Origin of the sequence: Aliiglaciecola sp. 3_MG-2023 (assembly GCF_030548205.1) — a bacterium.
GTDB lineage: Bacteria > Pseudomonadota > Gammaproteobacteria > Enterobacterales > Alteromonadaceae > Aliiglaciecola.
In genome coordinates this window covers 1-56,424 of record NZ_JAUORV010000022.1, presented here as the reverse complement: position 1 = coordinate 56,424, position 56,424 = coordinate 1, and the positions used below count along the sequence as shown (strand labels likewise).

Annotated in this window: 51 protein-coding genes, 1 tRNA gene and 1 pseudogene; 31 read left to right on the top strand and 22 right to left on the bottom strand. The window is 40.0% G+C overall.

Translation table 11 applies throughout. The features are described 5' to 3' along the window. Positions 1-77, bottom strand: a tRNA-Asn gene (locus tag Q4574_RS19975). A 1,101-nt stretch (positions 78-1,178) separates the two neighbouring features. Between Q4574_RS19975 and Q4574_RS19970 the strand changes: the two genes are divergently transcribed. From Q4574_RS19970 to Q4574_RS19960, 3 genes are all read left to right on the top strand, one after another. Further along, positions 1,179-2,558, top strand: a complete 1,380-nt coding sequence (locus tag Q4574_RS19970; RefSeq protein ID WP_303477062.1) for an MATE family efflux transporter — start codon at positions 1,179-1,181, stop codon at positions 2,556-2,558. A 57-nt stretch (positions 2,559-2,615) separates the two neighbouring features. After that, the gene (gene uvrB, locus Q4574_RS19965) at positions 2,616-4,634 is read left to right on the top strand and encodes an excinuclease ABC subunit UvrB (RefSeq protein WP_303477061.1); all 2,019 of its coding nucleotides are present in this window, start codon (positions 2,616-2,618) and stop codon (positions 4,632-4,634) included. 227 nt (positions 4,635-4,861) lie between these two features. Continuing rightward, positions 4,862-5,785 carry a LysR family transcriptional regulator gene (locus tag Q4574_RS19960; RefSeq protein ID WP_303477059.1) on the top strand — a complete coding sequence of 308 codons (924 nt, stop codon included), beginning with the start codon at positions 4,862-4,864 and terminating at the stop codon, positions 5,783-5,785. A 67-nt stretch (positions 5,786-5,852) separates the two neighbouring features. On the opposite strand, the gene Q4574_RS19955 is transcribed toward Q4574_RS19960, so the two are convergent. Beyond that, positions 5,853-7,487, bottom strand: a complete 1,635-nt coding sequence (locus tag Q4574_RS19955) for a M28 family metallopeptidase (RefSeq protein WP_303477056.1) — start codon at positions 7,485-7,487, stop codon at positions 5,853-5,855. 120 nt (positions 7,488-7,607) lie between these two features. On the opposite strand from Q4574_RS19955, the gene Q4574_RS19950 reads away from it, so the two are divergent. Continuing rightward, positions 7,608-8,519 (top strand): DUF3025 domain-containing protein, encoded by a 912-nt coding sequence (locus tag Q4574_RS19950; RefSeq protein WP_303477054.1) that lies wholly within the window; start codon positions 7,608-7,610, stop codon positions 8,517-8,519. 13 nt (positions 8,520-8,532) lie between these two features. Here the strand turns inward: Q4574_RS19950 and Q4574_RS19945 are convergent, their stop codons facing one another. Beyond that, positions 8,533-9,237: a YIP1 family protein gene (locus Q4574_RS19945; RefSeq protein ID WP_303477051.1), complete on the bottom strand. Its 705-nt coding sequence runs from the start codon at positions 9,235-9,237 to the stop codon at positions 8,533-8,535. A 212-nt stretch (positions 9,238-9,449) separates the two neighbouring features. Here Q4574_RS19945 and Q4574_RS19940 point away from each other — a divergent pair, with 212 nt between their 5' ends. Next, a complete protein-coding gene (locus Q4574_RS19940; RefSeq protein ID WP_303477048.1) occupies positions 9,450-10,235 on the top strand; it encodes an ATP-binding cassette domain-containing protein in 786 nt (261 codons plus the stop codon). After that, a complete protein-coding gene (locus Q4574_RS19935) occupies positions 10,235-11,428 on the top strand; it encodes an ABC transporter permease (protein ID WP_303477045.1) in 1,194 nt (397 codons plus the stop codon). The genes Q4574_RS19940 and Q4574_RS19935 overlap by 1 nt, the downstream gene beginning before the upstream one ends. Positions 11,429-11,491: 63 nt before the next feature. Here the strand turns inward: Q4574_RS19935 and Q4574_RS19930 are convergent, their stop codons facing one another. From Q4574_RS19930 to putP, 7 genes are all read right to left on the bottom strand, one after another. Continuing rightward, positions 11,492-12,454 (bottom strand): transposase, encoded by a 963-nt coding sequence (locus Q4574_RS19930; protein ID WP_303477042.1) that lies wholly within the window; start codon positions 12,452-12,454, stop codon positions 11,492-11,494. Between the two features lie 286 nt (positions 12,455-12,740). Then, on the bottom strand, positions 12,741-14,468 hold the full coding sequence (locus tag Q4574_RS19925) for an SLC13 family permease (RefSeq protein ID WP_303477039.1): 1,728 nt from the start codon (positions 14,466-14,468) through the stop codon (positions 12,741-12,743). 18 nt (positions 14,469-14,486) lie between these two features. Continuing rightward, entirely contained in the window at positions 14,487-15,896 is a 1,410-nt protein-coding gene (cysN, locus tag Q4574_RS19920) for a sulfate adenylyltransferase subunit CysN (protein ID WP_303477037.1), read from the bottom strand. A gap of 3 nt (positions 15,897-15,899) precedes the next feature. Beyond that, entirely contained in the window at positions 15,900-16,685 is a 786-nt protein-coding gene (gene cysQ, locus Q4574_RS19915; RefSeq protein ID WP_303477035.1) for a 3'(2'),5'-bisphosphate nucleotidase CysQ, read from the bottom strand. Further along, positions 16,685-17,281: an adenylyl-sulfate kinase gene (gene cysC, locus Q4574_RS19910; RefSeq protein WP_303477033.1), complete on the bottom strand. Its 597-nt coding sequence runs from the start codon at positions 17,279-17,281 to the stop codon at positions 16,685-16,687. Before cysC ends, cysQ begins: the two co-directional genes overlap by 1 nt. Beyond that, positions 17,281-18,195, bottom strand: a complete 915-nt coding sequence (cysD, locus tag Q4574_RS19905) for a sulfate adenylyltransferase subunit CysD (protein ID WP_303477031.1) — start codon at positions 18,193-18,195, stop codon at positions 17,281-17,283. Before cysD ends, cysC begins: the two co-directional genes overlap by 1 nt. 184 nt (positions 18,196-18,379) lie before the next feature. Next, positions 18,380-19,891 (bottom strand): sodium/proline symporter PutP, encoded by a 1,512-nt coding sequence (putP, locus tag Q4574_RS19900; RefSeq protein ID WP_303477029.1) that lies wholly within the window; start codon positions 19,889-19,891, stop codon positions 18,380-18,382. A 160-nt stretch (positions 19,892-20,051) separates the two neighbouring features. On the opposite strand from putP, the gene Q4574_RS19895 reads away from it, so the two are divergent. Further along, the gene (locus tag Q4574_RS19895) at positions 20,052-20,501 is read left to right on the top strand and encodes a GNAT family N-acetyltransferase (RefSeq protein WP_303477027.1); all 450 of its coding nucleotides are present in this window, start codon (positions 20,052-20,054) and stop codon (positions 20,499-20,501) included. Between the two features lie 80 nt (positions 20,502-20,581). On the opposite strand, the gene ychF is transcribed toward Q4574_RS19895, so the two are convergent. From ychF to Q4574_RS19880, 3 genes are read right to left on the bottom strand one after another with little or no spacing between them, the layout of a single operon-like run. Next, complete coding sequence (gene ychF, locus Q4574_RS19890; RefSeq protein WP_303477025.1) at positions 20,582-21,673, bottom strand: redox-regulated ATPase YchF; 1,092 nt, start codon at positions 21,671-21,673, stop codon at positions 20,582-20,584. Positions 21,674-21,721: 48 nt separating this feature from the next. Beyond that, entirely contained in the window at positions 21,722-22,306 is a 585-nt protein-coding gene (gene pth, locus Q4574_RS19885) for an aminoacyl-tRNA hydrolase (RefSeq protein ID WP_303477023.1), read from the bottom strand. Positions 22,307-22,311: 5 nt separating this feature from the next. Next, positions 22,312-22,953, bottom strand: coding sequence for a 50S ribosomal protein L25/general stress protein Ctc (locus Q4574_RS19880; RefSeq protein WP_303477020.1), 642 nt, complete (start codon positions 22,951-22,953; stop codon positions 22,312-22,314). 285 nt (positions 22,954-23,238) lie between these two features. Between Q4574_RS19880 and Q4574_RS19875 the strand changes: the two genes are divergently transcribed. Continuing rightward, positions 23,239-24,561, top strand: coding sequence for an amidohydrolase family protein (locus Q4574_RS19875; protein ID WP_303477017.1), 1,323 nt, complete (start codon positions 23,239-23,241; stop codon positions 24,559-24,561). Between the two features lie 79 nt (positions 24,562-24,640). On the opposite strand, the gene Q4574_RS19870 is transcribed toward Q4574_RS19875, so the two are convergent. The 4 genes from Q4574_RS19870 to lolB all read right to left on the bottom strand — a co-directional run bounded on the left by Q4574_RS19870 (position 24,641) and on the right by lolB (position 27,723). After that, positions 24,641-25,048: a hypothetical protein gene (locus Q4574_RS19870; RefSeq protein ID WP_303477014.1), complete on the bottom strand. Its 408-nt coding sequence runs from the start codon at positions 25,046-25,048 to the stop codon at positions 24,641-24,643. Between the two features lie 144 nt (positions 25,049-25,192). After that, positions 25,193-26,140 (bottom strand): ribose-phosphate pyrophosphokinase, encoded by a 948-nt coding sequence (locus Q4574_RS19865; protein WP_303477011.1) that lies wholly within the window; start codon positions 26,138-26,140, stop codon positions 25,193-25,195. Positions 26,141-26,245: 105 nt separating this feature from the next. After that, entirely contained in the window at positions 26,246-27,118 is an 873-nt protein-coding gene (ispE, locus tag Q4574_RS19860; RefSeq protein ID WP_303477008.1) for a 4-(cytidine 5'-diphospho)-2-C-methyl-D-erythritol kinase, read from the bottom strand. After that, entirely contained in the window at positions 27,115-27,723 is a 609-nt protein-coding gene (gene lolB / locus Q4574_RS19855; protein WP_303477006.1) for a lipoprotein insertase outer membrane protein LolB, read from the bottom strand. Before lolB ends, ispE begins: the two co-directional genes overlap by 4 nt. Positions 27,724-27,912: 189 nt before the next feature. On the opposite strand from lolB, the gene hemA reads away from it, so the two are divergent. From hemA to kdsA, 7 genes are all read left to right on the top strand, one after another. Further along, on the top strand, positions 27,913-29,175 hold the full coding sequence (gene hemA, locus Q4574_RS19850; protein ID WP_303477004.1) for a glutamyl-tRNA reductase: 1,263 nt from the start codon (positions 27,913-27,915) through the stop codon (positions 29,173-29,175). Between the two features lie 11 nt (positions 29,176-29,186). After that, complete coding sequence (gene prfA, locus Q4574_RS19845) at positions 29,187-30,275, top strand: peptide chain release factor 1 (protein WP_303477002.1); 1,089 nt, start codon at positions 29,187-29,189, stop codon at positions 30,273-30,275. Then, positions 30,265-31,125, top strand: a complete 861-nt coding sequence (gene prmC, locus Q4574_RS19840) for a peptide chain release factor N(5)-glutamine methyltransferase (protein ID WP_303477000.1) — start codon at positions 30,265-30,267, stop codon at positions 31,123-31,125. Before prfA ends, prmC begins: the two co-directional genes overlap by 11 nt. 605 nt (positions 31,126-31,730) lie before the next feature. Next, positions 31,731-33,281 (top strand): DUF3369 domain-containing protein, encoded by a 1,551-nt coding sequence (locus Q4574_RS19835; RefSeq protein WP_303476997.1) that lies wholly within the window; start codon positions 31,731-31,733, stop codon positions 33,279-33,281. Positions 33,282-33,486: 205 nt separating this feature from the next. Next, complete coding sequence (locus Q4574_RS19830) at positions 33,487-33,858, top strand: SirB2 family protein (protein WP_303476995.1); 372 nt, start codon at positions 33,487-33,489, stop codon at positions 33,856-33,858. Between the two features lie 80 nt (positions 33,859-33,938). Continuing rightward, complete coding sequence (locus Q4574_RS19825) at positions 33,939-34,754, top strand: SirB1 family protein (RefSeq protein ID WP_303476991.1); 816 nt, start codon at positions 33,939-33,941, stop codon at positions 34,752-34,754. A gap of 78 nt (positions 34,755-34,832) precedes the next feature. Beyond that, positions 34,833-35,684, top strand: a complete 852-nt coding sequence (gene kdsA / locus Q4574_RS19820; RefSeq protein ID WP_303476987.1) for a 3-deoxy-8-phosphooctulonate synthase — start codon at positions 34,833-34,835, stop codon at positions 35,682-35,684. 16 nt (positions 35,685-35,700) lie between these two features. Here the strand turns inward: kdsA and Q4574_RS19815 are convergent, their stop codons facing one another. Continuing rightward, a complete protein-coding gene (locus Q4574_RS19815; protein ID WP_303476984.1) occupies positions 35,701-35,979 on the bottom strand; it encodes a hypothetical protein in 279 nt (92 codons plus the stop codon). Between the two features lie 233 nt (positions 35,980-36,212). Between Q4574_RS19815 and Q4574_RS19810 the strand changes: the two genes are divergently transcribed. From Q4574_RS19810 to rlmM, 4 genes are read left to right on the top strand one after another with little or no spacing between them, the layout of a single operon-like run. After that, the gene (locus tag Q4574_RS19810) at positions 36,213-37,118 is read left to right on the top strand and encodes a transcriptional regulator GcvA (RefSeq protein ID WP_303476981.1); all 906 of its coding nucleotides are present in this window, start codon (positions 36,213-36,215) and stop codon (positions 37,116-37,118) included. After that, entirely contained in the window at positions 37,102-37,737 is a 636-nt protein-coding gene (locus Q4574_RS19805; RefSeq protein ID WP_303476979.1) for an alpha/beta family hydrolase, read from the top strand. The genes Q4574_RS19810 and Q4574_RS19805 overlap by 17 nt, the downstream gene beginning before the upstream one ends. Next, positions 37,734-38,105, top strand: coding sequence for a DUF423 domain-containing protein (locus Q4574_RS19800; protein ID WP_303476977.1), 372 nt, complete (start codon positions 37,734-37,736; stop codon positions 38,103-38,105). The genes Q4574_RS19805 and Q4574_RS19800 overlap by 4 nt, the downstream gene beginning before the upstream one ends. Then, a complete protein-coding gene (gene rlmM, locus Q4574_RS19795) occupies positions 38,095-39,168 on the top strand; it encodes a 23S rRNA (cytidine(2498)-2'-O)-methyltransferase RlmM (RefSeq protein ID WP_303476975.1) in 1,074 nt (357 codons plus the stop codon). The genes Q4574_RS19800 and rlmM overlap by 11 nt, the downstream gene beginning before the upstream one ends. Before the next feature lie 61 nt (positions 39,169-39,229). Here rlmM and Q4574_RS19790 read toward each other — a convergent pair whose 3' ends face one another. Genes Q4574_RS19790 through Q4574_RS19780 form a run of 3 tightly spaced genes read right to left on the bottom strand, consistent with a single transcriptional unit; the run spans position 39,230 to position 43,141 of the window. Then, positions 39,230-41,254 (bottom strand): DUF3488 and transglutaminase-like domain-containing protein, encoded by a 2,025-nt coding sequence (locus Q4574_RS19790; protein ID WP_303476973.1) that lies wholly within the window; start codon positions 41,252-41,254, stop codon positions 39,230-39,232. Then, positions 41,251-42,222 carry a DUF58 domain-containing protein gene (locus tag Q4574_RS19785; protein WP_303476970.1) on the bottom strand — a complete coding sequence of 324 codons (972 nt, stop codon included), beginning with the start codon at positions 42,220-42,222 and terminating at the stop codon, positions 41,251-41,253. The genes Q4574_RS19790 and Q4574_RS19785 overlap by 4 nt, the downstream gene beginning before the upstream one ends. A 1-nt stretch (position 42,223) precedes the next feature. Beyond that, positions 42,224-43,141, bottom strand: a complete 918-nt coding sequence (locus Q4574_RS19780) for a MoxR family ATPase (RefSeq protein ID WP_303476968.1) — start codon at positions 43,139-43,141, stop codon at positions 42,224-42,226. A 273-nt stretch (positions 43,142-43,414) separates the two neighbouring features. On the opposite strand from Q4574_RS19780, the gene seqA reads away from it, so the two are divergent. From seqA to Q4574_RS19745, 7 genes are all read left to right on the top strand, one after another. After that, complete coding sequence (seqA, locus tag Q4574_RS19775) at positions 43,415-44,011, top strand: replication initiation negative regulator SeqA (protein WP_303476966.1); 597 nt, start codon at positions 43,415-43,417, stop codon at positions 44,009-44,011. Positions 44,012-44,039: 28 nt separating this feature from the next. Then, positions 44,040-45,692, top strand: a complete 1,653-nt coding sequence (pgm, locus tag Q4574_RS19770) for a phosphoglucomutase (alpha-D-glucose-1,6-bisphosphate-dependent) (RefSeq protein ID WP_303476963.1) — start codon at positions 44,040-44,042, stop codon at positions 45,690-45,692. Positions 45,693-45,888: 196 nt separating this feature from the next. Further along, positions 45,889-48,381 (top strand): glycogen/starch/alpha-glucan phosphorylase, encoded by a 2,493-nt coding sequence (locus tag Q4574_RS19765; protein ID WP_303476962.1) that lies wholly within the window; start codon positions 45,889-45,891, stop codon positions 48,379-48,381. A 175-nt stretch (positions 48,382-48,556) separates the two neighbouring features. After that, on the top strand, positions 48,557-49,870 hold the full coding sequence (locus tag Q4574_RS19760; RefSeq protein ID WP_303476961.1) for a bifunctional diguanylate cyclase/phosphodiesterase: 1,314 nt from the start codon (positions 48,557-48,559) through the stop codon (positions 49,868-49,870). 68 nt (positions 49,871-49,938) lie between these two features. Beyond that, a complete protein-coding gene (gene astE, locus Q4574_RS19755; RefSeq protein WP_303476960.1) occupies positions 49,939-50,964 on the top strand; it encodes a succinylglutamate desuccinylase in 1,026 nt (341 codons plus the stop codon). 9 nt (positions 50,965-50,973) lie between these two features. Beyond that, entirely contained in the window at positions 50,974-51,399 is a 426-nt protein-coding gene (locus Q4574_RS19750) for an HIT domain-containing protein (protein WP_303476958.1), read from the top strand. Next, the gene (locus Q4574_RS19745; RefSeq protein WP_216050300.1) at positions 51,393-51,716 is read left to right on the top strand and encodes a heavy metal-binding domain-containing protein; all 324 of its coding nucleotides are present in this window, start codon (positions 51,393-51,395) and stop codon (positions 51,714-51,716) included. The genes Q4574_RS19750 and Q4574_RS19745 overlap by 7 nt, the downstream gene beginning before the upstream one ends. An 11-nt stretch (positions 51,717-51,727) precedes the next feature. On the opposite strand, the gene Q4574_RS19740 is transcribed toward Q4574_RS19745, so the two are convergent. Next, complete coding sequence (locus Q4574_RS19740) at positions 51,728-52,228, bottom strand: DUF2244 domain-containing protein (RefSeq protein WP_303476955.1); 501 nt, start codon at positions 52,226-52,228, stop codon at positions 51,728-51,730. A gap of 435 nt (positions 52,229-52,663) precedes the next feature. Between Q4574_RS19740 and fdhD the strand changes: the two genes are divergently transcribed. From fdhD to Q4574_RS19715, 5 genes and pseudogenes are all read left to right on the top strand, one after another. Next, positions 52,664-53,491 carry a formate dehydrogenase accessory sulfurtransferase FdhD gene (fdhD, locus tag Q4574_RS19735; RefSeq protein ID WP_303476953.1) on the top strand — a complete coding sequence of 276 codons (828 nt, stop codon included), beginning with the start codon at positions 52,664-52,666 and terminating at the stop codon, positions 53,489-53,491. A gap of 32 nt (positions 53,492-53,523) precedes the next feature. Further along, positions 53,524-54,822, top strand: a complete 1,299-nt coding sequence (locus Q4574_RS19730; protein ID WP_303476951.1) for an alpha-amylase family glycosyl hydrolase — start codon at positions 53,524-53,526, stop codon at positions 54,820-54,822. Then, a complete protein-coding gene (locus Q4574_RS19725) occupies positions 54,812-55,375 on the top strand; it encodes an isochorismatase family protein (protein ID WP_303476949.1) in 564 nt (187 codons plus the stop codon). Before Q4574_RS19730 ends, Q4574_RS19725 begins: the two co-directional genes overlap by 11 nt. Before the next feature lie 42 nt (positions 55,376-55,417). After that, positions 55,418-55,849, top strand: a complete 432-nt coding sequence (locus Q4574_RS19720) for a DUF3859 domain-containing protein (protein ID WP_303476946.1) — start codon at positions 55,418-55,420, stop codon at positions 55,847-55,849. A gap of 233 nt (positions 55,850-56,082) precedes the next feature. Next, a pseudogene (locus Q4574_RS19715) lies at positions 56,083-56,424 on the top strand (hypothetical protein); the annotation flags it as partial.

Here is a 56,424-nt window from a genome sequence, read left to right as displayed (position 1 = left end):
TGGCTCCCCCTCCCCGACTCGAACGGGGGACCTGCGGATTAACAGTCCGTCGCTCTAACCAACTGAGCTAAGGGGGACCTGATTTCAACGGAGGCGAATATTAATGAGCATCAACCGTTCTGTCAACACAATATCTTAGTTTTTTGGGCTTTAATTCAAATTGATTGAATAAGCAGCTATTTTTGATGTAAAAACGTCTAATAATCGAATAATTGACCTGGTTTATCTTTTTCAAATTTAAATGCAGTAGAACGAATACGCTCAACAGATATATTTACGTTGCTAAACACTGTTCATAATTTAGTCAGAACCCATGTTAAAGCAACTCATTTTTTCTGCTTTAAATAAGATCGGACTAATCTAAAACATGACGTTTTTGAAGGCACTAAAAAAGGTGTAACAAAATCGCAACCAGTGTGTATGTTATTTGAACAGTTTAGGCGGGCTTAATGATCAAGTAACGATCCATAAAGCGGCAATTAAAGTGCTAATAGCGTTTTTTTTATTAGAGGCTATAAATACGATCTGTTATTCCTTTTTGTTATAAATATTTGATTGATCACTGTGTTTTATAACAGTGTTTCATAATTCTGAAACATAAAATTAAAGCCCCTCAGGTTAGTGTTGACTTACCTAATTTTTAGTCACATTACTGTAACATAGCGGCTTTATTGGCGTGAGTACAGTTATCCACTAATCCTGTGGATAAGTTTGTGTATAACGATCTGAGATAGCTATTTCTAATTTGTTTAAAGAAGTCAATATAGCATTTGATATTTTTTCCAAAAAAATATTTAATCAGTATAATCAATAGTTTATCTGTTTTTAGTGAAAAGTTGCACCAAGCTGGAGCATAAACTTACCTTAAGCCTATTGTCCTGTGTGTATTTTTGTGAAATAGCTTTAAACTGTTTAGTAAGATGTTGAAAAATTGACATTTTATTAACATCTTTGATGTGTTTATAAGGGGGCGATAATTTTTGATTTGGCAAAGGGTTATTAGTAGAAAAACGCGCTAAAGCCTTAAAATAATTCAAATAGTCATATATTCGATGATCTGTCTGTCATATAATTGATCGGCTGTTTTCGCAGCATAAATACATTCCAAACTAAGTAAAAAATAGCGTTGGCATAGTGAGAATTATTGCTATGTCTATAAATATTGCCAATTAGCCTTAATGAGTACAACTAAAGTGAAAGAGCCCAAAGCAACAAGCCGTAATAATGATATGCTCAATGGCCCTATTTTCGAAACTCTGCAAAAAATGACCTTGCCGATGGTTTTGGCAATGATAATGTTAATGACGTTTGGTTTAGCTGATACATTTTTTGTGAGCATGCTCGGCACTGAAGAACTGGCGGCCATTAGTTTCACATTTCCGGTGACCTTTACCATTATTAGTCTAAATATTGGTTTGGGCATTGGTACTTCTGCCATTATTGGGCGCTCGTTGGGTTCCGGTGAAACTCATTTAGCTAAAGAGTTTGCTACTGGCGCACTTATGCTTTCTCTCATTTTGGTGGGGCTTTTAGCCTTTGTTGGATATTTAACAATTGATCCGATATTTCGTTCAATGGGGGCGACCGACGAACTGCTTCCTTTCATTTATGATTACATGGAGTTGTGGTACGCAGCGGCTATATTTTTAGCGGTTCCTATGGTTGGAAATAGCGTTTTAAGAGCCGCTGGTGATACGAAAACTCCCAGTATAGTTATGACTGTTGGCGGGGTAATTAACGTTATCTTAGATCCGATTCTAATTTTTGGTTGGGGACCCGTCCCTGCGTTAGGCATTCAAGGAGCAGCTTTAGCTACGGCTATTTCTTGGGGAGTCGGATTACTCTATATATTGTATTTGCTTGCCTTAAAGCGAAAATTAATGCTTCCACGATTGTTAACTTTTAACGAGCTTAGGCTGACCAGCGGGGGGATTTTACGAATTGGCTTACCTGCTGCTGGGGCCAATATGTTAACGCCGATTGCCGGTGGTGTTATCACTAAAATCATAGCAGCTTACGGACCTGGGGCTGTTGCTGCATGGGGAGTAGGGAGTCGTTTGGAGTCTATTGCGAGTATTTTAGTTTTAGCGTTATCGATGTCTTTACCACCGTTTATTAGTCAAAATTTTGGAGCCAATAAACTCTCACGGGTTGCGAGTAGTTATTCGCTTTCTCTGAAATCGGTGCTGGTTATCCAGTTTATTGTTTACCTCATATTATGTGGTGTTGCACCTTATATTGCGTCTTTGTTCGCAGAAGAACAACAAGTTGCAGATCTGATCGTATTATTCTTGTATATCGTACCCTTAGGTTATGGGTTACAAGGTGTTGTCATACTTACCAATTCTTCTTTCAATGCGATGCATCAGCCGATCTCGGCATTAATTTTGAGTGTGGTTCGGTTATTTTTGTTTTTTGTACCTTTGGCTTATTTAGGCAGTAGGTTGCTGGATATCCATGGATTGTTTTTCGGCATCATAGTGGCAAACCTTTGTACCGCAATAGTGGCCTATGCTTGGTTTAAAAAAAGCACCAATATTCAAACACAGCCAGTTTAGGAATTTTATTCGCTTTGGTTAAGTGTACATTTACTTCATTTGAGTAAGGAAAAGAAATTGAGTCGTCCATTTGAATTATCCTCACATTATCAACCTGCTGGTGACCAGCCCCAAGCTATTGAAAAATTGGTGGATGGATTGGAAAGCGGATTAGCAAATCAAACATTGTTAGGAGTAACCGGCTCGGGTAAAACCTTCACAATGGCAAATATTGTTTCACACGTGCAAAGACCGACCTTGATTCTTGCTCATAATAAAACCCTTGCTGCACAATTATATGGAGAAATGAAAGAATTTTTTCCAAATAACGCAGTTGAATACTTTGTTTCTTATTATGACTACTATCAGCCCGAGGCTTATGTACCAAGCACTGACACTTTTATAGAAAAAGACTCTTCTATAAATGATCACATTGAACAAATGCGATTGTCTGCCACTAAATCTTTGATGGAACGCCGTGACGTTATCATCGTTTCTAGTGTTTCGGCTATTTATGGACTAGGTGATCCTGAGTCGTATATGAAAATGTTGCTGCATTTGCGTCAAGGCGATTTGATGGATCAAAGGGCGATTCTTCGCCGTTTAGCGGAGTTACAGTATAGTCGTAATGACGTCTCTTTCGAGCGCGGCACGTTTCGTGTGCGCGGTGATGTGATCGATATTTTTCCCGCGGACTCCGAGAAGCAGGGGATTAGAGTTGAATTATTTGACGAAGAAATTGATGCCATTAGGTTATTTGATCCCCTAACCGGGAGCGTGGAGCAGACAGTTACACGAGCTACGGTTTTTCCGAAAACACATTATGTGACGCCCAGAGAAAAGATTTTAGAAGCCATTGGTCATATCAAAGATGAGCTTAGAGAGCGCAGAGACCAACTCAAGTCTGTCCATAAGTTGGTGGAAGAACAGCGCATAGTTCAGCGTACTCAGTTTGATATGGAAATGATGCAAGAGTTAGGGTATTGCTCTGGAATTGAAAATTATTCTCGCTATTTATCAGGCAGAGCCCCCGGTGAGCCACCGCCGACATTATTAGACTACTTTCCTGCTGATGGATTGTTATTCGTGGATGAATCTCACGTAACAGTTTCACAAATAGGCGCAATGTATAAAGGCGATCGTTCGCGTAAAGAAACATTAGTTGAGTTTGGTTTTAGACTGCCGTCAGCATTGGATAATCGACCACTAAAATTTGATGAGTTTGAACAGATATCTCCGCAAACCATTTATGTGTCAGCCACACCTGGTAAATATGAAATAGAAAAGTCAGGTGAGGATATTGTTGAGCAAGTTGTTAGGCCAACAGGTTTATTAGATCCTGAAGTTGAAGTGAGACCGGTTGCCACCCAAGTAGACGATGTAATGTCAGAAATAAACTTGCGAGTGGCGAAGAACGAAAGAGTGTTAGTCACTACACTAACAAAACGGATGGCAGAGGATCTCACCGACTATTTAGATGAGCATGGTATTCGAGTGCGTTATCTGCATTCTGACATTGATACTGTTGAGCGTATTGAAATTATCCGCGATTTGCGATTAGGGAAGTTTGATGTTCTGGTAGGAATTAATCTCTTGCGCGAAGGCTTAGATATGCCAGAAGTCTCTTTAGTGGCGATTTTAGATGCAGATAAAGAAGGCTTTTTACGTTCTGATCGATCATTGATCCAGTCTATGGGACGGGCGGCTCGTAACGTGAATGGTAAAGCAATACTTTATGCAGATCGTATTACCGGCTCAATGGAAAGGGCGATGAAAGAAACCCAACGTCGTCGAGAAAAGCAACATCAACATAATTTAGATGAAGGTATTCAACCTACGCAATTAAACAAACCGATCACCGATATTATGGATATTGGTGAAGGGAATTCAGTTGATGTAGGTGGCAAGGTTAAGTTGCGGAAAATTGCTGAAGCCAATAAGACATACAAAGCAATGACGGCGACTGAGTTAATGGCCAAAATTGCTGAGTTAGAGAAGCAAATGTTCACTGCAGCGCGGGAGTTAGAGTTTGAGAAAGCAGCAAGTCTTAGGGATGAAGTAGAACAACTTAGGGAACAAAGCGTAAAATTATCCTAGCAATTAAATAAAAAATTTTAAGCGCTTGGATGAAACTGTGCAGGCCGAAATTCCGTGCATTAGTCTGTTTTAGGTATGAGTTTAGATAAGGTTTGATAGTTAAGTGAGGCACTCTAAATAACTAATACTGCAATAGAATAAACTGTAATTAATGATTGTAATACCTTAGCGGCTTGCCTAATATAGGAATTAGAGTATTTAATTACATACCTTACTTTGGTGTATTTATGTTAAACCGCTTACAAGAATCAGACATCAAACTGTTACGCGTATTTTATGCCGTAGCATCATGCAATGGGTTTACTGCTGCAGAACCCGTATTGAGAATGCAGCGTCCAAATATTAGCGCTGCAATTAAAAAACTTGAAGAAAGGTTGGATTTAGTTCTATGTCACCGCGGTCGTGGGGGGTTCCAGATGACCAAAGAAGGTGAAGTGGTCTTTCAGGAAACAAAACGAATTTTCAATGCCTTTGATAACTTTGTTTTTAATTTAAAAAGCCTACATGATGATTATTCTGGGCATATCACTTTAGTGTTAATGGCTGGATTACCCCTTTCAATGCATCTAGCAGTGAGTAAAGCGGTTAAGAGCACTATGAAGAAGTTTGATGATATTCATGTGAATATTCAAACTCGTCTATACAATGAAGTGGAGCATGTAGCTTTATCTGGTGAGTGTCACTTGGTTGTTTCAACCTATGATATGGTAAAACCAGAATCAGTGACTTTCCATCCAGTAGGTCACATATGCCATGGGCGATTGTACTGTGCACCTTCACACCCCTTAGCTAAATATAAAGAAGCTTTGCCTGATAATTTGAAAATTGAAGATTATCCTGCCATCGGGATTTCAGGACTATCTTCAGCTAACTATATTCAAGATGAGAGTCGCTTATTGATTCAAACTTTCTCGGATTCTTTCGATGGCTGTATGTCAGCCATTATGACGGGTGAATATGTTGGGCTACTGCCTGACTACATGACCAAAGAGCAGGGCGCTGGCTTAGGTTTGGTGCCTGTTGGTGGCGGTAAAATGTTTGAATTCGAACATGAACTTTTTGTTATGAATGGTAAAAATACTAGGTTAAATCCAGTGTTACGTCATTGCATTAAAGAGCTAAGTTATTTTATCAAAGAAAGTCAAAAATAAACTAGGTTTTAAGCTTTAAAAAAATGCCAGCAAAATTGCTGGCATTTTTTATTCAGTGGTGTAATTTTTAGCGCTGAAATTCGCTGGTTTTGCTCCATTGTGGCCAATCATTCGAATTGGCAATGCTATAGCCCACATCGAATAACATTTGAGTATCTTCTTGGATGCCACCAAAGTCCCAATTTTCTCTAAATTGATCACAAACCTGATGATAGCAACCTTTGACAACAACATTGGCACGCTTACGATACTTCGCTGTGGCTTCGTCTATGGGTTGGTTTCCGCCTTTCGCATACAGCGCTGGTACGCCTTGTTTGGCGAAGCTGAAGTGATCTGAACGGTAGTATGAGCCAGCCTCAGGTCTGTCTTCCTGAGTCAGGAAGCGCCCTTGTTTTGCCACGGCAGATGCTAGGTATTTCTCAAGTTCTGATTTGCCCATGCCCACAACTGACACATTTTTAGTTCTGCCCAAAACGTTTAACGCATCCATATTTAAATTGGCGACGGTTTTGTCTAGGGGAATGATAGGGTGCTCAGAATAATATTTAGAGCCTAGTAATCCTTGCTCTTCAGCGGTAACAATTAAGAACGTAATTGAACGGGCGGGGCGTATGGAAAGCTCTGAAAATGCTTTTGCCATAGTTAAGCTAGCTGCAACGCCTGTGGCGTTATCGTGTGCACCATTGTAAATTTGGTCACCTTTTAAACTGCTGTCTTTACCTAAATGGTCCCAGTGTGCGGTGTAAATAATGTGTTCATCTGCTGCTACACTGCCGCTTAATGTGGCGATCACGTTATTACTAACAGATTTTTTTAATTTACTGTTTACGGTGATAGAAGCCTTGGTACCTAAGGCTTTAGAATAGGGGCCTTGCATGGCTTTAGCTTTCTGTTGACTGAAATCGAGTCCAGCTTCAGCAAATACTTTGTTGGCGGCTTCAAGACTTATCCAACCTTCTACAGCAACACGGTCAGCATTACCATTTTTAGATACTAGACTGTATTGGGGACCACTCCAACTGTTTGATACAACAGACCAACCATAAGACGCAGGAGCTGTTTCATGAACAATAATAGCGGCTTCAGCGCCTTGACGGCTAGCTTCTTCATATTTATAAGTCCAGCGACCGTAGTAGGTCATGGTTTTACCTTGGAACTTACCACTCTCTGGATTCTCAAAACCTGGATCATTGACTAAGATAACCACGGTCTTACCTTTTACATCCAAGCCCTGGTAATCATTCCAATTGTATTCTGGTGCATTTACGCCATATCCAACGAACACAATCTCTGAGTCATTTAGGTTAACTTGGGGAGTTTCGCGTTTTGATGAGGCCACCATGTTTTTTTGATATTCGAAGGTATTTTTCCCCATATGTAACTGCATATTGGGATCGGCGGTGATTTCCATTAATTCAACAGCCTGAAGGTAACTATTGCCATTACCCGGCTCAAACCCTAAGGATTTAAAGTTGTCGACTAAGTATTCGAGGGTTTTGGTCTCACCATCGGTAGTCGGGCCTCTACCTTCAAACTCGTCTGAAGATATTGTTTTGACGTGCTGCTTTAACTCTTGTTCACTGATACTTTCATACACTTGCTGAAAGTTACTTTGTGGACTTTCACTATTTGGCAGTTGTTCACATCCAACGATTGCTAAAATAGAAAATACAACTGGAAAAATAAAACGCATTGATTGCATATTGTTACTCTTATTATTACATTTGCGTCCAGTATAAGAAATCCAGCAACAAGACTCTAGTAACCTATGACATCAGTTAAACAACCATCGCCCCGTGAGTGCCACGAATTGTGGACAGGCATGATAAAAAGGGCACCTTTTAGCGAACTTGAACAGCGCTACAGCCTAACTAAATTCGACAATTTATTGCACGCCAATACCCTCAATACCTTAAAAGATAAGTTGGTTACTACAGAGAATGGCATTCACCTTCTTCAACGTGGACAGGCATCGTCTGGCGTTTATCAACATCAACGTGGACAGGCATCAAGGAATGATTTTGGATTGTCGTTTAAGTGTCAGAATTCAATGTCTGAAACCGACGGCTATTACGAAACCATTATTTTTAAAAATAAAGTCATTCCTACGCGGCCAAACTCATGGCATGACTTATTTAATGGTCTGATTTGGCTCAGTTTTCCAAACACTAAAACACTTTTAAATCAATGGCATGTAGAAGATATTCAAGCTCATGGTTTGACTCCACGCACTCAGCGGCGGAATCAGATCACATTATTTGATGAGTGTGGGATTATTCTAGCCGTATCTGATTCACAGGTATGTGAATACCTCGCAAATCATCAATGGCAAAAAGTTTTTATCGAAGACAGGCATAAATGGGTAAATCATTGCTCAATGTTAGATCACGATGTAAAGGTAGCTTCTAACAAGGATGGCCAAATTGACAATCCGCAAATTAAAGCTTTTGTTTTTGGCCATGCAAATTATGAAATGCTTTTGAATCCGTTTATTGGATTAACTGGAAAATGGTTAGCGATAAGAGTAAATGACAGCTTTTTCTCTGAAAATTATGCCCAGCAACTAAGTATTTTAGATTTATCTCTCTATCATTATCTATTGAGTAAAAATTCACTTTCAAACACGGGAAAATTGCCACCAATCCCACTTTTGGGGATACCTAGTTGGTATCCTGCAAACCGATATAAAGAATTCTATTTGAACGAGGAATACTTTAGACCGGCGCGGAATTAAATTTTTGCGGCAATTATTTCATCATAATTAGTAAAAACCAAAGTAAGATAATTATTGCAAATGGTGCAATCGCCACTGTGTATATTTTAACTTTTTTGAATTTAGTCCAATGGCTTAAGCCTACTGCCATCAGGTAAACACTAAAGAATAATTCTGGCTTAATCAAATTAGCTAAACCAAACCATTTTGAATCCTCGCTCAAGCCTAACCAATATGATAGGGCTAAAGGGTGTAAGTCACTGATTGGCATTTGATTGCTTTCAGCTAATGCAAGCACAAGTATCGCAGCGATAAATCCAATGACTGCGGGGAGCGAAATCCACCATGTAAAACCGTACCAATCAGTAAATCCATTGACGCAGTCTTCATCCGTTTTGGCTACTAAATTGAGATATGCGGCAAGAATCACATTAACGATTACTTGGAATAAAAAAGCAACTATAAGTATGCCAGTGACTAGATATCCTGGTCTGATTTGCGCTCTAATATTATTTTGTTCGGCTGGACTAAGGTTACCCGCTGTACTGTCAACGATAAAATTGCGATACCACTCGAAATCGACAAAGTTGTAGTACAAATATAGTGGCAGTAAAACAAAGCTCATAACCAATAAAAACGGTATCCATGACCAGTTGTCATTATTGTTTACCGCTTCAAATACACCATTTGGTTTTGTGAATATTTGTAGAGATGCTTGCAAAGCATTATTCGGTTGCATAACAAAGTGCTCAAGTTGGGTTAAGTTTTAAAGCTCAATAAATTTAAGGTGAATGATGTAGGCCATAAAAAATCAAGCTAGGATGTCCTCAATTATATGTAATAAATCCAATAAGTTATACACTATTGAATAAGTGTGTCTAAAATAGCAAAAAATGCAGTTGTTTTTGATCGATTGAGGTTAGCCAGTTTAGGTGTAATCAGGGAAAAGTAATGATAGAAATTAAGAATTTAGCTAAGAAATTCGTGGTTGAGAATCCTAAAAAACTTAGTGAACAAGAAAAGAAAGATCCCCGTCTTAAAGGTCGATATTTCCATTCAGTTTTAGACGTTACTTTTACAGTAGAAAAAGGCCAGGTACTAGGTTTACTTGGTCCTAACGGTGCGGGTAAAACAACTACATTGAGGATGTTGTCAACTGCCTTACAACCAAATCACGGTAGTGTTTATATCAATGAAGTTAATGTGTTGGAAGACCCTTTAATCGCCCGTCAGAAAATTGGATTTTTATCTGGTACAACAGGGCTGTATGGTCGTTTAACGGGGCGTGAAAATATTGAGTACTTTGGTCAGCTTCATGGAATGAATAAATTACAAATAGAAAACCGCATCGAGGAGTTGTCGGCCTTGTTAGAAATGGAGACATTTTTAGATCGCAGAAGTGAAAACTTTTCTACAGGAATGAAACAAAAAACTTCGATTGCTAGAGCGGTTATTCATAATCCAGAAGTTGTTATTTTGGATGAACCTACTACGGGGTTAGACATTATGGCAACCCAAACCGTGCTAGATTTTATTCGAGGTTTGAAAAATAAAGGTATTCCGGTCATTTTTTCAACTCACCATCTAGGCGAAGTGGAAGAGCTATGTGACAGAGTTACAGTAATTGATAATGGGGTTAGTCAATTCGATGGCAGCGTCGATGAGTTTAGAGGACAGGCACAGAACCAAAATTTGCATGCGGCATTCTTAGCCACTATTCAACAAGGAGAGCAGTAATGTGGTTGGTATTGTTAAAAGAATTAAAAGAATTAGTTAGAGATAAAAAAACGTTATTTTTTATGATTGCAGTCCCTATACTCGTTATGCCTGCTTTTGCTGGTATAGCCATATATTTCGCTCAAAATGCTGCTACTGAAGCGCAAAATAAAGTGTTGAATTACGCTTTAATAGGAGCTGAATACGCCCCTGAAATTGACACGAAATTGTTGCAGTTAAAAGGGTTTAATCGAATTGAAATTGACCCAAAAGCAGATTATAAAAAACTAATTCAAGACAATACCGTTGATTTTGTTTTGGAAATCCCCGCAAATTATTCAAATGATATTTTACAAACTGGACAGGCACTATTAAAACTCCATCTAAATGATTCTGGTCTTAATAGGGTTTTTTATCGAGTAAACGAAATAGTCGATGAACAGGTTAAAAAGTTAAGAGAAATAGCGTTTAAGAAGTTAAATCTATCAGAAAAACAAAGTGTTGCAGTTTTGAAACCAATTATTTTAGAGAAAATTAACACTGCCAATACTAGAGAAAATTGGGGCGAAAAAATTGGCGGACTCATTCCTTATTTTATTTTTATATTGTGTCTGCAAGGTGCAATGTTCCCCGCCGCAGATTTAGGTGCTGGAGAGAAAGAAAGGGGAACTTTAGAGACATTATTAATTTCACCAATTGAGCGTTATAAAATAGTACTCGGTAAGTTTTTAACCATTGCATTTGCTGGTTTAACTTCAGCCCTTATAACAGTATCTAGCATGGCGTTATGGGGCGTCATACTTAGCCAAGGTTTGGCGATTCAGTTCGTGGTGACCTTTATGTCCTCTATAGGGGCTGTCGACTTTATTCTGATGTTTTTAATGCTTGTACCTGTTGTGGCTATTTTTGCTTCTATATTATTGAGCTTGTCCATTTACGCGAAGAGCTATAAAGAAGCACAAAGCTATATGGGAACCCTGATGATGTTGCTCTTTATACCAATTTTTTTAGCGATGGCACCAGGAGTTGAGTTAAAAGGAGCATGGGCATGGGTTCCTTTGACTAATGTTGCTTTGGCTATCAAAGAGTTGATTAAAGGCACAATGGACTATTTTCAGCTAATTGCTATTTTTGGTTCAACAGCATTAATTGCCGTTGGTTTGTTGGCATTTTGTGTAAATTGGTTTAATAAAGAAAAAGTGCTGTTTAGATAACTTTCTCTATAACATTAGCATTCGAATTTCGTATTGAAGGGATCTATTTTAATCTGTTTTTATTCAATAGTATTGCTCATCAACACTTACCATACGTTTCCTGTTTGTGTGCTTTTTGAATTGTTGCCGATTTTTATAACTGCCAGCAGCAACATTATAAATAGATTCGAAATGAAGACTTTCCGCGTACCAAGTCGATCCAACCAATTGCAGTTTCGTTAGAATATTGGGTTGATTTTTTATCGGAAAATCACTTTGTGATAGAGTGGGGATTTCGGCAGTTGTTTTCACTAAGCTAACGTAGTCAGAAAGGCAAAATGGTAGACACCACTTTTTGTTAGTTGCTAAAAAAGGCATCAAATCTGGAGGTTGTTTACCTTTTTCAAAGGCCTTCAAGCGTCGCTTAATGCTGGTGTGGTGTGACATTTCTAGAGTCGTTGCTGTACTCGCTCTAATTGGATTCAAATCGACATAAACCATACAAGCTGCTAAAGCTTTTTCATCTAATAATGCCTGAGATTTAAATCTGCCTTCCCAGAAGTGTCCGGTGCATTGATCCTCTCGATTTGCTCGTCTCGCTATGGGTTCATTAAGCTCACGCATAAACCAGCTTATATCAAAAAGGCGTTGACGATATATTGAAATTGTTTGTTTTAAGGTTTGTAACTGCACTTCATTTAACTTCGGAGGGTTAGTTTGAAGCGACTGTTGCGCTAAATGGGTAGGCTTGTGTATTTTGTGCCAGTTTTCTACTACCTCTCTATCAGACAAACTAAGCGCTTTGCTTTTATTTACGTGTAAAACCACATGAATATGGTTGCTCATAACAGCATAAGCGCAAATATCAATGCAAAAAACATGAGCTAGTAGTAATAATCTATCCTCAACCCATCGACGACGATGTTCATAATTTTTGCCGCTGTAAGCATCCCTACCACATAAGTAGGCTCGACGTACACACCGAGAAACACAATGATAATATGACGTATCAACCAAGCTGACCTGGTGCTTTCGAGCTAAAGCCATTCTTCGCTCCATTTTCAATATAGGTCACTTTAGCTTAGTCTTAAACTTGAAGGCATTAGTATAGTTTAAATGGATTATAGGTCTAGTTTGAGTATTGATTGTAATATTGAGGAGGAAGCCAAGAATATAAAGGTGACTGTCAAGGTTAAAAAACGCGATAGTGATGGGGACACTGCAATGTCGGTGGGTGTCTATATTAATATCTATGGGTGTCCATATTAACAGTGTCCATATTAACACCTATTTAGTTAGGCTTTTGCGCTAAGTCGAAATCAAGAAAATAGTGTTATAACCCGTAAGAGTATTTTAACAGCAGTAAAACAATACTTGAGTAGAGTAATGATACCGGCCAGCCAAAGTTGATGAAGTGTTTAAATTTATAATTTGCAGCATTGAAGGCTAATAAATTGGTTTGGTATCCATAAGGAGATAAAAAGCTAGCACTGGCGGCGAAAGCTACCGCTAAGGCAAATGGCATTAATGGAACACTCAGGGCTTCAACCACACCGTATGCAAAAGGAAACATTAAGGCTGCAGCTGCATTATTGGTGACTAATTCTGTTAACAGTAAGGTTAAACCGTAAACAATCAGCAATGCTAAAAAAGGACTGCCATTATTTATAAAGGGAGTTAATGATCCCGTTAGTAGTTCAATCACACCAGAAGACGATAATGCTGTAGCTAAGCTTAAAGCTCCAACAATAACGATCACTAAGTTTATTGGAATGTTCCGTTTTAATTCTGAATTGTTTATTACTCCTGCAATAACTAAAGCGGCCATGAAAAATAATAAGCCTGATGACAAACTTAAGACCGAAGTCGCGGCTAATAATATGGTGAGTAAGAAGCCTCCGATAGTGAGATATTCTTGAAGTTTATTTAGTCGAGTAGAAATTTTTTGCTCAGAAATGATAAAAAAGTTTTTACTTAAGTTGTGCCTGTTTACAAAGTCTTGACCGGTTGCAAGGAGCAAAAAATCACCTGCTTGTAACTTAATTTCTCCTAACTTACCAGATAGTTGCTCACCATCTCTTCTTATTGCAACGACAGCGGCATCAAATAAAGCTCTAAACCCTACAGCCTTAAGGGTTTTACCTAAAATTTGTGCACGATTTGAGATGATAACTTCTGTCAAATTATCTCGCAATAAGCCATCGGTTTCTGCAAATAATACTAAACCTTTTATATGTGAAAGGCTGTCCACGTTCTTAATGTTTCCGGAAAAAATTAATTTATCGTTTTCTAAAATCATCAAGTCAGGGGCTACTGGACTTATTAATTGGCCATCACGAATAATTTCAACTAAAAATAATTCAGGCAAGTTTCGGAGATGATTCTGCTCTACGGTTTTGCCAATTAATTCTGATTCTGCAATCACTTCAGCTTCAATAAAATAATATTGAAAGCTCCCTTTTCGCGTCTCAATATTCGGCAACAGTGGCGTTAATACGAACATTAATAAGCCACAACTTAAACCCGCAATCAAACCGTAAAAGGTGAAGTCCCAGAACTGGAATCCAGGATGTCCTTGCTCAATAAGGAAACTATCCACAATCAGGTTTGTCGATGTACCGATAAGAGTGACTGTCCCCCCTAAAATTGCGGAGTAAGACAGAGGAATCAATAATTTTGAGGCGGGGTGATGCTGGTTTTGACTAATAGGCGCAATCATACTAGCAACGACAGCAGTGTTGTTGAGTAACGCAGATGAGGCAAAAGTGAGTCCGAATAATCGCCAATAACTGGCCTTAAAACTAGCTGTGATTAATTTTCTTCCTAGATTTTTAATCATGGATGTCTTATCAACGGCGGTACTCACCAGTAATAGTATAATAAGGGTGAGTAAACCTTCGTTGGTAAGGTTATGTGCTACTTCTGAGAAGGTGATTTGGCCGCTCAACATAAGCGCTAATGTTGAACCAGCAAACACAGAAGAAGGGCGCTTATCAGTAAAGATAAGCGCCGCAATGGTCGCGAAAAAAATCGCTACAACAGCAACTTGATTAATATCCACAGTTGGAAGTATAACTAATTATAATTTAGTTATATCAGTGGCATTCCAGTGAGGAAAATGTTTTCTAACCAAGGTATTAAACTCAATTTCAAACTCTGAAAATTGATTAGTGGCAGTCGTTGCCTGGGTTTGTTCGATTATCATGCCCGCACCCACAGTTCCATTTGTTACTCTGTCGATAATAATGAACGCACCGGTAGCACGATTTTCCGTGTAAGGGTCACAGGCTACTATTTGCGTAAGCTTGATATTAGCAACGGCAATTTCATTTAGGTTCAAATGCACAGCATCTTTCTTTTCCATGGTATTCACATCAATTAAATAATTGATATTCGTAACCGACCCAGGTACAAATTTGGTTGCGAATTTGAAACCATATTGCTTATTAGGAATAAGTGCTTCTTCATCCATCCAAACCAAATGGGTTTTAAATGTGTTCCCATGTAAAGGCAGATTATCCGACTTCACAATCATATCACCACGAGAAATGTCTATTTCATCTTCTAAGGTTAGGGTAGTTGTAAGTGGAGCGTGAGCAAGCTCTTGCTCACCTTCAAAGTTAACAATTGATTTTACGGTTGATTGTTTACCAGAAGGTAGAGTGGTTACCTTATCGCCAACTGCAATTTGACCAGAAACAACAGTACCGGCAAAGCCTCGGAAGTTGAGGTGAGGGCGGTTAACATATTGCACTGGGAATCGGAAATCATCTAAATTTAAATCTTTATCAATTTCTATATTTTCCAATGCTGTCATCAAAGTATCGCCAGTATACCAAGGCGTATGCTCACTCTTATTGACCACGTTATCGCCATCTAGAGCCGATAGTGGGATAAAACTAATATCAGGGATATCGAGTTGTTTTGAAAATTCTAAATAGTCTTGTTTAATCTCTTCAAAAACAGTTTGACTGTAATCCATCAAATCCATTTTGTTGATAGCCACGATAACGTGTTTTATACCCAACAAAGAAACCAAAAACGAATGACGACGAGTTTGGGTTTTCACGCCAGCGCGAGCATCCACTAAAATAATCGCCATTTGGCAGGTAGATGCACCTGTTACCATGTTACGAGTATATTGTTCGTGTCCTGGGGTGTCAGCAATAATGAATTTGCGCTTGTCAGTAGAAAAATAGCGATAGGCTACATCTATTGTTATACCTTGCTCACGCTCAGATTGCAGTCCGTCAACTAGTAGCGCTAGGTCGACTTTTTCACCAGTTGTTCCAACTTTTTTGCTATCTTTGGTGATTGCGGCAAGCTGATCTTCATAGATCATTTTTGAGTCGTGTAGTAAACGTCCGATAAGTGTACTCTTACCGTCATCAACGCTACCACAGGTTAAAAATCGAAGAAGATCTTTTTTCTCATGTTGATCTAAGTATGACAATATATCTTGTTGTAATAATGTGTTTTCGCTATTCATATTTTAGCAACTCACCAAAAAATAAGGGTTTAATACAGAATCTTTTTGATTGTAACGTAACGCTGGAGCGTCGGGATCCAAAGGGTTCTCTGAAGTAATCACAGTGACTTTACCGCCAGCAGCTTCAACTACAGCTTGTGCTGCCCCAGTATCCCACTCAGACGTTGGTCCTAACCGAGGATACAAATGCGCTTTGCCTTCAGCAACCAAACACAGTTTAAGTGAACTTCCCATAGCGACTAACTCAGTCTCACCTGGTAAAGATTCAAGTAACGATGTAATTTCAGGGCTTTGGTGGGAGCGGCTACCAACGACTTGCCATGTTTCACCTTCTTGATGAGGGCTAACTTTGATATCGTTAATTTCTCCGCCATCAATTTTATAAGCACCTAAACCTTCTACACCCACGTAGGTCGAATTTAAGACAGGCGCATACACAACACCTAAAATTGGTTTTCCGGCACTAATTAATGCAATGTTAACGGTAAATTCACCGTTTTTCTTTACGAATTCTTTTGTCCCATCCAAAGGGTCAACTAACCAATAGTCATCCCAAGTTTGTCTCGTTTTCCAGTCGATACTGGCAGATTCTTCAGATAAGATAGGGAGTTCAGAAATTTCCTTAAGACCATCAACAATGATGTGATGAGCGGCTAAATCCGCCTCGGTCAAAGGGCTTTCATCAGACTTTTCGTAAATCGCGAAATCTTTTTTATAAATTTCAAGTATGGCTGCCCCTGCTTTATGGGTTATTTCAGCTACTTGCGTTGCGAGAGCGTGATCAAACATTAATCTAAAAATCCTTTTTCCTGTAGCATCTTAAATAGTAACTCCGCGGATTCTTCAGCGGTTTGACCTGAATACGTTAAGTGGATTTCTGGATTTTCAGGCGTTTCGTAGGCCGAATCAATGCCAGTGAAGTCCTTAATATCGCCTTGACGTGCTTTTTGATAAAGGCCCTTTGGATCTCGCTGTTCGCAAACTTCTATCGGGGTATCCACAAAGACTTCGATAAATTCACCTTCGGACAATAAACCGCGACAAAAATCTCTATCTGCTTTAAATGGGGAAATGAAAGCCGTTAATACAATTAACCCTGAGTCGACAAATAATTTAGCTACTTCACTGATTCGACGAATGTTTTCTACTCTATCTGAATCACTAAAACCTAAGTCACCACATAAACCATGGCGTACATTGTCGCCATCAAGTAAATAAGTATGCTTACTCGCTTCTGCTAATTTTTTTTCTAATAAATTAGCAATCGTAGATTTTCCAGAGCCGCTCAAACCCGTAAGCCATATTACTGACGGTTTTTGTGCTTTTGCTTCGGCTCTGCGTTTTTTGTCTACTTCATGTTGATGCCATACGATGTTGGTAGCCATTAAAAATATCCTTCCATCTTTTTCTTCTCCATTGAACCGGAAGAGTCGTGATCAATCACTCTTCCCTGACGTTCTGACGTTTTCGTCAACAACATCTCTTGGATAACTTCAGGTAACGTGTCAGCTTCTGATTCCACTGCACCCGTTAATGGGTAGCACCCTAATGTTCTGAATCTGACAGAACGCATTTCAGGTACTTCACCTTCTTCTAAAGGCATACGGTCATCGTCAACCATAAACAATACGCCATCTCTTTCAACCACAGGTCTTGGTTTCGCAAGGTACAGTGAAGGGATTTCAATATTTTCTAGATAAATATATTGCCAAATATCTAATTCTGTCCAGTTCGACATTGGAAATACACGAATGCTCTCACCTTTATTAATTTGAGAATTATAAATATTCCACAATTCAGGACGCTGATTTTTAGGATCCCAACGATGGTTATCATCACGGAAAGAGTATACTCTTTCTTTGGCGCGCGATTTTTCTTCATCACGACGGGCACCACCGAAAGCGGCATCAAACTTATATTTATTTAAAGCTTGTTTTAAACCAGCGGTTTTCATTATATCGGTATGCTTTGCACTACCATGGGTAAATGGACCCACTCCCATATCAATCCCTTCTTGATTAATATGTACTAGCAAATCTAGATCGTGCTTTTTGGCCATCTTGTCACGAAACTCTATCATTTCGTGAAATTTCCACGTGGTATCAACGTGTAAAAGAGGAAAAGGAATTTTGCCGGGAGCAAAAGCTTTGCGGGCAAGGTGTAATAATACTGAAGAGTCCTTACCTACCGAATAGAGCATTACAGGGTTATCGAATTCTGCAGCAACTTCTCTGAAAATATGAATACTTTCAGCTTCAAGCTGTTTCAAATGAGTCACTGACGGAATAGAGTTAGTCATGTTTATTTTCCACGTAAATTCAAGCGTTAGACAAAATACTTATATGCATAGAACCATAACATAGTTGGCAGCAAAATAGGTATGACCATTTACTATATTTAGCAACAAAATGGTTTAAAAAAACAAAAGACGAACAGTATGTAAATACAGTGTTCGCCAAATGTTGTTTTTATGTAATTATTTTCTAAAGATTCTTTAATTCACTATCAACGGTATCGAAAGTCTGACATATGCTCTCTTTAGGCTTGGCTGTCATTAAGCTGACACCCACAGTGAAAACACAACTAACGATAAAACCAGGGACAATTTCGTAGATGACAGCGCTCAATGCCTGTCCATCAATTGTTAAGTCCGCAAAAATCCAAATTAGTACTGTGATTGCACCCGTTATCATTCCAGCCAATGCACCGGCAAAAGTCATACGTTTCCAATACAGGCTAATAATGACTAAGGGACCGAAGGCTGCGCCGAAGCCAGCCCATGCATTGCTCACTAGGGTAAGAACAGTACTATCTCGGTCGTAGGCCAGTATCACTGCCACAAAGGCAACTAAGGCCACTGATATCCGTCCCACCATCACCAACTCTTTTTGACTGGCACCACGACGCAAAAACGCTTGGTAAAAATCACCAGTTAATGAACTTGAGGTAACAAGAAGTTGAGATGAAATGGTACTCATAATTGCCGCTAAAATTGCCGCCAGTAAAAATCCACCTACAAATGGATTGAATAATAATTGCGATAACACGATAAAAATGGTTTCGGGATCTTCAATATTTGTCTGTGTCTTGGTCATGTATGCTAAACCAAATAATCCCGTCGCTACTGCACCGGCTAAAGAAACTATCATCCAGCTCATACCAATCCGTCTTGCGACTTTCATATCCTTCACATGTCGGATAGCCATAAATCGCACGATTATGTGTGGCTGTCCAAAGTATCCGAGCCCCCAAGCTAATAACGAGATAATGCCAATGGCCGAGAGTGCCTGTCCTGTGGATGCATCAACCCACAGGCTCATCATATTCTCGCTTACATCTGATATCTGTTGAGTGGCTTCGCCTATGCCGCCCACTTCGAAGAGGACCACAACTGGGACCATAATCAGGGATACAAACATGATACAGCCCTGCACAAAGTCGGTCATACTCACAGCCAAAAAACCGCCAAACAGGGTGTACGCAACCACCACACCCGCGGTCACATATAGGCCAGTTTCATAGGTCAAACCAAATGATGATTCAAAGAGTTTTCCGCCAGCAACAACACCGCTAGAAGTATATAGGGTAAAAAACACAATAATGACGACTGATGAAATAACTCGGAGTAAACGACTTTTGTCTTCAAAGCGATTTTCGAAATAGTCTGGGACGGTAATTGAATTATTTGCTACTTCGGTATAAACCCTCAGTCTAGGCGCAACTAATATATAGTTGAGAAATGCACCTATAGTTAAACCAGCGGCGATCCAGATACTTGACAGTCCAGATACATACATTGCACCTGGCACCCCCATTAACATCCAGCCACTCATATCTGATGCACCTGCAGATAAGGCTGTCACTTTAGGGCTCAACGTCCTACCACCAAGCATGTATTCTGTCATGTCGGATGTGGACTCTTTAAAGGCGTAAAGACCTATTCCAAGCATCACGATAAAATACACAGTAAGTGATATGAGTGTACCTAATTCCATTGAAAATCCTTTGTTTTTTAATATTTATCTCTGTATTAGACGATCTATGCTAACAAGCATAGCGGTGGCATACTAGGGGCATCCTGATCCACCGTAAAAATATTATGACAGGTGAACACCTTTAGCGATTAATATTTAAGCACTCCGAGTTAACAGTTTTATGAATTATTCTTTTTATGATTTTGCCCAATTGAGTGCAAACCAGCTTTATCAAATTTTACGATTACGCCAAAACGTTTTTGTTTTAGAGCAGAAAAGTTTCTATGACGACATTGATAATTTAGATCAACAGAGCAAGCATCTTTGCGTCTATTCAAACACACAACAACTGATGGCTTATGCACGCCTACGGTTAGTTGGTGATCCTGCAACAATAGGAAAAATTGAACGAGTTGTCGTAGACAGCCATGCTCGTGGCCAGGGGATAGCAGCCAACATGATGGACGAAATTATGGCCTACTTTCAAAGAGATATGGAGGTTCGTGATGTTAAGTTATCTGCTCAGGTTGAGGTGATTAATTTCTATGAAAAATGGGGTTTTAACGTAACAGGCGATAGCTATGACGACGGTGGCATAGAGCATAAAGATATGGTGATTTCCCTCAACTAGAAAAAGATATTATTTTGTTGAGGTTACTAAAAAGGCCTAATTAATAGGCCTTTTTAGTATCAAATTAAGTTTAGATGATGTTAGACGTTAAAACGGAAGTGAATAACATCGCCGTCTTTTACAATGTAATCTTTGCCTTCCAAGCGCCATTTCCCAGCGTCTTTGGCACCTTGCTCACCTTTAAACTCTACAAAGTTGTCGTAACCGATTATCTCAGCTCGGATAAAGCCTTTTTCAAAGTCTGTGTGTATTTTACCGGCAGCTTGCGGAGCGGTTGACCCTTCAGGGAAAGTCCAAGCTCTTACTTCTTGTACTCCAGCGGTAAAATAAGTTTGCAAGGTTAATAAACTATAACCTGCACGAATAACACGGTTCAAACCAGGTTCAGTTAAGCCTAATTCTTCCATGAATTCCGCTTTTTCTTCATCATCCAATTCGGCTATTTCAGATTCAATTTCTGCACAAACGGCAACAACTACAGCATTTTCTTGTTCAGCGATAGCGCGAACTTTATCTAAGTAGGGGTTATTTTCGAACCCGTCTTCGTTAACATTCGCCACATACATGGTTGGTTTGAGCGTCAACAAATTCATATAACTAATTGCAGCTAATTCCTCTTTTTCTAACTCAACTGCGCGAAGCAACGTCCCTTCATCTAGAGCCGGTTTAATTTTTTCTAACACTTTTATTTCGAATTTAGCGTCAGCGTCACCACTCTTTGCTTTTTTACCCACTCTGATAAGTGCTTTTTCAACACTTTCTAAATCGGCAAGGGCGAGTTCTGTATTAATGACATCAATATCGTCTTGGGGATCTACTTTGCCCGCTACATGCACAATGTTGTCATTTTCGAAACAACGCACTACATGTCCGATAGCATCGGTTTCACGAATGTTCGCTAGGAACTTATTTCCTAGTCCTTCACCCTTAGATGCTCCAGCAACCAGCCCGGCGATGTCCACAAATTCCATGGTAGTGGGAATAGTACGTTTGGGCTCTACAATTTCAGCCAGTGCTGTCAATCTTTCATCTGGCACAGGGACAACACCTGTATTGGGTTCAATTGTACAAAACGGAAAGTTAGCCGCTTCTATGCCGGCTTTGGTTAATGCATTGAACAACGTTGATTTTCCGACGTTGGGCAAACCAACGATTCCACATTTAAAACCCATTTGGTGTTCCTTAAACTATTTGGCGCTCAGATTATCCGGCGTATGCTGTTATTCTACTTTGAATGAATGAAGGCGATTCATCGCTTTTTTCAAATCATCTTTTAACAAAATTTCGGTACAACGCAATGCTTCGTCAATTGCTGCATCGATTTTTTCTTGATCTTGTTGTGACGCTTTTCCTAACACATGGCCAGTCACTCGAGATTTATCACCTGGATGACCAATACCTATGCGAAGTCGTAAAAAATCTTTAAAGTTTCCTAATTTTGACACTATATCCCTGATCCCATTTTGACTGGAACTGCCGCCTGTTTTGAATTTTGCTATACCAGGAGGTAAATCAAGTTCATCAAAGGCAACCAATATACTTTCAGGGGGGATTCGATAAAAACTGCTTAGTGCTGAAACTGCCTGACCACTTTTATTCATATAAGTGGTAGGGATAAGTAATCTAATATTCTGCCCAGCGTATGTAAAGCGGCCAGTATATCCAAAAAATTTGTTTTCCAACTTGAGCGTGCACCCAAATTGCTTTGCCAGTGCTTCTACAAACCATGTACCGGCATTGTGGCGTGTGTTTTTATATTCGGGGCCTGGATTTCCCAGGCCCACAATAAGTTGAATGTCAGACAAGCAACTTATTCCTCAGGTGCAGCTTCTTCAGAATCGTCTTCTTCAACTTCGTCTGCACTAGGTCCTTTAGCTGTCTTAATTGTTGCTACAGCTAAGTCATGTGACTCACCTTTAGCAAGTTCAACTAATACAACACCTTCAGGAAGCACTAGATCTGACAAGTGAACCGTTTCACCTAGGCCAACAGGCTCTAAGTTAACTTCGATGAACTCTGGAAGAACGCCAGGTAAACAAGTTACTTCAACATCATTCATGTGATGCTCAGCGTGGCCACCTTCAGTTTTAATTGATTCAGCTTTGTCTTCGTTGATGAAATGAAGAGGTATATTGGTCGTTACTTCTTTATTTTTGTCAACACGCAAGAAATCAATGTGTGTAACTTTTGGTTTAAACGGGTGACGTTGCATATCTTTAACAAGTGCGTCTACTTTTTCACCAGCAATATCAAGGGTAAGAACGTGGCTATAAAAAGCTTCGAATTCTTGTGCTTGGATTACTTTATTGTGAGCTAGTGTAAGTGATACTGGTTCTTTACCAGCACCGTAAAGGATAGCAGGAACTTTGTCTTCACGACGTAGGCGGCGGCTCGCACCTTTCCCCAAGTCGGTACGTACTTCTGCATCCAAGTTGAAAATTGCATCAGACATTTTGGAACTCCAAATTAAATAATTAAGTTTTGTTGTTTCTTGCGACCAGAAACAACATAAATACAAGCATTGCTTGCCACCCATTGAAAACGGGCGCAGAAGTCTACCACTAGAGTGGATACTTAACAAGCATTTAGGGCGTTATTGCAGTGACATTGTAAGATTTTGAATCATTCGTAATTCTAGGGTAGTTTTACACTTAATGTCTTTTTCAAAACAGCGAGTATTTTTATGATTTATCTCAGGTATTTATTAATAATATTGTGCGCCAGCATAACAAACACAGTGGCTTATGCAGAACAAACTGCATTGGTTGGGGGGCGCTTAATCGATGGTTTCGGACATCAACCTATCGCCAACAGCGTTATTTTAGTTAAAGATGGCATTATTCAGCAAGTGGGCACTGTAGCAACATTGCCGGTGCCCAAAGGCTATCAAATTGTCTCCACAGAAGGAATGGATGTGTTGCCGGGCTTATGGGAAAACCATGCCCATCTAATGCTCAATGGTCACTCAGATTACGAACATTGGGATAAAGCTTACATAAACCGTTTAGCCGATGAGATTATGCCGGCAAGTGCAGTGCAACTATTGTTAGCAGGGATCACCAGTGCTAGAGATTTAGGCGCACCTTTAGATGATACCATCAGTGTCAAAAAGCGCATCGAAGACGGATCTATTCCAGGGCCCAATTTGTATGTGTCAGGGCCGTTTTTACAACATGAAGCTTATCCAGGAACGGAGCAGTTTCGCTGGGGAATCGATGGTGTACGTGATGCTAAACGAAAAGTAGACAAGTTAGCCGATGCAGGCATGGATATTATTAAATTAATTGACCAAGACAAAATGGAATTAGAAGAAGCCCAAGCTATCGTCGATCAAGCTCATAAAAGAGGAATGAAAGTGGTTGCTCATTCCCATCGACCAAATGAAATTAGACGAGGCCTTCAAATTGGGGTTGATAACTTTGAGCACACAGGTTTAACAACCTCTCCAGAATACCCAGAAGATATAATAACCATGCTCAAGGAGCGAACAGCGACAGGGCGTGTTGCAGGTGGACCTTTATTTTGGACACCCACCGTAGAAGGGTTGTGGAATTATCCTGCTACCGTTGCAAACCCAGAAAAGCTGGACAGCCATTGTTGGAAGCGCGGTTTAAAAGAAGACACTATTGCAGATATAAAAGGTTCGTTAAGAAATGTCGGACAATTGGATTACATGCAGCTCACTCCCTTACGTAAACCTACCTTAAAACGCAAAATTGCCCAGTTGAGAGATGCAGGTGTGGTTTTTCTAGTTGGCACAGATAGTGGTATTCCCGCTAAGTTTCACTGCCAAAGTACCTGGAATGAAATGGCAGTTTGGGTAGATGAAATGAATATTAGCGCAATGGATACGATTCGAGCCGCCACTTATTGGCCAGCAGTTATGATGGGTGTCCATGATAAGACGGGGACTGTATCAGCGGGTAAAGCGGCGGATATCATTGCTGTTCATGGTGATGTTTTACGTTACATCAACTTATTACAACGAGTGGATTTTGTGATGAAAGCAGGGGTGATATATAAATCGGACGGTAAGCCGGTAGAAGCAAATTTAAATTAACTTGAATATCAATTGGTCTAATATTCTGTAAGAGCCCGAAATTACTCGGGCTCAACTCAAACACTAAGTTTAATCCTGCCTACCAACTGTTTCCTTGCTCAACTTTGCTGCTATCGATTTCTACGGCTTCAACTACTTTTAATACTTCACCATATTGTTGAAAGGTTAAAACGTCCGTTAATACATACCCCTTCACCTGTACTACCATGCCATTTTTCAATAGTGCTTTATTTATGCCTCGTGGCATGTACTTTTTACCATCATTGGCGTCTAAGCCAAAAAAACCACCTTCCATGCCTTTGTGGACAATAGTGCCAGTAATGGTAAGCATTGCAGGTTCCTCTTGTGATGTTTCACTTGGTTTGGCTTCTTTTAACTCTAAATTAGACTTAGGATCAAGATCTGAGGGTGAACCTGTGTCGGCAGTATCAGTGCCAGAACAACCTGCAAAAAAGGCTATAGAGAGTAAACACAATAATCTATTCATTTATATCCCATTAATAATGTTTTGGACAATACAACCATGTATAGCATGATAGTTTGACAATTACATTTTATAAAAGTGCATAAAAAAAGCCGTTGGATCGCTAAATCAAACGGCTTTATGATAGTTCATTATCGCGTTTAAGGGTTAATACTCAAACATGGCTGAAATGGATTCTTCATTGCTCACACGACGAATTGCTTCAGCCAGCATGTTAGACAAGGTGAGCTGTTTTACTCGGCTTAGTGCTTTTATATCATCTGCTAGGGGAATACTATCTGTGATGATAATTTCATCAATCACTGAATTTTGAATATTTTCCACCGCATTTCCAGAGAAAATAGCATGGGTTGCATAGGCATAAACGTTTCTGGCACCGTGAGCTTTCAATGCCTCAGCCGCTTTACCTAAAGTACCACCAGTGTCAATCATATCGTCAACAATGATGCAATCTCGATCATTTACATCACCAATGATGTGCATAACCTGTGCGACATTGGCTTTAGGACGACGTTTATCAATAATCGCTAAGTCGGTGTCATTGAGCAGTTTTGCCATTGCTCGTGCTCTCACAACTCCGCCAATATCTGGAGATACAACTACTGGATTGTGAAAATCACGTTGGCGCATATCGTCTAGCAATATAGGCGTACCAAACGCATTGTCTACTGGCACATCGAAGAAACCTTGTATTTGTTCTGCGTGCAAGTCGATGGTCAAAACTCGGTCAACACCCACATTCGATAAGAAATCAGCAACAACCTTAGCGGTGATAGGTACACGTGCCGAACGAACTCGTCGATCTTGACGTGCATAGCCAAAATAAGGAATGACGGCAGTAATACGACCCGCAGATGCACGACGAAGCGCATCGATCATAACGATCAATTCCATTAGGTTATCATTGGTAGGGGCACAGGTAGATTGAATGATAAAAACGTCAGAACCACGTACATTTTCATGTATTTCGACGCTTATTTCACCATCACTGAAGCGGCCCACACTAGCGTGGCCAAGTTTAGTATAAAGTCTATCTGCTACTTTTTGGGCGAGTTCTGGTACAGCATTACCAGCGAAAAGCTTCATGTCCGGCACAAGAAATTTCCTCAGTGCGAAAGTGTTAAGGGTAACCAATAATTAGATTGGTTCATCGCGTTTCAGGGTTGCCGCGAGCTTAGTCTAGATTGCGTTTGTCAGCAGTTAAGCCGAGGTTAATTGCATTTTAGCTAAATACTCATGTAAGGGTGATGTATTAATACCTTTTGCGACAAACGCCTGACAATCTTCAGGCAAGATTCGTTTAACCTGCTCAGCTTGTTCGATCGTGTCAAAAACAGAAAATAAGCAAGCTCCTGTTCCTGTCATTCTCGACGGCGCGTATTCTAACAACTGACGTAATAAATTTGCAACTTTAGGATAGCGATCACAGACTAATTTTTGGCAATCGTTGCGAGTTTTTGCAAATTTGTAGTCCTGCCACTCAATTTTAGCTGAATTTCGGACTAAATCATCTGCTGCAAAAATTTCCGCCGTGGAAACGTGGCAATTGGGAAATACAATCAAATAATAAGGCGAAGAAAGCTCTGTTGGCGTTATTTTTTCACCCACCCCTTCTGCGAATGCTGTTTTACCATGAACAAATATAGGGACATCTGCACCTAGGGCTAAGCCTAAATCTGCCAACTCGGAAAACGACAAATGAGTTTTCCAAAGGGCGTTTAGGGCAACTAGGGTTGTTGCGGCATTGGAAGAGCCGCCGCCAATCCCGCCTCCCATGGGAAGCTGCTTATCTAACCAGATATTACAACCTAAAGTGCTGCCAGAACGCTGCTGTAATTGTTTAGCTGCTTTAAAAATTAAATTGTCTTGTTGAGCAACGCCTTCTAGAGCAGTTTCTAAGGTAATGATGCCGTCATTAGTAACTTCAAAGGCTAATTGATCACCTATATCCACCAGTTGAAATAGGGTTTGCAATAAATGATACCCTTTTTCATTTTGGCCATTAATATGTAAAAAAAGGTTTAATTTTGCAGGGCTGGGCCACCAATGTTTAGGTTTAGTGCGTTGTGTCATTGCATTTTCTGCCAAGAAGATATTTTAATTTTAATTTGATTCGCAACATTTTGCGTGTTGGTGAGTTGTATTAAATGGGGTAACCACAGGCCTTCGACTTTTTGGTAATCTGAAAAAGTGAGTGTCCATGGTACACACTCTCTACATTTAGCCTCTAACTGGCTGACTAAACCGAATTCATCGTAAACAACGTTATCTTTTTCGGTATGTTGCCCTTTAACCCAAAGCCCGAGTTTTTCAACCGGAATATTCCAACCTGTGACCCTAAAAATTAATCTGTTTGCATCGGTGTCGGTATAGGTTTGGTCATCAACTTCCAATGATGTGTAATTATCGTCACTCTGCATTTTTAGGATGTTAGTACCAATAAAGGTATTTAATTGTAAATCAAATTGATTAGTACCTTGCTGCCAATTCATGTAAGCACTGACTTTTTCTTCTTCACTTTTAAATGCTAATCGGCCTTTTATTTTCCAATTTGTTAAATTTGAAAGTTGTTGTTGGTGGCGTTCGCTGTTGATACTTTGGTTTATTTTAGTTGAGGTGACACAACCTGATAAAACAAGTAAGAGCAAGCAAGCCGTTACGACATAAATTGGTTTCATGCAAAGTACCAAATTGTGTATTAGTTGATGTTTTATTCGTTTATCAAGGCATTTGATAAAAAAACAGCTAAAATTGAATTGGATTATACATATATATGGGAACACAGAAGCTCCACTACTTTCAATAGTTTTGGCTTTTGCGTACAATGCCGCTCCCAATAATGTTGCACGGTTGACTCGCATTTCTCAATGACACTGATTGCTGTAGGAATTAATCACAAAACTGCCCCCGTAGTGTTACGGGAAAAAGTAGCCTTTCCCGTGGAGTCCATGGTGGAAGCGCTTGCCTCTTTGCGAGAGCAGTTGGGTGCGCAAGAGTCTGTTATTTTATCTACATGTAATCGTACTGAAATTTATATTTCAACAGAGCACTCTTTAGCCGATAAGTTGATCCAGTGGCTTGCGACATTTCATAATTTGGATAGCAAAGAACTTATTTGTCATAGTTATCTGCTAGAAGATGATGAAGCCATTCGCCATGTAATGCGCGTGGCCAGCGGCTTAGATTCATTAGTTTTAGGCGAGCCTCAGATTTTAGGGCAGGTGAAACAAGCCTATAGTAATGCTAAGAATTATGGTGCCGTAAGTAGCCAGTTTGAAAAGTTATTTCAACATACATTTTCAGTGGCGAAGAAAGTAAGAACCGAGACAGACATTGGTGCAAACGCGGTTTCAGTTGCCTTTGCCGCCGTTCAGTTGTCTAAACAAATATTTTCATCCTTAGCGAAAACTAAAGTACTGTTAATTGGTGCAGGAGAAACCATAGAGTTAGTTGCCAAGCACCTGACAAATAGCGGAGTGAACAAAATAACCGTAGCTAACCGTACTTTAAGTCGTGGAACTGAATTAGCGGAGCAAATACATGCTAATGTTATTACCCTCGCGCAAATTCCTAACGTATTACATGACGCCGATATTGTAATTAGTTCTACAGCTAGTACGTTGCCCATAATCGGTAAAGGAATGGTGGAAAGTGCATTAAAAGATCGCAAACATAAACCTATTTTCTTTGTCGATCTTGCAGTTCCAAGAGATATAGAGACGGAAGTGGCGGACTTAGATGATGCATATTTATATTCAGTCGATGATTTACAACATATTGTTGAACAGAATTTAGCCAGTCGTCAGCAAGCAGCTGATGATGCCGAGTTAATTATTAAAGAGCAAGCTCAGGTATTTAGTAGTTGGCAAAATTCATTACAGTCAATTGATTCTCTGAAGTTGTTTCGACAGCAAAATAATGACGTTAAAATTAAATTACAACAGCGTGCTTTAGGTCAGTTAGCCGAAGGCAAAGATCCGCAAGAAGTCGTGATAGAACTATCAAATAAGCTGACCAATGCGTTACTTCATGCGCCAACCAAGGCACTAAGCCGTGCTGCATCAGAACAAGACCAAGATACATTGTCTTTGCTTCGGCAAACCTTGGGTCTGGATGTCGAAAAAGAATAAACAGGAAAACCATGAAAGATTCAGTAGTCAGTAAATTAGAGACACTCATTGAACGATTCGAAGAAGTTCAAGCGCTATTAAGTAACGCAGAAATCATAGCGGATCAAAATAAGTTTCGCGCCTTATCGAAAGAATATTCCCAATTAGAGGGTGTGGTTAAAGCCTTTAAACAGTATCAGCAAGCCCAAGAGGATTTGGCTTCTGCTCAAGAAATGATGCAAGAAGATGATGCAGAAATGCGCGAGATGGCTCAAGAAGAGTACAAAGAAGCTAAGTCGAATATTGAAAGCTTAGAAAACGAACTGCAGATATTGTTATTGCCAAGGGACCCCAACGACGATAGTAATTGTTTCTTAGAAATTCGAGCCGGTGCTGGTGGTGATGAAGCTGCAATTTTTGCCGGTGATTTATTTAGAATGTACAGCCGCTACGCTGAAACACAAGGTTGGCGCTTGGAACTTATCAATGCTAACGAAGGTGAGCATGGTGGTTACAAAGAAGTAGTAGCGAATATTATTGGTGACGGTGTATACGGAATTATGAAGTTTGAGTCAGGTGGACACCGGGTACAACGTGTTCCCGAAACAGAGTCTCAAGGCCGAATTCACACCTCTGCCTGTACCGTCGCTGTATTACCTGAAATTCCAGAATCTGAAGCCATTGAAATCAATCCTGCTGATTTGAGAATTGATACCTTTAGAGCATCTGGGGCAGGGGGACAACACGTTAATAAAACCGACTCAGCAATTCGTCTAACTCACATTCCTACTGGCGTAGTGGTGGAATGTCAGGATGAACGTTCCCAGCATAAAAACCGTGCGAAAGCTATGTCGGTATTACAGTCTAGATTGACACAAATTGAAGATGACAAACGTGCAGCGGAAGAAGCTTCTACGCGCAGAAATTTAGTTGGAAGCGGGGATAGATCGGAACGCATACGCACCTATAATTTCCCACAGGGGCGGGTGACGGATCACCGAATTAACTTAACTTTATATAAATTGGATGACGTAATTGCTGGTGATGTGAATGCGCTGCTTGAACCCATTAGGCAGGAACACCAAGCCGATTTGTTAGCCTCTTTGTCTGATGGAAGCTAATGAACATTTGAGCGCGGGTGCAACTGTTGCTGAACTGCTAGCTTGGGCTTTTCAGCAGCTATCGGCTGGCGAGAGTCCGAAAACAGACGCTAGACTGCTATTGGCTCATTGCCTGGACCAATCTTCTACCTATCTTATGACATGGCCAGATAAGATTGTTGAAACGAGTATCCAAACACAATTTCAGCAACTAGTAATGCAACGTAAAATGGGTCATCCTGTTGCCCACCTAATAGGTACCCGATATTTTTGGACCCTGAGTCTTGAAGTCACCCCGGATACCTTGATCCCTCGACCGGAAACCGAATTATTAGTCGAGCAAGCATTACAATTGCCTATAGGTCCAAATGCCAAAGTGCTAGATTTAGGTACGGGAACTGGCGCGATTGCGTTGTCTCTAGCTTATGAAAAACCAACATGGCAGGTGATAGGTGTAGACATTGTTGACGATGCAGTCGCGCTGGCTAAACGTAACGCTATTGCAAATCAATTACCCGATGTTAAATTTCTGCAAAGCAGTTGGTTTACTCATTTAAGCGCTAAAACCTTTGATTTGATAGTAAGTAACCCTCCTTATGTGGAAAGTGATAGTCAGTATCTTTCACAAGGAGATGTTCGTTTTGAGCCTATAACTGCGTTAACCGCAGGTAAGGATGGTTTAGATGATATTAAAATTATCATTGAGCAATCACTTGCTCACCTAAAAAAGGGAGGTTGGCTAATGATAGAACACGGATACAACCAAGCAACTGAATTAGCAACTTTATTTACCCAATATAAATATACCAATATTTTTCATAAAAAAGACCTAAATAATCAACCGCGCATAACCGCAGCGCAAAAACCTTAACCAAATCAAGAGAACAACTGATTTCCCATTCGAGTCAGCCCTGCCTTGTGACCCATGTCGATTAGTTTTGTTAAAATAACGAAGACACCCATCATAAGAAAAATAACGATGACACCCATCATAAGAATAGCAAGGACGCCCATCATTTGACCCAAAGTTACTAAGCTCAATCTAGTTTGAACTGGCAATGGATGTCTTTGTTATTCGTTCATTATTCGGGATTAAATATGGTGGTCTACGGTAAAGCGGAATAAAGCGTTAACAGTGGCTGTCCACGATAAAGCCTTAACAGTGGCTGTCTACGATAAAGTCTCATAAAGCCGTCCACGATAAAGTCTCTTGATGGCTGTCCACGAAATATGGCTGCTGTCCACGATAAAGCCTTAACAGTGGCTGTCCACGAAATATGAACAGTGGCTGTCTTCGATAAAGCGATAAAGCGTTCGATAAAGCGGATGTTAATTACCAATAGGAAATAAATGATTTCCTAAGATCGCGTTGAGTTATTCGATAACTCAAATCCTTTCATGTGATTTCAAATTTCTATGGCTCGTGAAGATTCTAAGTGTTAGATTATTGCCGAGAATTATCTATGGGGTTTTGCTATGTCTGATATGTTTCTGTTCGCTGAAGATACAGATGAAGAAATTGAAGTTCAAAAAGGTGTATGGAAAGTCCTCATAGTTGATGATGAACCTGAGGTTCATGCGGTGACTAGACTTGCGTTGAACGATTTTGTTTTTCAGGAAAAAGGGCTGAATTTTATTAGCGCCTATAGCGGTGATGAAGCCAAAGAAATGTTCCAAAAACACAATGATATCGCGGTTGTTTTGTTAGATGTTGTGATGGAGACAGATGAGGCTGGTTTAGAAGTTGCTGAATATATACGTAATGAGCTGCATAATAATTTCACGCGAATTATTTTACGAACCGGGCAACCCGGACAAGCCCCTGAACGTGATGTTATTTTAAATTATGATATTAATGATTATAAATCAAAAACAGAATTAACCGCTCAAAAGTTATTTACGGTCATCATTGCCTCACTGCGTTCTTACCGAGACATTATGGTGATTGAGGAAAACCGAAAAGGCTTAGAGAAAATTATTTCTGCCTCCGCAAATTTGTTTTCGATACGTTCCTTAGAAAATTTTATAGAAGGGATTATTCAGCAGCTATCCTCTCTACTGGGGGGAACAAAAGATGCCGCATATATCACTTCTGCCGTCGCAGCGCCCAATCCAATTGATATTTTAGAGCCTAAAAAGTTTTTTCTTTTTTCTGGAAAAGGCGAGTATCAAGGTCAAGAAGGCGCGCTATTAGAAGATGTGGTAACAGGAGAGGGGCTTATCGCCTGTAAGCAAGCGCTAGAAGAAAAGTCCCTTGTTTATGGAGAAGAATATGTAGCAGCTTATTGCCAAGGCAAACATGCTAATGGGGCGTTATTGTATTTATCCGGTATTCCCAAAAAGATGAATCGTTATGACAGGAAACTTTTGAGTATATTTAGTGATAACGTGCAAATAGCTTTTGACAATGTGCTACTGACTAAAGATATAGAAGATTCACAACGTGAAATAATTGAACGTTTGGGGACGGCGATCAATAAAGAGTTTAGGATTGGAATGCGTATTCAGCGAATGGTTGAAATGTGCAGGCTTTTGTCTAATGAATATGGTCTTTCTGAAACTCAGATTGAAATATTTAGTTTGGCATTACCCCTCTATCACGTTGGAAAATTAAGTGTACCTACACATATATTAAGTAAGCCAGGACCACTCAATGAACAGGAAAAAAATAGCGCTAAGCAGCATGCACAAATAGGCTATGATTTATTGAAAGACTCGCGGCGGCAAGTTATTCAATCTGCGGCTGAAATTGCCCGCGATCACCATGAACATTGGGATGGTAATGGCTACCCTCGAGGCTTAAGAGGCGAACAAATTCACCTGTACAGTCGAATAACCGCCGTCGCCGATGTTTACGACGCCCTGCGCAGTGAATTAATCTGTAGTGACGCTTGGTCGTTGGACAAAGTTCAAGAAACCTTTTTACAGGCAAAGGGAAAACAGTTTGAGCCCAAGCTGGTTGACATGCTTTTTGCCAATCTAGATAAATTTGAAAATATCCAGCAACAATTTCCCGATCCTATTTAACTCAGCGTATTTAATAGACAGCCACACTAACAAGCTGGTGGCTGATTAAACTTAACTGCAGAATAATCTAGCCAATATCATTCATAAAAATCCAATTTGAGCAGTGACTTAACATAAAGTGCTGGTCGCTTTATGCATCTTCCTTTATATTGAGGCTCGAATTTATCCACCGAAACATAGTAATTAAAAAGGGCGTTTTATGTACATGATGGCTAAACATCTCCACCTTACTGCAGTGGCTTTAAGCATTATTCTGTTTATTTTACGATTTGTATGGTTACAACGTAAATCTGCATTGCTACATAAAAAATGGGTGAAAATCGTCCCTCACATTGTCGATACCGTTTTACTCGTTTCGGCGATAACACTATGTTTTATTGTACCTTTTAATCCTATTCAGCATCCTTGGTTGTGGCAAAAAATCCTACTCGTTATCGCCTACATAGGTTTGGGGTTTTACGTCCTAAAATTTGCCAATTCGACTCTTAAACAATGGGGCGGGTTTGCTTTAGCTATCGCCTGTTTGTCATTAGCTGCGAATTTAGCGTTTAGTAAACAAGGCCTTATTGCATTCTAAAATTTAGAGACTGATTGCTATTAAGTTTACGGTGATAACCCCGATAACAAGACATAAATGTAACGTCGTCTGAGGGTAAAGTGAAATCGCTTGAGCATGCAATCAATGAAAAAAATTCTTTATTGGCGAGTTTATTACTAACTCAGCAATTTGAAAAAAGTGTGGATGTTTTTAAATACATTGCACAAATTGAAATTCTCGCTAATAAAGTTGCCAAACAGATTGATTCTTCAGCACCTGAACTAGATAGGTTTCAGCAGCTACTTGATGGCTTTTACACTGCATTGGCGTTTAGTGGCGATGAAAACGATCTCTTTAATTCTCGATATAGTTTGATAGATAAAGTCATCGATTATCACACTGGGATTCCTGTCACTATATCCATTGTTTTTTCTGCCATCGCAAATCAGTTAGGATTCAACGTGAAGGGGGTTAACTTTCCTGGACACTTTTTAATTCGTTTACAAACCGTAGAAAAGCGACTGTTATTTATCGACCCGCTAAATGGTAACACTATTAAATGGCAAGAATTAGAGGCTTTATATTTTAGTATCGTCGGGGAAACAGAAGATGAGGAAATGCCAGCCGATATTTTGAACGTGGCCACTACTGAAGAAATATTGGTGAGGTTGTTACACAACTTAAAGGCTTCGTACATCCGCGAGGAAAACTATCAAATGGCCCTGCGGGCGGTCGACTTATTGATTGAATTTTGCCCCAATGATCCTTATGAGCGTCGTGACCGCGGGTTTTTACTTCATCAATTAGAGTGTCCGCAAGTGGCTAAAGCGGATTATCAATTTTTCATAGAGCACTGCCCACAAGATCCCTCTGCACAAATACTAAAGCTGCAAATGCGCAATTGGGAAAATGCCGTAAGCGTGGTTTTACATTAATTGTCTTTACTACGTCCTACAATATTTCTACTATGCCTGTCATTATTATAAATGCCTTAACATAGAGAATTAATTTAAGTGAATAATCTAAAAACTATTTCCGTTGGCAATATTGAGGTTGCTAATCACAAACCTTTTGTTTTGTTTGGTGGTATGAATGTACTAGAGTCTCGTGATTTAGCTATGCGTATTGCTGAGCATTACAAAGAAGTCACCACGCGATTAAATATTCCTTACGTTTTTAAAGCTTCTTTTGATAAAGCCAATCGTTCATCGGTTCATTCTTATCGTGGTCCTGGAATGGAAGAAGGCTTAAAAATATTTGAAGAAATTAAAAACACCTTTGATGTTCCACTCATTACAGATGTGCATGAGCCTCATCAGGCAAAACCTGTTGCTGAAATTGTCGATGTTATTCAATTACCAGCATTTTTAGCCAGACAAACAGATCTCGTCGTCGCAATGGCTCAAACTAATGCAATTATTAACGTTAAAAAACCGCAGTTTTTAGCCGCTCACGAAATGCGTCATATCATCAATAAGTTTTTAGAAGCCGGTAATGACAAAGTTATACTGTGTGAACGAGGATCTTGTTATGGCTATAATAATCTTGTAGTTGACATGCTTGGCATGGATGAAATGAAAGATTATGCGCCGGTTATTTTTGATGCAACACATGCATTACAAAAGCCAGGTGGGCGATCAGACTCTGCTGATGGTCGCAGGGCTCAAGCGGCTCAACTTGCTCGCAGTGGTATGTCACTCGGTCTAGCTGGATTGTTTATTGAAGCTCACCCTGAGCCTAATCAAGCTAAGTGTGACGGACCTTGTGCGTTAAAACTAGATAAATTAGAACCTTATTTATTACAAATGAAACAGTTAGACGACCTAGTCAAAAGTTTTGAACCTTTAGACACTAGCGCTAACTAAAAGCCTCACGGCGAACTTATTCAGTTAGTTTCGCCGTGTTGTTGTTTGCAGTAGAAGTTTCTTCAATTTCAACAACAAGTTTTTGTAGTGCTTGTGTCGCAGTTTGAGATGCAACAGAAAGTTGAGAAGCTTCGATTGCCGTCGATGGTTGAAGGTCTGCCAAGTTTTGTTGAAGTAACGCGTCGATGGTTGAGGCTAATGACAAGCCCATGTCAGCTGTTTCATTTGCATTGGCTACAGTAAAAACACTCGTGTTTAATGCTATTGCTAAAGTAAGATATTTTAAGTTTTTCATTTTTTTCTCTAAATTAATTTCATTATAAATTATCATTTTTGTCATATTTATTTAACAAAAATACCAAATTAAGTTAATGTTTTACATACATAAAATTTTAACTTGTCGCTATTTTATACAATAATGTAGAACCTTGAAAATGACATTTAGTATGGATAAGCATTAGAAAAACTAATGAATGTTAGGCGTTTCTAGTTTATCCTTAGCTCAATCCATTAAAAATAAGATTTGTCATGAATCGCAGATTGCCCCCGTTAAATGCGCTACGAGCATTTGAAGCCGCTGCAAGACATTTGAGCTTTACCAAAGCGGCAGATGAACTCTTTGTTACGCAAGCAGCCGTTAGCCATCAAATTAAGAGTTTAGAAGAGTTTCTTTCAATCAAATTATTTTTGAGAAAGAATCGTTCTTTACTGCTCACAGAGCAAGGACAAAGCTACTACCTAGAATTAAAGGAATTGTTTGAATCGCTACATTTAGCGACTGAAAGGCTGTTAGCCGCAGGTGCTAAAGGCGCTTTAACCGTAGCGATGCCGCCAAGTTTTGCAATTCAATGGCTAGTTCCAAGGGTCAACCAGTTTAGTCAGCAATACCCTGATATTGACGTGAGGATCAAAGCCATAGATTTTGACGATGGTTTTTTAGAAGACGACGTTGATGTGGCCATTTATTATGGAAGAGGTAAATGGTCAGGGTTAAAAGTAGACAAACTACATACTGAATATTTAACCCCAGTTTGTTCGCCAATGCTGTTTAATGGCTCTAAACCATTAGAGAGTCTCAACGATCTTAAACATCATCGCTTATTACACGACAGTACCCGAGAAAGCTGGAAAACCTTCATAAGACAATTTCATATAAATGGTGTGAAAGTAGAGCAAGGTCCAATATTCAGTCACACGATGATGGTGCTCCAAGCCGCTGCCCTTGGTCAGGGAATTGCCTTAGCAAATAGTGTGCTGGCCAGACCCGAACTGGCTTCAGGACGGTTAATTTGTCCCTTCGAGGAGCGTTTAGTTAGCAAAAGTAGTTATTACCTAGTTTGTCATGAATCCCAAGCAGAGTTAGGTAAAATTGCTACTTTTAGGCATTGGCTTTTGGAACAGGTTGAAGAGGAGCAAGATGAAGATATTAATTAATCGCCCAGATAAGCCATTTGCACGTTTTATTTTTGCCCACGGAGCGGGAGCAAATAAACAGAGTCATTTCATGGAACAAATCGCCAAGTTGCTGTGTCTAGGGGGAGTCGAAGTTGTGCGTTTCGATTTTCCGTATATGCTTCGCGCGGCTGAAAAAAATAAACGTCAGCCACCAGATAGAGCTAATATATTACTTCAAGACTTTACAGAGATGGTAAATAGTGCCGATACAGAATTGCCACTGTTTATTGGTGGTAAATCCATGGGCGGAAGAATGGCCTCAATGCTGGAATCTGCTGGGACAGTCGAAAACGTTAACCTTATAAAAGGTGTCATTTGTTTAGGCTATCCTTTTCATCCGCCTGGTAAACCAGAAAAACAACGTACTGAACACCTATATGACGCTAAGTTACCTATACTGATTATTCAGGGGGAGCGAGATACGTTTGGCAACCGAAGTCGAGTGGAGTCTTATCAGCTTCCTAGCATTATCGATGTTCAATTTTTAGCGGCAGCGGATCATAGTTTTGTACCGCTTAAATCGAGTGGGATTGGGGTAGATGAGCATATTCGCTCGGCTGCCGATCAAATAATAAAATTTATGAAGGGACAAATATGAAGTTTTTATTAATGTTTGCTTCTTGCGGTGCTGCACTGTCAGTGTTGCTGGGCGCGTTTGGAGCTCATGCATTAAAAGACACATTGCCGGCAAGTTCGTTAGGTTACTTTCAAACTGCAGTGCAGTATCAAATGACTCACAGTCTAGGCATGTTAGCTTTTTTGGTGTTTTACGCTTACTGGAAAAATGAATGGTTAATTTGGGGGGCGCGATCATTTGCTTTCGGCATTTTATTTTTCAGCGGCAGTCTTTATATCTTAGCTTTCACTAATCTAAAGTGGGTTGGGCCAATTACGCCATTAGGCGGTTTGTGTTTTGTTGCAGGATGGGTGTGTTTATTAGTGGCAGCTTACGAATATGAGGATTAATTCGCTACTGTTCTACTGCCGTGCAGGATTTGAGGCTGATTTATGTTCTGAGTTACAGGAAAAACTGAGTGAACTGGGAGTTTACGGTTACCCTCGGTTTACAAAAAAATCTGGATTTGTTCAGTTCATATGCCACCAAGATGGGGATGCTGAAAAGGTAATTCAACAATTGGCAGTCCGGGAATTAGTGTTTGCTCGGCAAATGTTTGCAAGTACTGATCCTATTTCTTTAACTGACACTTCAGATCGCATATCGCCGATACTTGAGCATTTACACGACAAGACTCTTTTTGGTGAACTGCGGGTGGAGTATGCAGATACAACCGATGGCCGCGAACTATCAAAGTTATGTCGAAAATTAGCCGTACCCTTAAGACAAAGTTTACGTAAGCACAATTTACTTACCGCAAAAGAACAAAATAACAAGCCGTGTTTGTTTGTGTTTTTTGTCACGGGTACAGAAGTGATCCTAGGGTTATCTAACCCTAAAAAGCACAGCCCCTTTCCTTTGGGCATTTTACGTCTGCGTTTTCCATCATCAGCTCCTAGCCGCTCAACCCTTAAATTAGATGAAGGGATTCAATTGTTTATCCCTAAAGCTGAGATGTCACAGCGTTTTGAGCCGGGTATGCATGCAGTTGATTTAGGTGCATGCCCTGGTGGTTGGACTTATCAATTAGTGCAGCGAGGACTGTTTGTACAAGCCGTTGATAACGGTGCCATGGATGAAAATTTGATGGAAACAGGACAAGTAAGCTACTTTCCTGAAGATGGCTTTAAATTTGAGCCAAGAAAAAAGAATGTTCAGTGGTTAGTGTGCGATATGATTGAACAGCCCCAGCGTGTTGCTAAATTGATGGCAAACTGGTTAGTTAAAGGGTGGTGTAAAGAAGCCATTTTTAATTTAAAACTGCCGATGAAACAAAGACATGAATCGGTTACTCAAGCGAAAAAAATTGTGGATGAGATAATGACCAAGCATGCTGTTAAATATGAATGGCAAGCTAAACACTTGTATCACGATCGGGAAGAAGTCACTGTTCATATTAAAACTAACTTATGACAGGTTAGATCTCCGCGGGAAAAAATTTGTCTCCTTGTAATAAAGAGCGAAAACGCTTGGTTTAGTGTTTTAGCTGACGAGAAACTGCTTTTTTCAACCTCAACCATTGAATTTTCATCAGCGCTTTATTATGAGAAGCTTGTTGTTGCGTTGTCTTTGTATACTGGTGTTGCATATATATTTGTGTGACTTGATTAAATGGCTGATGCAACGAATTGGGAAGTTTGCGTTCAACACTATTGGCAAAATCTAGAGGCCCTTGGGATTTTGGTCTATAAATATGTAACTTAGCTAACAGTTTTTCTGATTTTTGATAATATTGGCTAATATAATCACGTTTTCTACCACGTAACGATGGCACAAAGAAAAATGCTAATAGTAGCCCAATTAAGCCAATCACACTTAATCCAAATAGAGCTAATTTTTTGGGGGTTAATTCTCCAATCAATGATTTAATCAGATCTTTTTGCGCGCTTTTATCGAAACCCAAAATCCATTTTGTCCACACAAAGTCGATATCCTGTAGAAACAGTCTTACATCTGTTAACCAAGCAATGGAGCTAAAACCGTCGAGAGAAAACGGTGAATCTATCAACTCTGCAGCCTCTTCTATAGCTGTTTTCAAACCAAATGTCACCCTATTAGGGGCAACAATGGCTGTGGGATCATATCGTTGCCAACCTTTGTCAGAATGCCAAGCTTCAATCCAGGCGTGGGCATCATATTGATATACACTCATGTAATCTTGCTCACGCATTTCGCCTCCTTGATAGCCGGTTACTAGGCGCGCTGGAATATCTGCTAGTCGTAAAATATATGCCATCGCTGAAGCATAGTGGGAGCAAAATCCCTGTTGTTGTTCAAATAAAAAAGTATCTACTGGATTTGATTGCATCAATGGGGGCTGCAAGGTGTATTCAAAGGGTTGCTCAGCAAAAAAAGCGAGCACTTGGTTTATGAATTCTTGATCATTGGGAAATTGACGTCTTAAATTTTTAACCCAGCGCTGAGTTTCTGGGTTCCCTGAATCAGGGCGTTGGGTATTAATTCGATGATCGACACTATAGAGGGCTTGGTTTAGTAGAGCGTCAGGGAATGAACGTAATGAATATTGAAAGTTACTCACCAATGCGGTGTTACTGGTTAATTGGTACTCATGACTTTGCCAAATTTGGTTCGCGCTTTGAGGGCTATCAGGCACACCAATATCGATGCTATATAACCAGTTTTGATGAGTCGGCTCGGTGATGATTTGATAACTGAAATAGCGGCCACTTAGTACTGGCTTGAATTCTTTATTGTATTGCTTGTATTGACGCTGGATCGCTTTACGTTCTGGCGATACTCGCCAGGTTTTACCATCAAATTCTTCCATCACTATGGCACGCCAATAGCGTTCTTGCGGTAAGGGGATATTGCCACTAAACGTGACTCTGAATGCTAAATCTGCACTTTGAGATAGTTGCGCTATATCACCGGGAGTAACTTTTTCCGCGAGTCCAGTTTGATGGGATTTAGAGGTCGGCATTTGCCACAAAGGTCCAATTTTAGGTAAAACAATGAATAACAAAACGGCAATAGGCAAGGCTTGTACGCCCATGACGGCGATGCGTTTTAGGTTTTTGTTAATTCCCAGGCTTGGACTAATATGGCATGCCAAAGAAAGTAAAAGGAGCAATGTCAGGACTAAATAGAAAAGGCTAAAACCGATACTATTTTGAAAGATAAAACCACAACCAATTAAAAAGCCACAGCAAGTGATTAATTGATAATAATCTTTAATACTGCGCAGTTGCATCAATTTTAACGAACAAGCCAAAACAAGTAGGTTTATCATGCCCAAGAGCACACCGAGCTGCAAACTAAAATAGGCCAGAACTATTGCACTTAATAGCGCCAGAAGGTTTAGTGTGCGCACTGACGGTGCATGTTTGTGTAAGTCCAAGTACAAGGCACTACGCATCACTACGGCACAAACGACTAAAATCAAAATCCAGCCCATCACAGGCGCTAATAAACTCAAGCTAATACATAAAAAGACCAGAGTTAGAATGATATGAGCATGATTTTTAGAAGAAGATATCATGCATTAACACCTTTTAAGTACGGCGAGTGCAGAGCTAACGCTTTCAAACAGGCATTTTGATGCTCTGTGCCACTACTGGGCTCAATTTTAAGGTTGCCTAAATCCAGCCCAAATGTGCTGTTGTTTCGTGTTAATTCAATCACTTGAAAGCATAGCTCGCTAAGCTTTTGTTCTATATCCGCAGCGCGTAATGAGGCCAACATTAACCAACCTGTAGCCCCAGATTGATTAGAAAACTGCTTAGAGATCATGCCTTGGCCTTTCGCCACTTGTTTCCATGCTACGTGATAAAGAGGTTCCCCCTGTTTATATGGGGCTAAACTATCAAAGTCATCATGGCCTTTAGCTGTTGAATCTGCTTCATTTACCTCCGCCAAATCATCTTTACTGATTAACCGCACTTTACTCGCCAGCGGTTTCGGGTAAATCAGAATATCTGATACAAATGCCAGATGAGTCCAACAACTGATTAAACCAAGTGGGTAGGTGCTGGTAAGTGTCACTCGAGGTAACTTTAATTTGCCTCTAGCTTCACAATCCAAAGGCAGGTAAACCGGATAAGTAGAATCGTCCAAGTCAATATTTACACTATGTTTTAATTTCCAAAAGTTGAGCTTGAGAAGTCCGTTAGAAACGCGTTTATTGTTGTGGATCCATATGGGAATTTGCAGCTTTTCGCCGGCGAATCCATGTTTTACCTTGCCCAATTGAACTTCCAACTTGGCAAAATTAAGATAAGCGATAAAAAGGTTTAATAGGAACAGAGAGAGTAAAAAATAACATAAGAATATCATCAAGTTATTTTGGTAATTACTTCCTAAAATAAACAAGCCAAGACATAAGAGTAGGAATAGACCACCAAAGCGTGAAGGAAAAATGAAAATACTTCGGTAATTTAATTTATATTTATGTGCTTCAGGAATTCGCTTATTTAGCCACCTTTCAGCCACAGCTTGCCATCCAAACATATTAAGCTGCCAAGGGATCAATGGCTTCTAATAAGCGATCACTCAAGCTTGTTTGTCCATTAAAGTCGGACAAGGCCGCACGCATGCGGTGTTCTGCAACTGACGGCAACACTGCCTGTATATCCTCAGGGATCACATAATCTCTACCATGCAAAAATGCCCATGCTTTAGACGCTTGTAAAAGGGCTTTACTTGCTCGCGGCGATAGTGGGTTAGGGAAACCTTCGTTCTCTCGACTGTGGGTAACTAATTTAAGGATGTACTCTAGAATCGCATCAGATACGTTAATTTTCATCACCTGCTCTTGCATTTGAATAAAAGTGGCAATGCTTAAGCTAGGCTGAGGTGTTTTATTGACATTAATATTCTGTTCTAAAAGCATGGTTTTTTCAGCTTGCCAATCTGGATAGCCTAATTGAATGCGCATTAAAAAACGATCAAGTTGAGATTCTGGTAAAGGATAGGTACCTGACTGATGCATAGGGTTTTGCGTTCCAATGACAAAAAATGGGGTGGGTAATGTTCGTGTTTCCCCATCTAAACTTACTTGTTTTTCTTCCATTGCTTCTAATAACGCACTTTGTGTCTTTGGACTCGCGCGATTAATTTCATCGGCGAGAATCAATTGGTTAAAAATAGGCCCAGGGTGAAACTGAAACGATTGCTTTGTGCTATCGAAAATATTTAAACCAAGCATATCGGCGGGTAACAAATCTGACGTAAATTGGATGCGTGAAAAATCTAGTCCAAACACGCCTGCAAGGGCGTGGGATAGCGTTGTTTTACCCATGCCAGGTAAATCTTCAATTAATAAGTGGCCATTAGCTAATAAACAGGTAAAGGCTAATTTAATTTGTTTGGGTTTGCCAATGACCTGTTGTGATACTTGATTCATGGCATCTTGCAATTGTGGATGCATAGTTAGCAATACCTTGTTTTTTATTTTAGTATTTGAAACGTAATACTCACTTACCTTAATTTTAGACTATGGGATGCACAGTGTAACTCTTGGGGTTAATACACAGGTATAAATCCAATTATATTTTTGATCTTTAGACCTAAAAAATAACAAGGTATGTCAGTAATAAGTAGCAAATACAGCGAACTAGAAAAGAGAAGTGAATTTTTTACTGAAAAAAAAATATCATTCGTCCTATAATAGTGCCACTTTTAAATAGCAGTTATTAGAAAAATGAAAACGATTACTATCGACGATGAACTATATGGATTTATTGCCTCTCAAACTAAGCATATCGGTGAAAGTGCTTCAGATATCTTGCGTCGAATTTTGATTGACGAGTTAGGGTTAGAAGCAGGGGAGAACCCCAATGTCGACGTGTCTAAACCTGCAGAAGTGAATAGAGAAGTTAAAGATATAAATAAAGTTAAAAAAGCCCGAGATGCTCAGGCAAACGCACAAACAACCGGTGACGAAGTGGTTGATGCAAGTTCGTTGTTCGACTTGTTAAATCAAGAAACTTTCGATCAGCCCATGAGTAAAGTTGAACGTTTTTTAAAGATGCTAGGTGCATTGCATCAAACTCATCCAGAACGTTTTAACGCTGTATTGGAAATAAAAGGTAAAGGTCGACTCTATTTTGCGACCGATAAAAAGAAATTGTTAGAGTCAGGCAGCAGCACCAATCCAAAACAAATCCCAGGTTCTGAATATTGGGTAGTCACGAATAACAATACTGAGAAAAAATGTACTATGCTAACTAATACCGCTGCTTTGTTAGGGTATTCTAAAAGCAATTTAGAACGCTTAAGTAAAATATTTAAAGCGTAACTCACTAAAACTCACTACTAGGATTATTATGGCAATTCATCCACAGGCAGGACAGCCGGCCGCTCCAGAACAACTAGTCAATGTTGCGCGTTTAGTCAGCGCTTATTATTCCAATAAACCGAATCTAGACGACCCAACACAAGCTGTGTCCTTTGGTACCTCTGGTCATCGTGGTAGTGCTTTTTTAAATACATTCACAGATGTGCATATTGCGTCTATATGTCAGGCATTAGCTGAATACCGAAGCAATCAAAATACCACTGGCCCCATGTACATCGGTATGGACACCCACGCATTATCAGAGCCTGCTTTTATTACTGCAGTAGAAGTTTTAGCGGCGAATCAGGTTAACATGATTGTGCAACAGGCCCGTGGATATACACCTACACCTGTGGTTTCCCACGCTATTCTTAATTACAACCGTGGTAAGCAATCGGGGTTAGCCGATGGTGTGGTAATTACGCCTTCCCATAACCCACCTGAAGATGGTGGGTTTAAATATAATCCCACTCATGGTGGTCCTGCCGACGGGGATGCGACTAACTGGATCCAAGATAGAGCGAACAGCATTATTGCCGCTGGGTGCTCCGAAATTAAACGAATGGACTTTGATTCGGCGATGAAATCGGAGTTTGTTCAAGAAGTCGATTTGTGCGAACAATATGTAAACGAACTCGATCAAGTGGTGGATCTAAAAACCATATCCGAAGCAGGATTGAGCCTTGGGACCGATCCCTTAGGTGGGGCGGGGTTAGGCTACTGGGATAAAATAGCTGATAGATATAACCTGAATATCAAGGTGGTGAACAATAAAGTTGATCAACAATTTGGATTTATGCATCGTGATAAAGACGGCAAAATTCGCATGGATTGTTCTTCTCCTTATGCCATGGCTGGTCTCATAGAGCTTCGTCAAGACTTCGATGTGGCCTTTGGTAATGATCCCGATTTCGACCGTCATGGAATAGTCACTAAAACCGCAGGCCTAATGAACCCTAATCATTACCTAGCAGTAGCGATTAACTACCTTTACCAACACCGCAGTGATTGGCCGAGCCATTTGAAAATTGGCAAAACCCTAGTTTCCAGCAGCATGATCGACCGAGTTGCTAAATCCCTAGGGCGAGAGTTGTCAGAAATGCCGGTGGGCTTTAAGTGGTTTGTACAAGGCATGCTAAACAGTGAGTTTGGCTTTTCTGGGGAGGAAAGTGCCGGTGGTATTTTCTTACGCAGAAATGGACAGCCTTGGGCAACCGATAAAGATGGTATTATTCTATGTTTATTAGCGGCCGAAATTATGGCGGTTACGGGCAGCGACCCTGGTGAACATTATCAAAAGTTAACAGAGCAGTTCGGTTCACCATGTTACAAGCGCATTGATGTTGCTGCCAGCCATGAGCAAAAACAAGTGTTAAGCAAAATGGATAAATCGGTGATTACTTCTACTCAATTGGCGGGTGAAAAAATCAACAACATTCAAACCCATGCGCCAGGTAACAATGCTGCTATTGGTGGGGTGAAAGTAAGTACCGAAAATGGTTGGTTTGCCGCTCGTCCTTCCGGCACAGAGAACGTTTATAAAATCTATGCAGAGAGTTTTAATGGTGAAACACACCTAGATAGTCTTCTAAATGAAGCGCAAAATTTAGTAGATGGCGTGTTTAAATCGAAAAATGTTTAAAAAATGTGTTTATTCTGTTTTTAATTTGTTAATGGTGGCCGATTTTTTATAAAAAAATCAATTAAAACCTTTAAATTAACAATTTATTAACAGAATTGATTGGAATTTCCTGCTACAACTACGGTCATAATATGAGCTGTAATTTTATTACAGCTTTTAGATTGAATTGTTAGTTGTAATAGTGGGAAGTTCTGTCATGCCAAAAGTTAATCTTAAAAGCAAAGCCTTAGATGAGCCAGAGAAGCTCAGTAAGAGTGATATTAAAGATTCAATTGTCCGTCACCTCCATTGTTCTTTGGGGACAGATGAAAATAAAGCCAACAATCATGCATGGTGGAAAGCGGCTTGCGCTGCTGTACAAGAACAAGTCCTCGAGCGTTTACGCCGTACTCAAAAATCCCATTATTTAAACGATACTCGTGCGGTACATTATTTTTCCGCCGAATTCTTAATGGGTCGTTTAATGTCGAATAATTTGCATAATTTAGGCTTATTTGAAGTGACAGAACAAGCCCTTCAAGAATTGGGTGTTAGTCTTACTGATGTGATGGAAGAAGAACCTGATATGGCACTCGGTAATGGCGGGCTGGGGCGTTTAGCGGCCTGTTTTATCGACTCCCTTGCAACTATGGACCTGCCCGCTGTTGGTTATGGTATTCACTATGAAAATGGGTTGTTCCGTCAGGAAATTAAAAATGGTGTGCAAATCGAACGACCAGATAGTTGGCGAGATTATGGTAATCCTTGGGAAATATGCCGCCCTGAATCTATTCAAGAAGTACCATTATTTGGCTATGTAGAAACTAAATACGGTGAAAATGGACGTATATTAAAAGAGTGGCACCCTGGTTCTATTGTAAAAGGTATTCCTTGGGATATTCCAGTGGTTGGTTTTGGCGGTAAAACCGTCAACGTTTTACGCCTATGGCAAAGCCAAGCTTCAGGTTATTTTAACTGGGATGTATTCAATGCTGGTGGCTACGTTGATGCCCAATCAGAAAATGTGCAAGCCGAAACCATTTCTAAAGTTCTATACCCTAATGACGAAACCGAAGCAGGTAAAGAGTTGCGCTTAATTCAGCAGTACTTTTTTTGTGCCTGTTCACTTAAAGACATTATTCGGCGCTACAAACGCGCTCATGGGGATGATTGGAGCCGTTTTTCTCAACAAGTTGTTATTCAGTTGAATGATACCCATCCCGCCATCGCGATCCCAGAATTAATGCGTATTTTGGTGGATCGCGCCGAACTGGATTGGGATGATGCATGGAAAATTTGTCATCAAACCTTCGCTTATACAAATCATACTTTATTGCCTGAGGCGCTAGAGAAGTGGCCAGCAAGAATGATTGAAAAAATATTACCTCGTCATTTGGAGATTATTTACGAAATTAATTCTCGCTTTTTAGCCGAAGTTGAAAAAAAGTGGCCTGGTGATAATAAGATCAAGCAAAAGTTGTCAATTATTGAAGAGAGCAGCGACAAAATGGTGCGTATGGGGAATTTATCCGTCATAGGATCATTCGCGGTTAATGGGGTGGCTGAGATCCATTCCAAGTTAGTTAAAAGCAATTTATTTCCAGAGTTTGACCAGATGTGGCCTAACAAGCTTACTAATGTAACCAACGGCATTACTCCCCGTCGATGGCTAAAAGCGTGTAACCCGAAATTATCAGCATTGATAGACAAAAAAATTGGTACTGACTGGCCACTGCACTTAGATAAATTAAAAGGCCTTGAGAAGTTTGCAAAGGAAGCTAAGTTTCAAAAAGACTTTATGAAAATCAAGCTTAATAATAAAGTTGCCTTAGCCACTGAAGTGAAAAATTTAACCGCAATTGAAATTGATCCTAAAGCTATTTTTGATGTTCAAATCAAACGATTACATGAATATAAACGTCAACATCTAAATTTACTGCACATCATGGCGTTATATCGCAGGCTATTGGAGGACCCCGACTACGACATGCATCCGAGGGTTTTTCTATTTGGTGCTAAAGCCGCTCCGGGCTATAAGCTAGCCAAAGATATTATTTACGCTATTAATATGGTTGCAGAGCGTATCAATAACGACGAGCGAGTGAATCAAAAATTAAAAGTCGTGTTTTTGCCCAATTATCGGGTGAGTTTAGCTGAAAAAATGATCCCTGCAGCAGACGTATCTGAGCAAATTTCAACGGCGGGTAAAGAAGCGTCAGGCACAGGTAACATGAAGCTATCATTAAATGGTGCTTTGACTATTGGCACCATGGATGGCGCGAATATTGAGATTGCCGAAGAAGTGGGTGATGAAAATATCTTTATCTTTGGTTTAACCGTAGAAGAAGTTGAGCAGTTGCATGCGCAAGGTTACAACCCTTACGATTATTATTATCAAAACTCCGAACTTAAGGCGATTTTAGATTGGTTGGAAACCGACTATTTTACCCCTGGTAAACCTGGAGCCTTATCTTCGTTGAAGCATAGTTTGCTTGAAGACGGTGATCCTTATTTAGTGTTAGCAGATTTTGAAGCCTATTCAAATGCGCAAAAAGAGGTGGATAAGGCGTATCGAGACACTAAAGAGTGGGCGCGTATGGCCATTCTAAATTGTGCCAGAATGGGCAAGTTTACGTCGGACCGTTCCATACAAAATTACGTCGATCGAATTTGGAAACTAGACGCTTGTGAGGTAGAACAAGGCTTCTAAGTAAATAGTTTAAGTGAAGGCAAAAATAGACCCTGACTAAATTAACTCTTTGATGAACAAAACAGCGAATACGCTAGGAAAAGGCTCAATTATGTAATTGAGCCTTTTCAATTGTACCCAGATACGTATAGAATCTTATTAATCGCCTAGCAGGGTGCCTAATAAGAAAAATAATATGGGTCAGGCTCATCAGACGTTAGCAACAATTCCAAATAGATATGCGTTTTTAGATCGTATCGATGAAGCGGTGAAGCGCGATAACAAGTTATCTTTAATGTTAATTGATGTCGTACGCTTTTCAGACGTTAGCAGTTCCCTTGGTTACCAAGTCGGCGATATTATTTTGTTGGCTATCGCTAATCGCATTAAGTATTTATTTGGACGAGAAATTTTATTCGGCAGAATGAGTGGGGACATATTTGGGATCGTGATCCCTGGTCGCCATGGTGATAGACAATTGCGTTTCCATTTTGATCACTTAGTAGAACATTTCAAAACGCCCATAAACTTTGACGGCCATGCGTTTATTGCAGACTTTAACGTTGGTGCAGTGGCGAATGAACCAGATAATCAAGATACTATTAAGTTACTGGCTGCCGCCGAGTCCGCGTTAAAACAAGCCAAAGAAAATAAGTACGAGAATTTACATATTCTCAATATGAGCCAAAAAGGCCAAAGTGGTCGTTCTTTAGCGTTAAAAGCCGATTTGAAGCGGGCATTTCAAAATAATGAATTAGAGATTTATTTCCAACCTAAAGTTAGTTTAAAAACATTGAAAATAGTTGGGGCAGAGTGCCTTTTAAGGTGGAACCACCCTTTAGACGGTGTGTTATTTCCTGGCGCTTTAATCGAAGCCGCTGAATCGTATAATATGATGAATGAATTGGGAAACTGGACCTTAGAAAGAGCGTTTCAAAGTGCACTGGATTTTAAACAGCAAGGGATCGATATTGTCTTGTCGGTTAACATGTCACCCACTCAGTTATACGACTTTAAGTTTATTCCCAAGCTGCGAGAGTTGCAGAAACGCTATAATATCGATTTAAACTGCTTAGAACTTGAACTAACCGAAGACGTAGCACTTTCTAATTCGTTGATGGTTAAACGTCAGTTGTCAGAAGCCCGAGGGTTGGGAATGCGGGTATCTGTAGACGATTTTGGTAAAGGCTATTCGAATTTAGCCTATATTCGTGATTTGGCTTTAGATGCGATAAAAATAGATAAAACATTCGTACTGAGATTGGAAGAAAACCCAGTCAACTTGGCTATTATTCAAGCCGCCCAAGTGATTGGAAGAGCGCTAAATTGTGACATAGTAGCTGAGGGCATTGAAACCTTAGAACAAATGCATATGTTGCGCGAAATTGGTATTGAGTGCGGACAGGGATTTCTCTTTTCCAAAGCGATTCCACAAGGTGATTTTGTTCACTTGTATCATACAGATTTAATAGTGGGAACGTCACAGCCATTTATGTCCAGACCTGCTTAAACCCAGTGTGTCTGGTTTGTAACTTGGCAACTAGCTAGCTGCCATTATTTATAACATTAAGAGGTTATATGTTAGTTGAGAGGCTCACCTTATCAGGTCAATTTCTGGCGCTTTCCAGAACCGAACCTCAATTATTTAATCAGCCCACTGAGTTTGTGTTAGCCAATGGTGTCATCGTCAATATAACTAGCCCGGGGATCATTCAGTTTACCCCAGTGGGTTCCTCTCGAAAGGATATAGTGTTGTCTTGTGGCGTTCACGGGAACGAAACAGCACCCATTGAAATATGCGATGATTTGGTATCACAAATTCTTCGTTTAGAACTCAACCCTCAACATCGACTTTTGGTTATTTTTGCCAATTTACCGTCAATGGATATTGAAAAGCGTTTTGTAGAAGAAAACTTAAATCGATTGTTTAGCGGTGCTCATGCTACCTCTGCCGGCGGGAACAACGTAGAACGGCAGCGGGCAAAAGAGCTGGAGCAAGTGGTAGCAGATTTTTATACTCAAGGAGGGAGTGCTTCAGAGCGTTTACATTACGATTTGCACACTGCTATTCGGGCGTCTAAAAATGACAAATTTGCGGTATACCCATTTTTGCATGGTAAGCAACACAGCCTTGAACAGCTGGCGTTTTTATATGCTTGTGGGGTGAACACTTTTTTACTCTCTGAAAGCCCCACTACTACTTTTAGTTATTATTCATCTCACCAGTTTGGCGCTCATGGGTTTACCGTTGAATTAGGAAAGGTTCAGCGATTCGGTGAAAATGATATGTCTAAATTTGTCGCCGTTAGAAAGACCTTAACTGATCTTATCGTCAAAAAAGAATTGAAATTACCTGAATTTTCGCCCCGGAAATGTTTTATTTATCGAGTGAATCAGGTCATCAATAAGCATCAAGCAGATTTCAAATTACACTTCGATACTGATACCCCAAATTTTACTGACTTTGAAAAAGGATATTTGTTAGCCTCTGAAACGGGCGCGGAATACCGCTGTGAGTTTGATAATGAAGCCATTGTTTTTCCGAATGAAAACGTGGCAATTGGACAACGGGCACTGTTAACAGTAGTCGCAACAAAAATATAAGGAGAAAGCATGCATAATGCTGATTTCCAACTCGACCCACAATTAGCCAAAGACTGCTTTGAGGTATGTGATTTACCTCTGAGTAAAATTTTACTATTAAACGATCTTCAATACCCTTGGTTTATCCAAGTGCCCCGGGTTAACAATGTCTCTGAGATTATTGATTTGAATGAAGCCCAGCAAAGTCAGCTTTGGTATGAGTCTAAAATTCTGAGTGAATCTATCAAACATGTATTTCAACCTTTTAAATTGAATATAGCAGCCCTCGGTAATATGGTTTCGCAACTGCATATTCATCATATTGCCCGATTTCAAAACGATGTCGCCTGGCCTAAGCCCGTGTGGGGAGTTGCAACCCCTAAGCATTATGAAAGTGCGGATTCAACGACTTTAATGGACAAAATGGCCACTTTATTAGGAGAAAAAATATGTTAGTGACAACCACAAATAACTTAGATGGTAAGAAAATTGAGCATTATTACGGTGTGGTAGTAGGCGAAGCAATAATGGGGGCGAATATACTCAAAGATATTTTTGCTTCAATACGTGACATAGTCGGAGGACGTTCGGGATCCTATGAACAAGAGTTGACTAAAGCCCGCAAAATCGCATTTACTGAATTAACCGAAGAAGCTCGAATGATGGGCGCTAATGCAGTGATTGCAGTTGACATTGATTATGAAGTTATTGGTCAAAATGGCAGTATGCTTATGGTGAGTATTTGCGGAACTGCGGTAAAATACGTCGATTGAATAAGATTTTGTTAGTGAGTTTTCCACCATTTGTCATTCACTTCCATGATGCCATTTTGGGTGAGTAAGTCGCGAGCAATGACACAATCTTGTTGATTTAAAAACTCTCCTAGCTTAATGCTGATTTTCTCATCAGTTAACATCATTTGTAGTCGGTCATATGCATTTTCTGCCTCTATGACCGACAAGTGTGTTTTTCGCCTTTCAAACTGCCATTTAAATACGGGCTGTTTGACACCACATTCTATCTGAACCTTATCTGGGTTAATGGTAATGACTTGTTGGCTGTAACAACGCCGATTGACTTTATGCATTAAAAAAGCAAGTAGTGCGACTTCAAAACCCGCGAAGGGCAAAATTAACCAAATCCCCAAGAATGCCCAAATTATCGCAATTAACAGGACAAATACTGTTATCAGCAATACGACTAATTTTATCTCCTTCCAACTGGCTGAACAATTTGGACTTAAGGTGATAATGGTGTGCTTATTTTGAGTAAAGTGTTTAACCATGGCTAATAATGACTAGCAAACTGAGACTTGGGTTTTAGCCGAAATTGAATTATCAGCTCATTTAATAGGTAACATATTGTAGTGTTATACACCTTTAAAGCCTCTCATGCTGCAAGTTAGTCGCGCTGGTAGAATCGGCGGTGACCATACTATGTTTTAGCTCAGTTTATGACTTTTTCCAAGGTATATTTAAGCGATAAAAAATAAGTGATGAGTATCTAAATATTGAATTTTGGTCTTTTTTTTAGGTGATAATCGTTATTTTAAAGCTACTGAATAACCCGCATATGATTGTATTAGGCTGGCAGAGGCAGCCGTTGCAGAATAGAGTAGCAGTCTCTAGATTAAGTAATTGAAACTATATTTTGTTGATATCATCCCCTAATGTTCCAGATACTGTATTCTGTTATGGAGTTTATTTAATAAAAGCCCAGTATGGAAGAATCGATTCAATATAATATCGTCAGCTATCACGATTCAGCGAACCACAAAGTCGATTGGATTGCTTGCGAGCAGCCATTGGAAATTTGGCTTAAGTTTTATAAGACTGCGAATGAAACGCAAAAGGTGTACTTACATTCCACCATGCGAACTCCCGGTGATGATGTTAATTTGGTCAAGGGCTGGTTGCAGTCTATTGATTTACTCAAAGTTAGCGATATCTTAAGCATTACACATACAGGCAAGGGTAAATTAAAACAAAACACCAGTAATCGAATTGTGATCACCTTGAAACCAGGCAGTAACGTTGATTTATCGACGTACAAGACGAGTCAATTATCTGTTTCAAGTTGCGGAGTGTGCGGACAACAAAATATCGACCGCTTATTAGAAAACTTGTTGCCTATAGATGATGAAAATCGGGTTTCGATGGCAGTGAGGACGGTCTCAGAGTTACCCAATAAATTGCGCCAACAGCAAGCTGTTTTTTTCAAAACCGGTGGGGTGCATGCCGCTGGTCTAATAGATAAGCAAGGAAATTTAGTTGCCACAAGTGAAGATATTGGCAGGCACAATGCTTTGGATAAGTTAATCGGTAAACACATGGCGCAGTTACCCGGTCAATATGCCGTATTGCTAAGTGGCAGGGTAAGTTTTGAAATGGTGCAAAAGTCGGCTAGAGCGGGTTTTAGCATGATTATTGCCGTAGGCGCGCCTACCAGTTTGGCGGTAGATTTATGTCGAGAGTTAGATATTGCTTTAATCGGTTTTATTAAAGGCTCGCAATTCAACTTGTATCATGGAGAACGCCAACTAATTTAAAGGGTTCGCCGAGCAAACAGGATTTATTCCCAATGGATCATACACCCAAAAAATATGTGCAAATTGATACTCCTGAGTGGGTGAAAAATGCGGTGATATACGAAGTGAATATTCGCCAATTCACCTTTGAGGGAACTTTCAATGCTGCACAAGCTCATTTTCCTCGCTTAAAATCTCTCGGTGTCGATATCTTGTGGATTATGCCAATTCATCCCATTGGAGAAAAGAACCGAAAAGGTTCCTTGGGCAGTCCCTATTCGGTGAAAGATTATTATGCCGTGAATCCGGAGTTCGGTGATTTAGGGGATTTTCAGGGTTTTGTAAAAGCAGCCCATGCATTTGGCTTCAAGATTATTCTCGATTGGGTATGTAACCATAGTGCGTGGGATAATCGGCTCGTGGAAGAGCATCCCGACTGGTACGCAAGGGATTACAAGGGCGACTTTACACCCACTCCTTGGTGGAACTGGGATGATGTTATTGATTTTGATTACTCTCATTCTGCGCTTCGTGCCTATATTGCTAGCGCTATGCGTTATTGGGTGGAAGTTGCTGACATTGATGGCTTCAGGTGTGATGTGGCGGGATTTATCCCAAATGATTTTTGGGCAAAAGTGCGGTCAGAGTTAGATACCATCAAACCCGTATTCATGTTGGCCGAGTGGGAGTCAAAAGATCTCCATCAAGATGCTTTTGACATGACTTATGCGTGGAGTTGGAATGAGATTATGCATGGTATTACATGTCATGGCTTACCTATTAGTAAGCTTTTTAAATATTATTCTTGGAATGAAAAGTCTTACCCCATAGAAGCGCATCGAATGACTTTTTTGAGTAATCACGATAAAAATGCGTGGGATGGTACTCAACATGAGCAATTTCAACAGGGGTTAGAGGCTGCAATTGTGTTGTCGGTGATTGGCGAAGGTATGCCACTGATCCACAATGGACAAGAAGCTGGGGAAACAAAACGTCTGGCGTTTTTTGAAAAAGATCCCATTCATTGGCAGCCCCATCATATAGGTGATTTGTATCAAAGATTAATTCACCTTAAAAAATCACACTCTGCCTTGCATAACGGGCAATGGGGGGCAAGAATGATCCATGTTCCTAATTCTGCCCCTAAACAGGTGTTTAGTTTTGTACGGTCAGATAAAACGAGTAAAATTTTTGTTGTGTTAAACTTATCTAATCACTCAATACTAGTGAAGTTCCAAGGGACGTTATGCTTAGGGGAGTTTAGCTCTTTTTTCGAGAATAAACGCGTAGAGATTAAGTCAAATACCGAGCTGGCAATGGCACCATGGGGGTATCAGATATATGTCAATTAAAGAAATGACGCCAGAAACAACACAAGTGTTAATGGTCGATATACAGCGAAAATTGTTTGCAACGATGCACAATCACCAAGCTTTATTGCGGCGCTGTCTTACGTTGCTTGGGACTGCACAACTGTTTGATATACCCATTACAGGGGTAGAGCAGTACCCCAAAGGGTTAGGAGAAACCCACGAGTTGTTGCAGCCTTATGTTCAACGTAACTTTACCAAAACCGCATTTTCTGCTTTTGCGCAAACAGATTTAGTGGCGCACTTGGATCAACTCAGAACCGCAAGTTGTAAAGCGAATTTGTTGTTGTTAGGTGCTGAATCTCATGTGTGTTTGTATCAAACAGCCATTGATGCCCTTAAGGCGAATTATAGGGTTACCATTGCATGGGATGCTACGGCTTCCCGTTATGAATCAGACCGAGAACTAGCAAAGCAACAATTGATCGCAGCCGGTTGTCATCTGGTTTCCGTGGAAATGGTGGTTTTTGGTTGGTTAAAAGATGCTAAACACAAACATTTTAAAGCGGTGAGTGAATTGCTCAAGGCCCACTAAGTTAGATAAATCTCACCGATAGAATTTAAGAGATTCGCAGTAATGGCAAAACATAAAGCCCAATTTGAAATAACCAGTTTTGGCCTTTACGAAGGCTGGGACACCAAGAGTAAAGAACTACCTTCTATTCGTAATTTCACAACGAAAATCCCTGCTACTTTAGATGTGGAATTCGGCTTTATTTTGGAGGTCAAAAAGGGCAAAGGGCTGAAGTTGGAATTCACTATTTATCATCCAAATATTCCCGACAAAAAGGGCAATATAATGCCACCCTTTACCGGTGACGTTTATGTGCGAAACAACAATTGGGAATTCTATTTAGGCGATACAGTATGGTCCCCCATTCACGACAAGGTGGGTGACTGGCGCATGGTAATTGAATGTGAAGGTAAAATTGTAGCTGAAAAAACCTTCACGGTTTTAGAAGAGTACGCTGATGGCGAGATTCAATTTTGGAAAAAACGCGGTTATTGATTTAATGTGTTGTAAGCAAGGGTATCACTTTCTAGAAAACCTTTATCGAGCGTAAAAACCGAAGCGCTATGAAGGAAGTAGTTAATTGCTTTCATATGATTCGCAATGGGAAAAGGCCGTAACGTCGAATAAACCTCTCACATTTTACTTTTTTGACATGGACAGCCACAAACTGGACCCTAGGGAAACCCACATCAACTATTCTTAAATATTCTTAATTCAAGGAATGAATTATGCCATTGGCAAGGAAGCGCCAAATCAGTCTTTCAGACACCCCTTATTATCATTGTGTATCCCGCTGTGTTCGTCGGGCTTTTTTGTGTGGCGAAGATAAACTGACTGGAAAAAGTTATGAACACCGTCGCCAGTGGGTGGAAGACAGGTTGTTGTTTTTAACTGCCGTATTTGCCATTGAGGTGTGTGCTTATGCGGTGATGAGTAATCACACCCATGTGGTACTGCATGTTAATTCTAACAAAGCAAAGAGTTTGACATGGACAGCCACAAACTGGACCCTAGGGAAACCCACATCAACTATGCTTAAAGTATTCTTAATTCAAGGAATGAATTATGCC

What these genes read in the sequence shown, in the direction of transcription:
- Q4574_RS19970 (WP_303477062.1), top strand. Translation starts at nt 1,179, where the DNA reads ATGAGTACAACTAAAGTGAAAGAGCCCAAAGCAACAAGCCGTAATAAT.
- Q4574_RS19960 (WP_303477059.1), top strand. Translation starts at nt 4,862, where the DNA reads ATGTTAAACCGCTTACAAGAATCAGACATCAAACTGTTACGCGTATTT.
- Q4574_RS19955 (WP_303477056.1), bottom strand. Translation starts at nt 7,487, where the DNA reads ATGCAATCAATGCGTTTTATTTTTCCAGTTGTATTTTCTATTTTAGCA.
- Q4574_RS19950 (WP_303477054.1), top strand. Translation starts at nt 7,608, where the DNA reads ATGATAAAAAGGGCACCTTTTAGCGAACTTGAACAGCGCTACAGCCTA.
- Q4574_RS19945 (WP_303477051.1), bottom strand. Translation starts at nt 9,237, where the DNA reads ATGCAACCGAATAATGCTTTGCAAGCATCTCTACAAATATTCACAAAA.
- Q4574_RS19940 (WP_303477048.1), top strand. Translation starts at nt 9,450, where the DNA reads ATGATAGAAATTAAGAATTTAGCTAAGAAATTCGTGGTTGAGAATCCT.
- Q4574_RS19935 (WP_303477045.1), top strand. Translation starts at nt 10,235, where the DNA reads ATGTGGTTGGTATTGTTAAAAGAATTAAAAGAATTAGTTAGAGATAAA.
- Q4574_RS19930 (WP_303477042.1), bottom strand. Translation starts at nt 12,454, where the DNA reads ATGGCTTTAGCTCGAAAGCACCAGGTCAGCTTGGTTGATACGTCATAT.
- cysN (WP_303477037.1), bottom strand. Translation starts at nt 15,896, where the DNA reads ATGAATAGCGAAAACACATTATTACAACAAGATATATTGTCATACTTA.
- cysQ (WP_303477035.1), bottom strand. Translation starts at nt 16,685, where the DNA reads ATGTTTGATCACGCTCTCGCAACGCAAGTAGCTGAAATAACCCATAAA.
- cysC (WP_303477033.1), bottom strand. Translation starts at nt 17,281, where the DNA reads ATGGCTACCAACATCGTATGGCATCAACATGAAGTAGACAAAAAACGC.
- cysD (WP_303477031.1), bottom strand. Translation starts at nt 18,195, where the DNA reads ATGACTAACTCTATTCCGTCAGTGACTCATTTGAAACAGCTTGAAGCT.
- putP (WP_303477029.1), bottom strand. Translation starts at nt 19,891, where the DNA reads ATGGAATTAGGTACACTCATATCACTTACTGTGTATTTTATCGTGATG.
- Q4574_RS19895 (WP_303477027.1), top strand. Translation starts at nt 20,052, where the DNA reads ATGAATTATTCTTTTTATGATTTTGCCCAATTGAGTGCAAACCAGCTT.
- ychF (WP_303477025.1), bottom strand. Translation starts at nt 21,673, where the DNA reads ATGGGTTTTAAATGTGGAATCGTTGGTTTGCCCAACGTCGGAAAATCA.
- Q4574_RS19880 (WP_303477020.1), bottom strand. Translation starts at nt 22,953, where the DNA reads ATGTCTGATGCAATTTTCAACTTGGATGCAGAAGTACGTACCGACTTG.
- Q4574_RS19870 (WP_303477014.1), bottom strand. Translation starts at nt 25,048, where the DNA reads ATGAATAGATTATTGTGTTTACTCTCTATAGCCTTTTTTGCAGGTTGT.
- ispE (WP_303477008.1), bottom strand. Translation starts at nt 27,118, where the DNA reads ATGACACAACGCACTAAACCTAAACATTGGTGGCCCAGCCCTGCAAAA.
- lolB (WP_303477006.1), bottom strand. Translation starts at nt 27,723, where the DNA reads ATGAAACCAATTTATGTCGTAACGGCTTGCTTGCTCTTACTTGTTTTA.
- hemA (WP_303477004.1), top strand. Translation starts at nt 27,913, where the DNA reads ATGACACTGATTGCTGTAGGAATTAATCACAAAACTGCCCCCGTAGTG.
- prfA (WP_303477002.1), top strand. Translation starts at nt 29,187, where the DNA reads ATGAAAGATTCAGTAGTCAGTAAATTAGAGACACTCATTGAACGATTC.
- prmC (WP_303477000.1), top strand. Translation starts at nt 30,265, where the DNA reads ATGGAAGCTAATGAACATTTGAGCGCGGGTGCAACTGTTGCTGAACTG.
- Q4574_RS19835 (WP_303476997.1), top strand. Translation starts at nt 31,731, where the DNA reads ATGTCTGATATGTTTCTGTTCGCTGAAGATACAGATGAAGAAATTGAA.
- Q4574_RS19830 (WP_303476995.1), top strand. Translation starts at nt 33,487, where the DNA reads ATGATGGCTAAACATCTCCACCTTACTGCAGTGGCTTTAAGCATTATT.
- Q4574_RS19815 (WP_303476984.1), bottom strand. Translation starts at nt 35,979, where the DNA reads ATGAAAAACTTAAAATATCTTACTTTAGCAATAGCATTAAACACGAGT.
- Q4574_RS19810 (WP_303476981.1), top strand. Translation starts at nt 36,213, where the DNA reads ATGAATCGCAGATTGCCCCCGTTAAATGCGCTACGAGCATTTGAAGCC.
- Q4574_RS19805 (WP_303476979.1), top strand. Translation starts at nt 37,102, where the DNA reads ATGAAGATATTAATTAATCGCCCAGATAAGCCATTTGCACGTTTTATT.
- Q4574_RS19800 (WP_303476977.1), top strand. Translation starts at nt 37,734, where the DNA reads ATGAAGTTTTTATTAATGTTTGCTTCTTGCGGTGCTGCACTGTCAGTG.
- rlmM (WP_303476975.1), top strand. Translation starts at nt 38,095, where the DNA reads ATGAGGATTAATTCGCTACTGTTCTACTGCCGTGCAGGATTTGAGGCT.
- Q4574_RS19790 (WP_303476973.1), bottom strand. Translation starts at nt 41,254, where the DNA reads ATGATATCTTCTTCTAAAAATCATGCTCATATCATTCTAACTCTGGTC.
- Q4574_RS19785 (WP_303476970.1), bottom strand. Translation starts at nt 42,222, where the DNA reads ATGTTTGGATGGCAAGCTGTGGCTGAAAGGTGGCTAAATAAGCGAATT.
- Q4574_RS19780 (WP_303476968.1), bottom strand. Translation starts at nt 43,141, where the DNA reads ATGCATCCACAATTGCAAGATGCCATGAATCAAGTATCACAACAGGTC.
- seqA (WP_303476966.1), top strand. Translation starts at nt 43,415, where the DNA reads ATGAAAACGATTACTATCGACGATGAACTATATGGATTTATTGCCTCT.
- pgm (WP_303476963.1), top strand. Translation starts at nt 44,040, where the DNA reads ATGGCAATTCATCCACAGGCAGGACAGCCGGCCGCTCCAGAACAACTA.
- Q4574_RS19765 (WP_303476962.1), top strand. Translation starts at nt 45,889, where the DNA reads ATGCCAAAAGTTAATCTTAAAAGCAAAGCCTTAGATGAGCCAGAGAAG.
- Q4574_RS19760 (WP_303476961.1), top strand. Translation starts at nt 48,557, where the DNA reads ATGGGTCAGGCTCATCAGACGTTAGCAACAATTCCAAATAGATATGCG.
- astE (WP_303476960.1), top strand. Translation starts at nt 49,939, where the DNA reads ATGTTAGTTGAGAGGCTCACCTTATCAGGTCAATTTCTGGCGCTTTCC.
- Q4574_RS19750 (WP_303476958.1), top strand. Translation starts at nt 50,974, where the DNA reads ATGCATAATGCTGATTTCCAACTCGACCCACAATTAGCCAAAGACTGC.
- Q4574_RS19745 (WP_216050300.1), top strand. Translation starts at nt 51,393, where the DNA reads ATGTTAGTGACAACCACAAATAACTTAGATGGTAAGAAAATTGAGCAT.
- Q4574_RS19740 (WP_303476955.1), bottom strand. Translation starts at nt 52,228, where the DNA reads ATGGTTAAACACTTTACTCAAAATAAGCACACCATTATCACCTTAAGT.
- fdhD (WP_303476953.1), top strand. Translation starts at nt 52,664, where the DNA reads ATGGAAGAATCGATTCAATATAATATCGTCAGCTATCACGATTCAGCG.
- Q4574_RS19730 (WP_303476951.1), top strand. Translation starts at nt 53,524, where the DNA reads ATGGATCATACACCCAAAAAATATGTGCAAATTGATACTCCTGAGTGG.
- Q4574_RS19725 (WP_303476949.1), top strand. Translation starts at nt 54,812, where the DNA reads ATGTCAATTAAAGAAATGACGCCAGAAACAACACAAGTGTTAATGGTC.
- Q4574_RS19720 (WP_303476946.1), top strand. Translation starts at nt 55,418, where the DNA reads ATGGCAAAACATAAAGCCCAATTTGAAATAACCAGTTTTGGCCTTTAC.